Raw genomic sequence first — 55,784 nt, forward strand, 5'->3', positions numbered from 1 at the left:
CCGGGGCCACCTTGTTCTTGATGGCGGCATTTTCCGCGGGCAGGCCAAAGGCGTCCCAGCCCATGGGCTGGAGCACGTTCTTGCCCTGCATGCGCTGGTAGCGGCTGATCACGTCACCGATGCTGTAGTTGCGCACATGGCCCATGTGCAGACGACCGGAGGGGTAGGGGAACATGCTCAGGCAATAGAACTTTTCCTTGCCGGCCTCTTCGGTGACCTTGAAGCTTTGGTTATCCTCCCAGTACTGCTGGGCTTGGGCTTCGATCTGATCGGGGCGATACTGTGCGTCCATCGGGTCTCTTTCTGATCACAAAAACAACTGGAAATGGGGTGCGGAACCTTTGAATGGCCTGGGGGCCAGAATAATTCAAGGGTGACCGGCAAAGGAGACATAGGATACATGAGCTCGGCACGGATTTCTCAATGCGCAGTGGGTAATCGCGGTTTTTGTCGGACCGGCGACCGGGAGGAAGGCTCATGGGGCTGACCTGGCTGGCCCTGATGGTGTTGGTGGGGGGGACCTTGCCCGCCATTGTCCGGGGTTTTTTGCCGCCGCTGCCGCGTCGGGTGTCCGGGGTGACGCCCCAGGCGGTGGTGGTGCTGGGCGCCGGGCGGCGTCAACGCAACGGCGAGTTTTCCCTCACCACCCGCGGGTTACGGCGTCTGCAGCTGGCTGCGCGGCTGGCCCATGAACATGGGCTACCGCTGGTGGTTTCGGGGGGGCAGAGAAAGGCCATGGCAGCGGGAGAGCCCTCTGAAGCTGAGCTGATGGCAGCCCAGGTGCGCCGGCGCTGGCCTTCGTTGCAGCTGTTCCTGGAGAACGAGAGCCGCAACACCTGGGAGAATGCACTGAATACGTCGGAGTTGCTGGCAGATCGACAAATTGATGAAGTGATTCTGGTCAGTGACCGCACCCATCTTCCCCGTGCCATCCTGTGCTTTCAGAGTCAGGGGGTGCTGACGGAAGCGGCCTGGCAGAAACGACTGCCCAAACAGGCCTGGCGCCCTTCCGCTGGCGCGTTGTCCATGGTGCCGGAGATCTGGTACGAGTGGGTAGCGCTGGTGTGGTACCACCTGCGGTATCTTTAGCTACGAGCTACGAGCTACGAGCTACAAGCTACAAGCTACAAGCTACAAGCTACAAGCTACAAGCTACAAGCTACAAGCTACAAGCTACAAGCTACAAGCTACAAGCTACAAGCTACAAGCTACGCTCGATTGGATTAAGAAAGGCCGAAAAGTTCCCGGGTTTTCGGCTTCTCAACGAAGCCGCTGTAGGAGCGGTCGTTCGACCGCGATCCGAGCCCAAGCGAGGCAAGGATTCCAGAAACCGCGTTGGCGCTATAGGAGCCGCGTTTGATATGCCCTCCGGGTGCGTCGATCCGCGCGTGTTTTTGCACCGGCACAGTCGTCCAGACAAAACAGGACGTCCTTCCCTTGTGGGAGCTTGCTTGCAAGCGAATCTACCCTCACCAGGTTTGGCCCCTTCGCGTGCAAGCACGCTCCCACAGCCATAGAGAGGGGCTGGTGCGGCAGATCCCTGAAGAAAGATCCCCCTTCGGTCGCCTCGCTGCGCTCGGTTCGTCCCCTGGAAGGGAACTCCTTCTGGTTAATCCCTGCGTATTAGGGGGCGTCTGCTTGCTGCTCAAAACGGGAAGCACAAAAAACCGCACCCATGGGTGCGGTTTTGTATTTGCTGGCAGTGCGGGGGGGCGTCTGATTTAGGCACGGCCTGCCCCGCCTTGCAGCTTGTCGCTTGCAGCTTGCTTACCCGCGACGTTGGTCCAGTCTGCCAGTGAGACCACTCAGATCATAACCCGCATCGGCGGCGGTCTTGAGGATGGTGTCGTTGTCCAGTTCATCGGCCTGACTCAGGGCCCACAGGGTGGTGCAGCGGGTGCCTGTGCGGCAGAAGGCCAGTACCGGCGTCTCGGCAAGGGAGACGATGGCATCGAAGCCATCGATGTCGGTTTCACTGATGTTGCTTCCTACAACGGGCTGATGGGCGTATTCGAGCCCGGCCGCTTCGGCGGCGGCGGCCATTTCAGCGCTGCTGGGCTGATCGTCCGCTTCGCCGTCCGGACGGTTGTTGATCACCATTTTGAAGCCGGCTTTGGCCAGTTCGGCCATGTCCTGGGGCTGCAGTTGTGCGGCGACAAAAAGGTCGTCGGTCAATTTCTTGGTGGTCGGCATGGGGGGCTCCTTGTCAGTGTGCCATCAGCTTACCGGCGTATTGTTGCCTTGCAAGTCATGGCTGGCCTTTTCCAGACAATCAGGTGCCAGGTCTTCAAGGGCCTTGAAATGGCTCAGGTAGATATTGCCACTGAGCTGTTCGGGCAACCTGGCCCGTTTCAATTGATCCATTACCGGCCCCTTGATCTCGGAAAAGTGCAGGGTAAGTCCGGCGTCATGCAGCCGTTGGTCAAGACTGAGCAATCCTTCCACGGCGCTGGCGTCCAGGTGATTGATGGCGGCGCCATTGAGGATCACGTGTTCGGTCTGGGGGCGCTGCAGGGCGGCATCGTAAATCTGGTCTTCCAGGCGACGGATGTTGGCGAAGTAGAGCGCTTCATCAATACGCAGGCTGAGAACCCGTGGGGACACCCTGACGTCATGGCGCTGCACGTTGCGAAAATGTTCGGTGCCGGGCACCTGACCAATCTCTGCCACATGGGGCTGATTGGTACGGTACAGATAGAGCGCCAGTGAACTGATAACCCCGGCCATGACGCCGGTTTCCACGCCAAACCCCAGCACCCCCAAAACGGTGATGAGCATGGCAGTAAAGTCCAGTCTGGAAAAATGCCAGGTATGTTTCAGGGTGGGGATGTCGACCAGGGACAACACCGCCACCACGATGGTGGCCGCCAGAGTGGCCTTGGGGAGAAACGCGAACAGCCCGGTGAGGAACAGGGCCGTCAAGGCAATGCCGGCGGCCGTGAAGACCCCTGCCATGGGGGTTCGGGCGCCCGCATCGAAGTTCACCACTGAGCGCGAGAAGCCGCCAGTGACCGGGAAGCCGCCGCTGAAAGCGCTGGCCAGATTGGCCGTGCCCAGCCCCATCAATTCCTGGTCCGGGTTGATGCGCTGGCGGCGCTTGGCGGCCAGGGTCTGGGCCACGGAAATGGATTCCACAAAACCGATCAGGCTGATCAGGATGGCGGGGACCAGCAGTTGTTGCCACAGGGTCATGTCCAGCGAGGGCATCACCAGCCCTGGCAGCCCCCCGGGGATGTCACCGACGATGGCCAACCCGTCCTTGTCCAACCTGAGCCACGCCGTGATCACGGTGGTAACAACCACCGCCAGCACCGGACCGGCCTTGCTGGTCAGGTCTGCCCAGAAGGGCGAAAAGCCGATGTTCAATAGCAAGGGTTTGAAGGCCCTGCGGACCCAGAACAGGAACGCGGTGGCGGAGCCGCCCAGAATGAGGGTGGTCCAGTGAATTTGATCCCTGTGAGCAAGGAGGGAGAGACTCAGTTCATAAAGGTTATGACCGCTGAGTGGGACCCCGAGCAGGTGCTTGAGCTGGCTGGCGGCAATCAGGATCCCGGACGCGGTGATAAAACCGCTGACCACGGGATGGGATAGCAGATTGGCAATCCAGCCCAGTCTGAACAGGGCCATCAATACCAGAAAACCGCCGGACAGGGTGGCCAGCAGGATGGCGGCGGTGAGGTACTGGGTGGTGCCTGCGGCAGCAATCTCGCTGGCCGCAGCAGCGGTCATCAGGGAGGCCACCGCCACCGGTCCCACGGCCAGGGTGCGGCTGGAGCCAAACAGGGCGTAGGCCACCAGTGGCAGGATGCTGGCATACAGCCCCACCTCCGGTGGCAGGCCCGCCAGCATGGCATAGGCCAGACTCTGGGGGATCAACATGATGGTAACGATGATCGCCGCCACACCGTCCTGCGCCGCAGTCTGCCGGTTGTAGCCGGGGAGCCACTGGGCGGCGCCCAACCATGAGGGGAGTTTCATCAACGCTTTTCCGGTCTGGCCAGCCATTCATGCCCTTTCAACATCATGCTGAAATAGATACGGGGCATGGCGTAGCGCTTCAGCCACCACATGCTGGTCCGGGCAACGGCCGGGTTGAGCGGGAAGCTGGGTTGCAGTTTGCCGCCGTAGCCAAATTCCGCCAGCACGACTTTGCCTTTCTCCACGGTGAGTGGACAGGCGCCGTAACCGGCATAGCCGGCGCTCAGGGGGCGCTTGTCCAGGTGCGCGAGCAGGTTCTCGGCCACCACCGGGGCTTGCTTGCGCACCGCCGCGGCAGTCTTGGCGTTGCTGGCGCCGCAGGCGTCACCCAGGCTGAAAACGTTGGGGTAGTGGGGGTGTTGCAGGGTGGCTTCGTCCACGGCAACCCAGCCGGCCTGGTTGGCCAGTTCACTGTTGCGCACGAAGGCCGGGGCGCGTTGCGGCGGCACCACATGCAACATGTCGAAGGCTTCGCTGCGTTCCCGGCTTTCGCCGTTTTCGTTGGTGTCGCGGAAGGTGGCGGTCCGTGCGGGGCCGTCCACGGCAATCAGTTCACTGGTGAAGTGGAGCTGGGCGTTGTAGCGCTTCACGTATTCCATCAGCGGCGGCACAAAGTCGGACACGCCGAACAGTACACCGCCGGTGTTATGGAAGTGCACTTCAATTTGTCCCAGGCAACCCTGTTCCTCCCAGTGGTGGCAGGACAGGTACATGGCTTTCTGTGGCGCACCGGCGCACTTGATAGGCATGGCGGGCTGGGTAAAAAGGGCGCGGCCCTGTTTCAGTGCCTGTACGCACTCCCAGGTGTAGGGCGCCAGATCATAACGGTAGTTGCTGGTCACCCCGTTCTTGCCCAGGGTTGCTTCCAAACCGGCGATGGCACCCCAGTTCAGCTCCAGTCCCGGTGCGACCACCAGGCTGCGATAACTCAGGTGTTGTCCATTTTCCAGTTCCACCTGACTTTGTTGTGGCAGCAAACGGGTGACCCGGCTGCGGATCCATTTGGCGTTGGCCGGAATCAGTGAGGCGGTGGAGCGACAGGTATCGGTGGGGTTGAAGCAGCCGCCACCCACCAGCGTCCAGGCCGGTTGGTAATAGTGTCGATCGCTGGGCTCGACAATGGCGAGAGTCAGGCCCGGCTTGCGCTTGAGCAGGCTGGCGGCGGCAGCCAGACCCGCCGCCCCACCGCCTACGATCACCACATCCCAGAGCGCAGAGTCATCCAGTGGCATGGCCGCCTCCTTACAATGCGTTCAGGGGAATTTTCAGGTAGCTGACGCCGTTGTCTTCCTCGGGGGGAAGGTGGCCGGCGCGCATGTTGACCTGGACTGAGGGCAGGATCAGGCGCGGCATATCCAGAGTGGCATCGCGGCTTTCGCGCATATCGACGAACTCATCTTCGCTGATGCCCTCATGGACATGGATGTTGTGCTGACGCTGGTCACCCACAGTCGTTTCCCAGACGAAGTCGCTGCGGTTATCCGGCAGGTAGTCGTGGCACAGGAACATGCGGGTCTCATCGGGCAGGGCCAGCAGCTTCTGGATGGACTGGTACAGGGTGCGTGCATCGCCGCCGGGGAAGTCACAGCGGGCAGTGCCGTAGTCCGGCATGAACAGGGTGTCGCCGACGAACACGGCGTCGCCGATCACATGGCTCATGCAAGCCGGGGTATGGCCGGGGGTATGAATGGCGCGGGCTTCCAGGCTACCCACCTTGTAGGTGTCGCCATCCTTGAACAGGTGGTCGAACTGGCGGCCGTCGCGGGCAAACTCGGTACCGGCATTGAACACCTTGCCGAAGGTTTCCTGCACGGTGCGGATATGCTCACCAATGGCCAGCTTGCCGCCCAGCTGTTCCTGAATCCAGGGGGCCGCGGAAAGGTGGTCGGCATGGACGTGGGTTTCCAGCATCCATTCAACGGTGAGATTCTTCTGCTTGACGTAATCGACAATCTGTTGCGCGCTGCCGTGGCTGGTACGTCCGGAATTGGGCGCGTAATCCAGCACGGAATCGACAATGGCGCAGTGACCGGTTTGCGGATCGGTCACTACGTAACTGACGGTGTTGGTGTCGTGATCAAAGAACGCTTTGACTTCTGGGCGTGACATGATGCTCTCCCGTTTGGATTCGGCAATGTCACTGTTATAGGCCTGTACTGACCTAAAGTCAAATTAGATATAAGTATATATCAAAAAGATATATGTGGTTATTCCCTGATACAGAATCGCGATCCCGCCAGCACCATGGCCAGTGCCAGTAACAGCCAGGGCCAGACACCCGTGGCCATGAACGGAGTGGTGCCCTGTCGGGGCTGATACTGGCTGAGCAGTACATCGCGCTCGAACTGGGGCAGGGCATCCACCACCTTGCCGTGATGGTCGATCACCGCAGTGACGCCATTGTTGGTGCCGCGCAGCAACCAGCGCCCGGTTTCCAGCGCCCGCATCCTGGCCATCTGGAAGTGCTGCAGGGGGCCGGCCGAGGTGCCGAACCAGGCGTCGTTGCTGATGGTGATCAGGGCGTCGGCACCGTGGCTGCGGGTGGCGACCTGCTCGGGGTAGAGAATCTCGTAACAGATAAAGGGGGCGATGGTGTGCCCCAGGGCGGTGAGGTTGCGTTGCGCCGGGTCTCCCGGCGTAAAGCCGGACATGGGCAGATCGAAGAACGGGATCAGCCCGCGGATCAGTGATTGCATCGGTACATACTCACCGAACGGCACCAGTTTCTGCTTGTGATAGACCCGTTCATGGCCCGCGGCCGTTTTGAGCGGAATGGCGGCGATGCTGTTGCGATAGGTGATGCCGTCATTATCCAGGGTGCGCCAGGGAATGCCGGTGATAAAACCGCCGCCCCGGGCCTGCAGGGCCTCTCCCTGCTGCTCAACCACGTCCGTGATGGTTTGGTAGAACTCGGTGAGGGCGGATTCTGGCCAGATCACCAGGTAGCCATCGGGGATGGTCTGGGTCAGATCCTGGTAGATCTCGCGGGTGCGTTCGCGCATGGAAATCTGCCATTTCAGGTCCTGGGGAATGTTGCCCTGAACCAGCGCCACTTTCTGCTCGGCCCCGCTGGGCTGGGTAAAGGTCAGGGTGTGCGCAATGCCGGTAAGTATCAGGACACATGCCGACAGGCCCGCCGCCAGCCAGCGTTGCTTGCCGGGTGTGCACAGCTGTACCAGGGTGCTGGCCAGCAGGGTGGTTACCAGTGTCAGTAGCCAGACTCCGCCAAGGGGGGCCAGGGGCGCAAAGGGGGTATCAATCAGGCTGTAGCCGGCATAGAGCCAGGGAAAGCCGGTGAGCAACCAGCCGCGCACCCAGTCCAGCAGCAGCCAGGCACCGGCAAAGACCAGTGCCGAGCGGCCCAGTCGCCAGCTGAGGGAAAAACTGATGCCGTAGAACAGGGCCAGGAAAGCGGCGAACAGGGCGGTAAAGGGAATGGCCATCCACAGCGGCATGAAGCCGTAATCATGCATGGAGACATGCACCCAGCTGATGCCGAAGCCAAACATGCCCAATCCGTAGAGCCACCCCCGCAGCAGGGCTTCACGGGCGGAGCCAGCGTGCTGATGGCAGTAGAACCCGGCGGCGATACTGACGAACGCCAGCGGCCACAGTTCGTAGGGAGCAAACGCCAGGGGAAAGAGCAGGCCGGCAATCAGGGCCAGCAGACGATCACGCATGAATATCCTCGTTTCGTACCGGCGAGCAGGCCGCCTGGCGGTCAACTATAGAGTCTGTGCAACGGTTTGAATAAAGTAGAGCCATAACGATTAGCCGTCGGGGGAGGCGTTGAAAGTTTAAAGTTCAACTCAACCAGCCCCCCGAGACCGGTAACGCTGCTTTGGGGGCATCATAGTGAATCGCTTTTGCAAGTACCATCCGGGCACTGAGGCGCTTTGGTTCTGCGAGCATGATGGCTTGCATCTGTGTCAGCAATGTGTGGATGGCCAGGGGGATAATTACATTGAGGCGCGCTGTCTGATCTGCAACCAGTCCGTTGCGCCGGCCGGGCGGGAGGACAGGGTTCCGTTATGGCAGCAGCTGGACCACATTGTGCGCTTTCCCCTGCACCTGCCCCTGCTACCTGCAATGCTGATCTGGGCAGTGGTGGCGGCGCTGATTCCGCCGTTGCCGGGGCTGTTTGTGTTCGCCGTACTTGGCGGTCTGCCGGTGGCAGGCTTTGCCCAGGCGGCCATGGCCAGCAAGACCCAGCCCCGCCGTCAGCACCAGCGATCCCGGCTGCCGGGATGGCAGGATCTTTCCAGCGGGGCGGGCTGGAAAGGCGCACTGCTTCAGGCGGCGCCGGTGGCGTTACTGCTGACACCTGCCATGGCCTTGATGGTATGGGTGTCAGTCATGGCCGGGTTGTTGCTGGGGGGAGTCGCCATGCTGCTGATTCCCGCGTTCTGGCTCTCCATTCAGGTCAAGGGGGCACAACCGGGCTCCTACGCGGCCGCGCTCACCTACGTTTTTTCCGCGCCCCGTGATTATCTGGTAGTGGCCCTGATGGGAGCGCTGGCCTGGTTGAGCAGTGTGGCGGTGGTCATGGTGGTCATGGATGTGCTGCCGGGGCCACTCACCCAGGCGGTGGCAGGAGGAATGGCGGCTTACTGGTGGCTGGTCATGGCGGCGGGGTGTGGCGCCATGCTGCAAAACCATGGCCGGCTCTGGGGGCTGAACCCGGGCGCTGCGCGGGTGACCCTGTCGTTAGCGGAACGCCGTCAGCGGGTGCTGCTTTGCGCTGGCCGTTTTGACAAGGTGCTGCTGTCATCGGCCAAGGTGGTCAAAAGCAAAAAGGCCACGCTGGCTGACTGGCAGCGCTATGACCGCTTGCTGGCCATCCAGGGCAAGGACGATGAGCGCCAGCAGCAAGTGGAACCTTATCTGGATGCTGTGGTGGCCGCGGGGGATTGGCCAACGGCCTTGCAGCTGCTTACTGAACAGCGTCAGCGTGATGCTGGCTGGCTGCCCGCAGGGCCGGCAATCCGACTGGCCCTTGCCGAGGGGCTCTATGATCTGGCGCCCCGAATGGTGGTGAATCTGCTCAAGGATCTGCACCAGAGCGCGCCGGATTTTTCCGGTCTGGGCGAAGCCTACCTGTTGCTGGCAAAAACCCTGAAAGAGCAGTTTGATCTGTCCGGCAAGGCAGAGCAGTACCTTCGATTTGTGGAGCACCATTGCCAGAGTGCCAAGCTACGCATGCAGGTAAACGAGCTGCGCCAGGCGTGGGCAGCGTAGCAGGCTACGAGGTACGCTGCGATTGGGCAGGAAAACCCAAAATTGTTTCCCCGGTTTTCCATAAGAACGGAAAAGCCCGCCAGATCGTTGAATTCGGTGCTTTGTGAATGGCGTGGCCTGCTGTAGGAGCCCAGCTTGCCTGGGCGATCCGGGCCCCAGCGAGGTCACGATTCCAGAAACCCTATTTGCCCGGTTCTTTCAGCAAGCTGAATTCCCCACAGTCCAAACCGTGCGGGGATCATCAGGCCTTTCCGGCCCGGCAGGTTGCTGAAAATGGATTTCACACCGGGCTCCCTGCGGCGGTTATCGCCGTTGCATTCAACGCCGGGCCCGTTGTTAGGCGTACAGCACACTCATTGCGGCAAGGCCTCGGCACGGTGGCTCAGCCCTTCCTTGCGCAGTGCCTCCCGCAGGTACCGCAGTGCGTTTTTGCGGCGTTCCTTTTCATCAGAGTACTCGGCATGCTGCATGGCAAGCTGTTCCGCCTGCTGGAAGTGCTTTGCCTGGGTCAGCGTGGTGACCAATTGCCACAGGGTGGCTTCGGGGAGGGGGTCGCACTGTTGCTGGCGGTACTGTTTCCACAGGTGCGCGATCTGGGTGGCTTGCCCGGGCTCCGTGGTGGTGACGTTGAACAGTGTGTCAGCGGTTTGATGCCAGTCCTGGGGTAGCGGTCGTTGCGAGAGTTGCGCGGTGAACAAACCGGTGAGGGCATCGAACTGATGAGGCTCGCTGGCCAGCACTTCCCGGAAATGACGTTCGGCGGTTTCACTTTCCAGTTTTCCCAACGCGTCCCAACCATGGCTCAACCGTTGTTGTACTTCCGGATTGAGCGGGGCGCTGGGGGTTTCGCTCAGGGACTGTTGGGTGCCGTGGGGTTGCAGCAGCAGGGCCAGCAGGGCGCCGCCAAGAGCAGCGGCCAGCCCGGCGGCCAGCTGGGCGATCATGGGAGACTGGGCCAGAGTGATGGCTACCAGCAGCACCAGCGGTAAAACGGCCAGGCTCCAGAATGGTAGCTGCACCGTTTTTGCGTCCCCCTGGCGGGCGGGCAAGGACAGCGTGATGGGCTGGCGGGAGAGGACGGTCGCCGCACCCAGCAGAGCCATCAGGGCGGGAGCTGCCCCGGTGAGAGGCGGTTGTCCGATGCCCACGCCAAGCAGATAGCCTGCACCACTGAGCAGGCTGCCGGCCAGCCAGATCACCAAAATTCGCCCGCCACCGAGCTGACGTTCCAGTCGTGGTGCTATCAGGGCGAGAAACAACAGGGCAAGCAGGGTCAGCCACAGGGGGCCCCCGGTGAAGGGGGCGGTGAAAAAGCGTGATGGCCGTGGTTCGGCCGCGGGCAGCCCCCAGCGGTACTGCGGGCTTTGGGCGAGTTGCTCCGGTACCTGTTCGCGCAGGGTCTTCCACTGGGTTATCTGGTCCTGTGACCAGAAGTCTCTTGCTCGCTTTTCGCTATCCGCGACAAATTGCGGGGAGAACAGGGCAGGGGCGTAGGCATGGGAATTGCCTGAGGCCAGGGTCTGCTCCAGGGTTTTCGCTTGTTCGGCGTTACCGTTGAAGCGCAGCCAGGACAAATAGTTGTTCCATTCCAGCTGGCGCAACCCACTGCTCTCATACCACTTGAGTGCGGCCTGGGGGCCCTGCCCGGAATTGAGGAACTGGCTGGCCAGCAGCAGGCTGCCCAGCAGTATGAGCACCCAGGGCAGTGACTTCAGGTGATTGGCTGAAGCATCAGGTGCTGGCCTGTTCAGTGGTGGGTTCATTATTGTTTTCCCCCGGCGGTGTCACGCGCAACAGTCGTATGGTTCTGCCATCGGCACTGAGTACGGTGAAGCGGTAGCCATCCAGGTCCACGCTTTCATCGCGGCCCGGCAGGCGTCCGAACTTCTGCATCACCAATCCCCCGATGGTGTCGAATTCTTCGTCGCTGAATTCGCAGTCAAAATGTTCGTTGAAGTCGTCGATGGGCGTCAGTGCCTTGACGGTGTATTCGTCGTGATCCAGGTCCTTGATCAGGTAGTCGTCTTCTTCAATGTCGTGTTCGTCCTCGATTTCGCCGACGATCTGTTCCAGCACATCTTCAATGGTGACCAGACCGGCCACGCCACCGTATTCATTGACCACGATGGCCATGTGATTGCGGCTGATACGAAATTCACGCAGCAGGGAATCGAGACGCTTGGATTCCGGTACTACCATAGCGGATCGGATGTGATCCTTGATGGCGAAACGGTCCATACGGGCGGGTTCAAGGATCAGCGGTAGCAGATCCTTGGCCAGCAGGATGCCGATGACTTCATCCGGGTCTTCCCCCAGGACCGGGAATCGGGAGTGGGCACAATCGATAATGGTGGGCAGAAAGTCGCGGGGGTCGGAGCTGGAGCGGATGCTGACCATCTGCGAACGCGGGATCATGATCTCCCGCACCTGCATGTCGGCGACGCAAACCGCCCCTTCAATGATGCCGAGGGTGTCTCCGTCAATAACGTCGCTGTCGCGCATGGAGCGCATCAGGTCCAGCAGTTCTGACCGGTCGCCCGGTGTGGAAGAGAAAAACTGGCCGACACGCTCCAACCAACTTCGGCTGGTACCGTTATCCGAATAATCGTCTGACATCAGGGGGCTTGCTCCGTTGTGTTGTCTGTTGTCCCGGCGTAGGGGTCGGCGAACCCCTGTTCGGCCAGGGCGCGAATTTCCAGGGCTTCCATGACGGTGGCGTCGTCATCGTCAATGTGGTCGTAGCCCAGCAAGTGCAGTACACCATGGGTCACCATATGAGCCCAGTGTGCCTGCAGGGTTTTGTGCTGTTCATTGGCTTCCTGGCGCACCACGCTGTCACAGATGATGATATCGCCAAGTAGAGGTTCCATCGCATCAGCGGGCAGTCCTTCCGGCATCTCGAACGGGAAGGAGAGCACATTGGTGGGCTTGTCCTTGCCTCGGTAGTCACGGTTTAGTTCGCGAATCTCGTCAGCGCTGACAATACGCAGGGTGATTTCGCCCCGGGCATTGCCGGCCAGCCGGGCAGCGTGTTGCGCCCAGCGGGTTAACTGCGGGTCATCGGGGGCATCCGGTGAATCCGTGGCCCACTGGATCTCAACGGTCGTTTTCACTGTCCCGCTCATGACGGTCGTAGGCCTCTACAATGCGTTGAACCAGGGGGTGGCGAACCACATCCTTGCTGTCGAAACGGGTGACGCCAATGCCTTTTACGTCTTCCAGCACTTCCAGTGTATTGACCAGACCGGAACGCTGATGGCGGGGCAGATCCACCTGGGTCACATCACCGGTGATCACAGCGCGGGTGCCGAAACCGATGCGGGTGAGGAACATCTTCATCTGTTCCGGGGTGGTGTTCTGGGCTTCATCCAGAATCACGAAGCTGTTGTTCAGGGTGCGGCCACGCATGTAAGCCAGCGGTGCGACTTCGATCACCATGCGATCCATCAGCTTGGCGACCTTTTCGAAGCCGAGCATTTCGTAGAGGGCGTCATAGAGCGGGCGCAGATAGGGATCGATCTTTTCGGCCAGATCGCCAGGCAGGAAGCCCAGCTTCTCGCCGGCCTCTACCGCCGGGCGAACCAGCAGGATGCGTTGTACCTCTGCCTTTTCCAGTGCGTCCACCGCACAGGCCACCGCCAGCCAGGTCTTGCCGGTACCGGCCGGACCGATACCGAAATTGATATCGTACTTCTGCACGCATTTGACGTAATCGCGCTGGTGAGCCCCGCGGGGTTTGATTTTCACCCGGCGGGTGCGGATCACCACGTCATCGGCGGGGAAAGGCACGGTATTGTCCGCGATATTGCCGGCAGTTTTCTCGGCCACGCTGGATTGTTGCAGGTGCAGATGCACCATTTCCGGGGTCAGCTCTGTGCCGTCGCTGGTCTGGTCATAAAGATCAGAAAGAATGGTGCCGGCGGCTTCCACCAGGTCCGGTTCGCCGGAAAGGTGAAACTGGTTGCCGCGGTTATGGATATCCACATGCAGCCGATGGGCAATCTGCTTGATATGTTCATCCAGATGACCGCACAGGCTGGCCAGGCGACGGGAATCGTTGGGTTCGAGACGGATATGCTGTGAAGCGAGTGGTGTGTCCAAGATGGAAAAGGTGGCCCTGCGGGCTGTTGCAAAGGGTTTCAGAATACTCCGAAGCCAGGCTCCGGGGAAGTGAATTTGCTGTGTCTTAGCGGGGGCACACTACCGGTGGAGATGCCTGCACTGCAAGGCCTGATGATTGGCTGTCGTACAAGGTGATGCCATCAGGGCTGCCCGCTGTTCACCAGAGCACCACGAATCTTTGCGTTTTGCTACATCCGGGGCGGGGTTGGAAGCGTAACTCCTTGTGCAACAAACCCTTTTTTGTGTTGGTTTCATGCAATGCCCAGGAGCGAGACGATGAAACGCGAGATGCAGTGGTTGACGGGATTGACGATGGTAACGGCCTTGACGCTGGCAGGGTGCGGTGGAACGGGCGGTAACAACAGTAACCGGCAGGTGGTGCCAGCCAGTGCCCGTTCGGCACCGTTACTGGTGATGCACAACGGCGCGGGTAATCAGGGGCAGATAGAGCGCCTGGGGCCGAATCTGCAGGTAGAGGCTACTTTCAACGCCGGGGCCAATGAAGGCATCGTGCTGGATCTGCTGGGCAATTTGCACGCCGCCAGCGATATCTCTGCCTCCCCCAGTGCCTTCCAGGTTATCCATCGGGCGTCGCTTCGTCTGGATGGGGCCATGAGCAATCTGGGGCTGGATCGAAATGTGGCTGCGCCCGGATCTGCCAACCTCAAGGGGATCGCCATTGCGCATCGGGCGGGGCTGATCATGGCTGCCAATGTGGGGGGCAACAGCATTGAGATCTTTGGCACTGCGGCAGGGGAAAAGGCCGTGCCGCTGGCATCTACCGCGCTGCCTGGCAATGCTTGGGATCTGGTTTACAACGAGACGCTGGATCGTGCCTTCCTGGCCATGACCAATGGCACGGTGCTGGTCATCGACAATTATGTGGCGGGTGGTTTTTCCGCCATGGGCGCACGCACCATCACCCCTGGGGACGGCATGGCCGTGTCCAACCTCCACGGTATCGATTATCGGGCGGGTACAGATACCCTGGTAGTGAGCGATGTGGGGGATGCCGGCGTGGCCGATGACGGCAAGCTGTACGTGATTTCCAATGCCAGCACGGCATCAGGTGTGGTAACGCCGGACCGAACCATTGCCGGTCCCTCGACGCTTCTGGGTAATCCGGTGGATCTGATTCTGGAGGGTAGCCGGGCCTTTATCGCCGAAAAGTCCAATGACGCGATTCTGGTGTACAACAATATCTTTGCTGGCCCGTCAGGGGATGTGGCGCCGTCCCGGGTAGTGGACACGGTCAAACCGGAATCGTTGGTTCGCGATGCCACGGTGCCCCTGGAGGCCGATGTGTCTGATATCGACGACAGTGATGTCGCCATTGAAGGTGTACTGGTCACCAGTAACCCCCCGTTGATGGGTGATCCGGATGTGGTGGTACTGAATACTGCGCTGACCACCATGACCCGCAGCTTTACGGTGGGTGAATCGTTGGAGAGTGTCAGCGTGAACCAGTTGGGTGATGTGTATCTCTCTGCTGATGATGGCACCAATACCACCGGGATGCTGGCTGTGATCAACCGTCTTGGCGTGTCCAGGGACGGGGAGGCATTTGCTTTAAGTCGTGACCGAGTGATTGGTGGTACCAATACCGGGCTGATCAGTCCCAAGGGATTTGATGTGGCTGACGAGCTGGGGCTGGTGCTGGTCACCGACAATGGTGACCCGGCGGTGAAGGTGTTCGGTGCCCAGGCCGGTGGCAATGTGGCGCCGTTGTATACCACGCCATTGAGTGTGGCTCCCTGGGACCTGGATTACGACCCGGACAGCGACACCCTGTATGTGGCCCAGGTCGACGGCACGGTGGCGGTGTTTGAGGCGTATAGCAGTAATCGTGGCGCCACTGGCCCCGACCGCATCATTGTGCCCACCGTCGGTGGCATGCCGGTCACTGCGCCCACCAACCTGCACGGCATTGTCTATGTGTCAGATCGCAACACGTTGATCGTTTCTGATGTGGGCAGTGGTGCCAATCCCACAGATGGCAAATTGTATGTGATCGAAGGGGCAGACCGTGCCGATGGCAATACGCCGGTGGCGATCAGTATTGATGACGGTGACAACAACGCTGTGGGGAATACGCAACTGGGTAACCCGGTGGATATTGCCTGGGATGGTTCCAGCCTCTACGTGGCGGAGAAGTCGCAAAAGCAGGTGCTGCGCTTTGATAACCTGCTCGACAGTGCGGGCGGGGATGTGAGCCCGGATGCCAGCTTTGCACAGAATAATCCGGAATCGGTGGTGCTGTTGCCGGATTATCTGGCCCCGGCGGGCGATGCCGACGGGCTACTGCAAGGCAACCGGTAACGCACTGTGCCGATTCGGCGCAATCCGGGCGTCAGCCCGGGTTGCGCGGATCGGTGCCCAGCAGGGAGTTGCTGTAAGCCTCGGCAACCGTGATATCCACGAACTTGCCGATCAGGTCAGTCTCGTCACTGCGGAAGTTCACCACCCGGTTGTTTTCGGTGCGCCCCTTGAGCTGGCCGGGATCCTTCTTGGAAAATCCGTCCACCAGAATACGTTGGGTGCTGCCTACCATCTTGCGTGAGATATCCTGGGCATTCTGATTGATGCGTTGTTGCAGGATCGCGAGACGCTGTTTCTTCACGTCCATGGGAACGTCATCCGGCAGGTCCGCCGCCGGGGTGCCGGGACGAGCGCTGTAGATGAAGCTGAAGGACATGTCGAAGCCGATCTCGTGGATCAGGTCCATGGTGTCTTCAAAATCCCGATCCGTTTCCCCGGGGAAGCCGATGATGAAATCGGAACTGAAGGAAATATCCGGGCGAATACGCTTGAGCTTGCGCAGCTTGCTCTTGTACTCCAGCACCATGTGGTTGCGTTTCATCATGGCCAGAATGCGGTCGGAACCGGACTGCACCGGCAGATGCAGGTGGCTGACCAGTTCCGGTACCTCTTCATACACCTGAATCAGGGCATCGGAAAACTCCACCGGGTGGCTGGTGGTATAGCGAATCCGGTCGATGCCATCGATATCACGAATCAGCAGGATCAAGTCGGCCAGATCCAGGGTTTCGCCGCTGGCGCCCTTGCCCTGGTAGGCATTCACATTCTGCCCCAGCAGGTTCACCTCACGTACACCCATTTCCGCCAGATGCTCGATCTCGTCCAGCACCGGCTGTACCGGACGGCTGACTTCCTCACCACGGGTATAGGGCACCACACAGAAGGTGCAGTACTTGGAACAGCCTTCCATGATGGAGACAAAGGCGGTGGGGCCATCCACGCTGGGTTCCGGGAGATTGTCGAACTTTTCGATCTCGGGGAAGGTCACATCAATGGCCAGCTCTTTGGTGCTGGCGGCCTGGGTGATCAGACCGGGCAGGCGGTGCAGGGTCTGGGGGCCGAATACCACGTCCACATAGGGCGCCCGTTCGCGGATGGCATCTCCTTCCTGGCTGGCCACGCAGCCGCCCACCCCGATAATCATGTCGGGGTTGGCGTCCTTGAGCTTTTTCCAGCGTCCCAGCTGGTGAAAGACCTTTTCCTGGGCTTTTTCCCGAATGGAGCAGGTGTTGAGCAGCAGCACATCCGCTTCATCGGGGTTGTCGGTTTGCTCAAGGCCGTGGCTGGATTCGAGCAGGTCCACCATGCGGGTGGAATCGTACTCGTTCATCTGGCAGCCATGGGTCTGGATAAACAGCTTGCGTGCCAAGGGGCACCTCCATCAAAAGGCGGCAGGGCCTGATTGGCCTTGCCTAACCGCTGAATCGCGTCAAAATGGGCGCGGATTATACCAACCGGAGCGATCATGCGAAAACTGCCGTACATCCTGCCGTTGCTGTTGCTGATGGTATTGGCCGGATGCGACAAGCCGGAGAGTGACCTGCCGATCAATACCCGTCTGGGCGGCGCGTTCACTCTGACCGATCACAATGGAGAGCCGTTTACCCAACAGGATCTTAAGGGCCAGGTGTCCATTCTGTTCTTTGGCTACACCCATTGTCCGGATATCTGCCCCGCTGTGCTGGCCCGGGTGGCCCAGGTGTATCGTTCTCTGGAGGAGGCCGGGCAGGCGGAACAGGTGCAGCTGGTATTCGTTACCTTCGATCCGGAGCGGGACACGGTGGAGCATCTCAAGCAATACCTGCCCTGGTTCAAGGCCGACATAATCGGTCTCACTGGCACCTTGCCCCAGATCCGGCAGGTGGCTGAGCAGTACGGTGTGGTCTTCATCAAGGGGAAGGAGGCGGAGAATTACCTCTTTACCCACAGTGACTACATCTACCTGCTGGATGAACAGGCTCGGGTGCGCAAACTGTACCCGGCGGATTTCAGTATTGAAGAGGTGGCAAATGATGCAAAAAGTCTTCTCTAAAGCGGTCATGATGGGCGTCGCCATGGTGCTGGCGTCGCCGCTGCAGGCGGACCTGTTGCTGAGTCACGCCTGGTTGCGGGCGGTGCCGCCGGTGTCGCCGTCCATGGCTGGTTATGTGACGGTGACGAATGAGGGTGACGCGCGCGCAGTGATTACCGGGGCGCATACCGGGATTGCCGGTCATACCATGCTCCATGATATGACCCTGCAAGAGGACGGCACACGGCGTATGCGTCACCTGGGCCAGGTGGAGGTGCCTGCGGGTGAAAGTGTGTCGTTTGCGCCGGGCGCCCTGCATCTGATGTTGATGCATCTGTCCCGTGTGCCAACGGAGGGAGAAACCGTGGAGGTGTGTCTGGAGCTGGCCGATGAAGAGCCGGTATGCGGTGACTTCCCGGTCAGCCGAACGTCCCCTTATGACTCTTGATGGTGGCGTGTGAACAGGGATAATGTCGCCCGTTTGTCGTATTTCAGAATAATGAAAACGACGTATCAAGAATGGGGCGATCATGAAAGGAATGTACTCTGCAGCGTTGCTGGCTGCGCTGGTGGCCAGTCCGGCCTGGGCTGAACCCGCTGATGCAGACCTTGAGCAAAAGCTGGAAGCGTATGAGCTGCGGCTGCAGCGTATTGAGCAACAGCAGCTGGACGGAACGATCAACAAGGAAGAGCGGGTAACCATCAACGGGTTTCTCTCTGCCGGGATGAGTCGAGCCTGGGCCGATACTGAATCGGGGGAAGCCACTTTTGTCGATGGCTCCGGTGACGAATGGAGCCATGATTCCCTGACCCGTGCGGGCCTGCAGTTCAACGCCAGAATCAATGATCGTGCGCAGGCGGTGCTTCAGTTGTTTGCGTCCGGTGAAGACGATTTTGATGCGGAGATCCAGTGGGGATATCTGGATTATGCGCTCACCGACAGCGTGAGTGTGAAAGCGGGCAGGATCGTTGCTCCCTTTTACATGCACTCCCAGTACGTGGATGTGGGCTATGCCTACCCCTGGGTGACCCCCCCGGCCGAGGTCTATCTGCTGGCGCCCATCAAGACCATGGAAGGCATGGAACTTGCGTGGTCCTTCGCGACCGGGCCGGTGTTTCATCGCCTGACCGGGTTTTGGGGATCAAGCACCGTGGATGCCGGGGCACGTGCTGGCGGCGTTGCTTTCCAGGCGGATGACCTGAGTGGCATCAACCTGACCAGTCGCTGGCATGACTGGACACTGCGTGCGGCCTATTCCGGCGCCACGGTGTCAGTGGCGCAAGACGATCTGGACGGCCTCAGTGGCGGTCTTACGTCCATGTTGGGGCTGAGCTTCGATGAGGTGTACACCTACTTTGGTGGGGTGGGGCTACAGTACGACGATGGCAGCTGGTTCATGGCCAGTGAAGCCGCGCTGTTGAACTTCGGAAACTGGTATCCCAGTGCACGTAGTGGCTATGTCTCCGTGGGCAAGTATCTGGGGAAATGGATGCCTTTGCTCACCTGGACAGCCGTCGAGGCTCATGATCTGGACGAGACGTACATGCCTCAACTGGAAGGCACCGGGATCAGTCCGCGGGTGTTGCAGGATCAGTTGGCGGAACAACAAAAAGGCTGGACCGCAGGGGTGCGTTACTCGCTCACCGATGCCATCGCCCTGAAAGGCGAATACAGCTATTACTACGATTTTTCGGACGACGAGCTTTCGTCCAATGGGTTTTTTACCACCGATGACAGAAGCAGGCTCGATGACGGAGCCTCAGTGGTGCGTCTGTCAGTCGATTTGGTTTTTTAAAGGGGAAGAAGGGTGAAAAAGGAATTGTTAGCCAGTTTCCTGATGGGAATCGGCCTTGTGTTTGGTAGCGTTGCCATGGCGGGACCCGTGGTGGTGGTCGGGGCGGATAGCCCGATTAGTGCGCTGACGCAGAGCCAGGTACGTCAGGTGTTCAATGGCCAGTTGCGCCAGATTCAGGGAGCGGCCGTCAAGCCACTGGACCTGCCCGGCGGTGACGTTACCCGTAATCTTTTCTACCGGAATGTTACCGGCAAAACAGCGGAACAGATGAAGAGCTACTGGGCGCGGATGATCTTTACCGGGCGGGGCATGCCGCCAAGGGAAGTGTCCAGCGAGCAAGAAATGGGGCTGCTTGTGGGCAGTGATTCCGCCTTTGTGGGCTACCTGGAAGAAACCCGGGTGCCGCAAGGACTGAAGGTGGTTTATCGGCCTTAAAAAGAGACGTATGACGCAGCACGCATCACGCTTCAGGCAACACGCATAAGCGGGGGCGTTTTCTCTTGTGGGAGCTCTCTGTGCTCGTCAGGGTATGCTTGCAAGCGAATACCCCTTGCCGCACCAACATTCGCCTGCAAGCAGGCTCCCACGCGACAGGCATCTGCGAGCGTCAAAATGCGGCGGATAAACCCTGTTCCCCTAAACAGAGAAACCCGCCGGCTTGCCAGCCTGGCGGGTTTCGGACTTCGCTAAGTCAAACTGTGGGACAGCAGTGGGTGGGTATTGTGCTTCGAGATGCGTTTCTGGAATCCCTACCTCGCTTGGGCTCGGATCGCTCAGACAAGCTGGGCTCCTACATAAAATGCGCGCCTCTGCAGCACTGCTGTCCCACAGTTTGTATCTGCTTGACTGAGTTCTGCGGGGGCTTGCTTGTAGGCGAGGACCTGTTCGCAAGGGCGGAATTCGCTTGCAAGCAAGCTCCCACAAAGGAAGGGGCTCCTGTCCCAAAGGGGGGCTGAAAATGTGGGACAGCAGTGAACTCGCTGCCAGCTTCTTCCTACACACAAATCCGTTATTCCCTCTATTCCCTTTCCTGCGCCAGTCGTAGAATTTTTCCATGCGACTGACTTACGGTTTTATCATTCTTCTCTTTGTTGGTGCCTGTTCATCGGTATCGGCGGAGTGCCGCAATCTGGCCGAGCCTCGGCCGGTCATGGCGCCGGCAGACGACCACTGGACCTTGGCCACCCTGAATCTGTGGCGCCTCCGGGATGCTCGCAAGGACTCGGCTCTGGATGAGCCGCTATCGCCTTCACTGCTGGCGCGGCGTCTGGATGCCATTGCCGATACCGTGGTCAACGACCTGCAGGCGCCACATCTGCTGGCGGTGCAGGAGGTGGAGAACCTCGCCTTGCTGGAGAGGCTGGCAAACAGGCTGGGGCAATCCGGTTTTCGTTATCGCGCGGTGTTGCTGGAAGGCAATGATCCGTCAGGCATGGATGTGGGGCTGTTGTATCGTGCGCCCATAGTGCTGACACATTCCCGTGCCCTGTTTGCCACAGAAGCCTTCCAGGGCCATTCCCTTTTTTCGCGTCCGCCGTTGGCGGTTTCCCTGCAATCACCCGTGCAAGCCGATCTTGTGGTTGTGCACCTGCGCAGCGCGCGGGATCTCAAATCAGCCCGGGTCTTTGAGAAGCGACACCGTCAGGCTTCCCGTCTTGCTGGCTGGGTGGCCGAGCAGTCGGGTCCGGTAATCGTCGCAGGGGATTTCAACAGCACCTGGGATGCCGGCCGGTTTTCGGACAGCTACAACCGGTTTGCGTCTGCATCGTTATTCAATGTCTGGTCTCTTCTGCCGAAGCAGGAACGCTACAGTTACCGCTATCGTTGTCGCCCCCAGGCCCTGGATCATATCTGGCTGTCCCCCGTGTTAAAGGAGAGAGTGAAAGCGGTGGATGTCAGTCGAGGTAGTGCCGGGCGATACAGCAAACTGTACGGCTCGGATGGAATATCACCAATATCGGATCACGATGGGTTGGTAGTGTATTTTGATCGATAGATGCCAGAAGCCAGAAGCCAGAAGTAAAACCAGAGGGCTATATAGAGTGTAGGGGGGAGGTTGAGGTTGTGCTGTTCGGCCTTTCTGCGTCAGGCATCAGGCGTTCGGCATCAGGCTTGAAATTAAAAAGACGCCGCGGGGTTGCTTGCGTGTTTGCGAGGACCAGGGAGAGCCCCGCGGCGTTGAAACGTGGGGCGGTCGAAACCGCCCTGTTGTGCCTTTAGATATCGAAGGAGTAGCCAACCACGAACAGCGGATCCTGATCGTCGGTTACCGGTGCAAACTCATCACTGTCTACAACCTTGGAGACGGTGAAGGTCAGGTTTTCAACCGGAGAGTAGCTCAGGTCAACGTGGGTGTAGTTGGAGTCGTCTGCATCCAGCTCCCAGGTACCTACAGTCACGCCGAAGGCGTCGTAGGAGTAGCCCAGAGTGAAGTACAGGTCGTCACCGAAGTTTTCTTCATCGGAGTCGCTCAGATCGTTGGCGCTCACATAACCGGTGAAAGTAAAGCCGGCCATGCCAACGCTGGCAATCAGTTCTGCCAGTTCACCAGCGCCCACATCATCTTCCGGGTAGACATAAGTCCAGTAGGAGATGTCGTAGCTCAGGCCACCGGCTTCACCACCGAAACCAGCGTAGAAGTCGGTTTCAGTAGAAGTGGTGCCTGCGGCATTTACGGAAGTACCTGCAGAGGACACCCAGGAACCGGCGTAAAAGCCCATTTCAGTAGTGAAGTCCAGGCTGCCGGAAACGTTGGCAGTACCAGCAGAGACGTCCTGACCACGCCACAGGTACATGCTGGCAATGCCCAGGCTACCGCTTACTTCAGCAGCGGCGATGGCGGGGGCCATCACGCTGGCTGCTGCAACAGCAGAGGCAATAACCGTTTTCTTCAGACCAAATACGTTTTTCATGTGCAACCCTCTTAACAAGTCTAATTTGTTCAATGTGCGCTGGTGGCGCACCGCCTATCAGGCTCGCAATGTATAATGCAGAGAGTGTGCCAGTTTTTTGATTTGTATAATTATCAACAGGTTATCGTGGGGGAGGGATGGGAAGAGGGAGGTCATGGTTTCGCAATATTGGATTCGGTGCGCCGCCATGGTGCGGCGCACCGAATTGGTGCCTTTATTGTGGGCATTCCCAGTCGATTTGCACTGCATCGGCGCTTTGGCCGTTGCTGTCGGTCAGTGAGAGGCCACACTGCCCGTTACTGTAATCAAATCGAGCCTGGTAGTGCTCGCCCTCCACCGCCTCGAATTGCAAGGCGATCTTGCAGCGATCCCGGGACATACCGGCACCTTTCTGTTGATTGTAACTCACGCCAATACGGGCCTGACTGGAGGCCTGAAGGGTGGTCGTGACTTCCACACTCTTTTTCATGGTTTCCATCAGGTCGTTCAGGGCGTCGCCACCAATGGGTTTCTGGGCGATGGAATATTCCGTGGTCTGGAAGCCTTCGCCGGGAACACAGATCGCCGGCTGGGCAGGGATATTGTTGCTGGTGAAAGTGATGTCGGCGATGTCATCACCGTAAGGCGGCTGATAGTTGAAGTGCTGGCAGCCTGACAGCGCGATGGCGCAGGTGATGAAAGCAAGGCGTTTCATAGATGGGTCCCGTGTTCAAAGGTGTATCAGGGGGGTCTCAGTTCCCCCCTAGTGTAAGGCAGCGGCGGGAGAGCCCCAACCGTGATCCGCCAAAGCTTACAGCAATGCAAGAGCGGCGCCAGATCCACTGCTGTCCCAGAGTATCCTGAAGGTCCTGAGGAAGCGGAGGCGCTTTCTCTTGTGGGAGCTCTCTGTGCTCGTCAGGGTATGCTTGCAAGCGAATAGCCCTTGCCGCACCAACATTCGCCTGCAAGCAGGCTCCCACGAGACAGGCATCTGTGAGCGTCAAAATGCGGCGGTTAAACCCTGTTTCCCTAAACAGAGTCTCCGCCGGCTTGCCTGCCCGGCGGATTTCGGACTTCGCTAAGTCAAACTGTGGGACAGCAATGACGCCAGATCAGTCTTGTGGCGGAAACCAGTACTGGATGGCCTCGCGGGTGAGTCCCTTGCGCTCGTTGGCAGTGGGTAGCCAGTTTCCGGCGTTGGCGGTCATGCCGGTGAGAAACTCGAATAATGGAAGGTGCTGGCGCAGAACCCGATGGTGGCGGTGGGAAATCACCGGGTTGAAGTAGCCGAAGAAGTCCAGCATCTGGCGGGGGTTCTTGCGTACCCACAGCCAGGAGCCCATCTCGAGGGTGAAAGGCAGAAAGGTATGTTCGGGCACACGGTCCTGGGCGTCGTCGTACAAGTAATCCCACAAGTCGCCGTGGGTGGTGTAATTAAGGGACTGGGGCTCTATCAGGTAGGGATGATGATGAGGGTAGGTGGTTTCGAATATCTGTTTGAGCCGGTACACCTCGCCAATGTGGGGGATGGGCCGGTGGCTTCGGGCATAGCAGCACCATATCCGGTCACGACGGCCGAAACCGCTGTGACAGTCGATGCTCATGGAGAACGGGGCGGGGAACAGTTTTTCCTGCACCACCCGGATCATTGCCTGTGCCTCTGGCTCCATGGGGGCGCCGCTCTTACCCCGGTACCAGGGCAGGTGCCGGCTGAGGCGGTGGCCGCCCACCAGAAACGGCACTTTGCCCATGGCGTCGATGGGCGCATTTCGCATCAGGTCCACCCCATTGGGGTTGCTGCGAGTGCGTTTCCAGATGCCGCCCGGATTGATCATGGGCATGAATACCAGCCTTACCTGCTCAAGTCGTCGGTGCAGCTGGTCGTCCCATTGTAGTCGATGGATCAGACTGTGCAGCCAGGACATCAACACCTGGCTGCCGATACGCTCAACTCCATGCACGCCACCAAAAAAACCGATCACCGGCACTCGCGGTGAGGTGGAGCCCATCTCGATGACCTTTACCGGCAACGATAGCTCACCCATTGGCACTTCATGCACGGTGCTTACCCGCAGGTGCCGCTCCCCCTCACGCATCAATGCTTCCAGATCCAGCAATTCTGGCAGGTGACGTTGCAGCAGGTAGAGGCGGTCTTCCATAGGCGGGGCAGGCTGGGGCGAAACGTGTCAGGCAGGTTACCGTCGGGAGGTAACAGAAATATGACGGTGGAGTGGGGTTGTATCTACGGAGCCGCTGTAGGAGCGAGCAGGCTCGCTCCTACAGCGGCTCAGTCGGACTCGTGTTGTTCACCAAACCGTGACGTTGTTGTCAGCGATTTGTCACTCGGCAGGCATAGCGTGCTCTCAACGGGAATGATCAGAAACCTGGGAACGTCTGAGATGACACTCACTCTGGATTCTGCTTTTACCCTGCGAACCGGCGATATCCTGCTGTTTTCGGGGCGCGGTGTAACCAGTGAGGTAATACGGGTCTTTACCCGCAGCCCCTGGAGTCACATCGGCATGGTGGTGTTTATGCCCGAAAGTCGGGAGCCACTGGTGCTGGAATCGACTACCCTGGGTGAGTCGGCTGATGTCCGGCTGGGGAAGCCGGTGGCCGGCGTGTCGCTGGTGTCTCTGGCCAGCAAGCTTGCCGACTATGAAGGTTCTGTGGTGGTGCGCCGTCGCCATGGCCCGGACCTGACCGGTAATCAGGAACGATTGCTGCAACGCCTGGTGCGACGCCTGATGCACCGCCCCTACAAGAACTATGTCCTCTGCAATGCCATCGATGTCCTGACCTGTTTCCAGCGCAAGCCCGACCAACGGGGCTGGTTCTGTTCCGAGCTGGTGGCCGAGCTTTACCGCCGGCTGGGCTGGCTACCCCGGGATACCCGAGCCAGCACTCTGGTGCCCGGGCACTTCGGCTCCCGACACATGCGCTTGCAGAATGGCAAGCTGGGTCAGGTGGAGTGGCTCAAGCAAGGCCCTGGAAGTGACCGTATCCGGGTCAGAGCCAGCGTCGGGTCCGCTGACAATACGCCTGCCACTGCGCTCCAAACTGTTGTGCATGAAATGCCTCTTCCGCTGCGATCACATGGGAATGGATGACCCACACCACGGGAATCAGCATCAACAGCATGCCTGCACTCTGCTGGCTCAACGCCATGGCGGCCGCCAGGCAAGTGAAGCCCAGGTAGATGGGGTTGCGGCTCAGGGCAAAGACACCGTTGGTCAACAAGGTTCTGGCAGCGCGGTGTGGCATCACGGTGGTCTTTGCCCGTCGAAGCTGTATCACCGCCGCCAGTACCAACAGCATGCCGGCCACGGCGAGCCCCAGCATCAACCAGAGGTTTCCGGCAAAGGTGAGGGCGGGAAAATCAGTGGCCTGATCAATGCCGTATCCCATCAGCAAGCCGCCCAGATACAGGGCTGGCGGGGGCATCATCACCTGGGGATGTTCATGGGGCATGGTCTAATCCGGGTTGGCTGTGACAGGCATCGTAGTGTAGCGAAGAGCGCAGGCCGACAGAACGATTCAATGGAACGAAACGAAAAACTTTTCAGGAGTAACTATTGATCGATTCAAAAAAACTGGGTTATGGTGATTCCAACCCCCGCCATTGCGGGAGTGATCGCGATCAAAAGCTGTAACAGCTGAATGCAACTTTACCGCCAAAAGGCTTAAAACCAGGGCGGCAATGGGCAGGCGTCACTCTCGCACTCAGAATTGACACCCGCTCTCCAGCCGCCAAACCAACGCAACCGTACCGTTTAACGGCACAGGGGATACGCATGGAAGAGCGCGCGGCCAGACTCCACACCCTTTCCATTAACCACCACGCGAGCGCCAGTCAGAACGACAGCACCATCGAGCAAGAACAGAAAAAAACCTACGTCATCGACACCAACGTCCTGATCCACGATCCCAATTCCCTGCTGAACTTTGAAGAACACCGTGTGGTAATACCCATGACGGTGCTGGAAGAACTGGACAAGCTGAAAAGCGGAAAGTCGCACACTGCAGCTGATTGCCGGGCGGCCATTCGGCAGATCGACAAGGTGCTTGGCCATGCCACGCCCGAACAGGTTGAAGAGGGAATTCCGATTCCGCGCGGACCGGATAACTCAACCCAGGGTACCCTCACCGTACTGATGTCTCCCCAGGAAGAGGTGAAATCCCCACTGCCGGATCACCTCAATGACAATCGCATCATCAACGATGTGCTGGCCATGAAGGCCATGGCCCCGGATGAACGTTTCATCCTGGTGACCAAGGACATCAACATGCGCCTGAAGGCGCGAGCCTGCGGCATTGAATCAGAGGATTATCATAATGATCAGCTGGTGACGGACATCAAGCAGCTGACCCGGGGCTATTTTGAGGTGCCCGGTTCCTTCTGGGACCAGGTTACCCAGGTGGAAACCGAGCAGGAGGGTGCGGATACCCTGCATCACCTTTCCCATGGTCTGCTGGTCAGCGAAATCCTGGGAGAGGAGGTTTATCCCAACCAGTACATCATTGATGAGCAAGGGTTCGTGGGACGTGTGATGGGGGTGGATAACGGTGTGGTGACCCTCAAGCATTACAAGGCGGACAGCATGCTGGAGCAGGAGGCATGGGGGCTCAAGCCCATGAATATCCAGCAGGCAATCGCACTGCAGTTGCTACTGGACCCGGATGTGCATCTGGTCAACCTGACGGGTGCAGCCGGTTCCGGCAAAACCATTCTGGCGCTGGCTGCGGCCATCGAAATGACGGTGGAGCAGAAGCGCTTCAACAAGATCATTGCCACCCGCTCCACGCCGCCACTGGCGGAGGATCACGGCTTCCTGCCTGGTACCGAAGAGGAAAAAATGGACCCTTGGCTGGGTGCCATTAACGACAACATCGAGGCGCTGCATCTCAATGACGAGAATCCTTCCGGCAGCATCCAGTATGTGAAGGAGCGGGCCAACATTCAGTTCAAGGCAATGAACTACATCCGTGGCCGCAGTTTCCAGAAATCCCTGATCCTGATCGATGAAAGCCAGAACCTGACCCCCCATCAGATGAAGGCCATCATTACGCGGGCAGGGGAGGGATCCAAGGTGGTATGCCTGGGCAACCTGGCACAGATCGATACACCGTATCTGTCACCCACCAGCTCCGGCCTGACTTACATGACCGAACGCTTCAAGCGTTTTGTTCATGGCGGTTCGGTGCAGCTCAATGGTGTGCCGCGGTCGTTGTTGGCGGAGTATGCGGAGTCGTTCCTCTAGTTAACAGTTAATAGTGAACAGTTAACAGCGACGCGAATCCGCATTGTTGCTTTCTGAAAGCAAAGAGGCCGCGCCCATAACCTGGGCGCGGCCTCTTGCGTTGGAGAAAAGAAAAAATCTGACGCGTGTTTCGCTGTTAACTGTTCACTATTAACTGTTAACTGACTCCACCGCCTTCTTGCACGCCTCCGATCCGTAAAAGTCATCCAGCGACCATTCAATAAACGGCTCCAGCACCCCTTGTTCCACCAATACAGTGGCCCCTTTGGCGAGGGCCGGGGTGGTGATTTCCTTGATCTTGTCCTCGCTGATCTGCATGCCGGCAAGAATGTCTGCCAAGGTGGTTTTGCCAAGGGCATCCACGGCGGCTTTGATGCCAACGCTGATCAGATTGCGGGTGTATTCCAGCCGGGCGCTTTCGTCGCCGATCTGACAGCCTTGCTCCACCAGATCCTTCACGGTTCCCGGGGGGATCTGGGCAAGGTATTCGGCGGGCTTGAGGGGTGAAATCCGTTGATAGCCATCGCGGGCCAGTTGTTCGATGCGTTCATTGGTGAGTTGCTTGTTGAGCCACTGCTCACCGGTCTTGAGGGTTTCGCGAATATTCTTTTGCAGATAGCCGCGAATGGATTCTTCCATGCCACCCATGGCCTTGCCGACCACACTCTTGCGCCCCATTTTCATCACGCTGCTGACGCCGGGGAGTTTGGCCAGGGCATTTTCTTCCAACAGGAAATTCTTGATGCCGGTATAGAGCATCTCACTCACCATCTCGCTCACCAGCGGATGATTCATGCCGGCATGGATGGCTTTCTCGCGTAAGGTTTTCAGCTGCAGGGATTTTTCCAATACGGCTTCAAAGTGAGCCTCACTAAGCAGCTGGCCCACGGTGGCATCGTCCTGCTCGGCCGCTTTCAGTACCGCTTCGGTGGTCTGCACAATCACGTCCTGCAGCCCCTGGGCACTGTTCGCTTCCAATACCCATTGCTCAACGACCAGGCTGAGGCTGTCGCTGTCCACCAGCTTGCCAAGCGGTGTTTTGCCGAGGCTGGTACTGGCCTGGGTCAGGAGGGCTTGCCAGTGATCGGGATTCTGCAGTTGCTGGGTCAGGTGGGTTTTGTGGGCGTCGCGCAGGGCGCTGATCAGTTCGGAAGACGACATGGTGACAAGCCTCGTTTTTATTGATTCAGAGCAATGCTCGTTGTTGCGTCAAGTTGTTCAATGGTTGCGTAGTTTGAACGTTGACCATCTTGCCCGCCAACCGGGCCGGGGTCATTGACTGTATATTGCGTTATCCAAGGGGATCTGTATGCAACTGCGAGGACAAGTGAAAGGGGCGCTACTGCTAACCGGTATGCTGCTGGGGAGTCCACTGATGGCCCATGAGGCGGGTGATTTCATTGTGCGTGCTGGTGCGATCAAGGTGGACCCGGATGCCAGCAGTGACGCGTTTAACCCGGCGTTGCCTGCGGTGGGTGGTCTGGAAGTGGATGTGGACGACGATACCCAGTTGGGGCTCACCTTCGCATATATGGTGAATGACAGCTTTGGCGTGGAGCTGGTGGGTGCAACCCCGTTTACCCATGACATCCTGCTCGATACTGGTGGCGGCGTGGTGATCGGCGAAACCAGTCACCTGCCGCCAACCCTGCTGGCCCAGTACTACGCGCCACAAATGGGGCCGGTGCGACCGTATCTGGGCGCGGGTCTGAATTACACCATCTTCTTTGATGACAGTATTGATGATGACGTGGTCAGCCCCCTGCTGGGAGGAGCCGATGCGGATGTGAAACTCAGCAACTCACTGGGCTTTGCCTGGGAGGTGGGGGCTGATGTGGTGCTCACGGATAACTGGCTGTTCAACGTGAGTGTCTGGAACATCGATATTGATACCGAAGCCAGGCTGTATGTGAATGATGCGCGGGTGGACAAGATCGATGTGGAGATCGACCCCTGGGTGTACATGGTAGGGCTGGGGTACCGGTTTTAGGTACGCCTGACGCTTGATGCCTTATGCCAGACGCAAGGACGAGTGCCTGGCTGCGCCTCCCTCGCGGCCATTCTACGAAGCCGCTGTAGGAGCTTGCCTGCAAGCGATCCGAGCTCAGGCGAGGTAATGAGTTTCAAGTTGCGAGAGGCGAGTTTTGAAAGGCCAAGATTAAAACCCCGCACCTGACCACCGGTTTTAGATTTTCGAAACTCGGTACTCGAAACTCGCTTCTGGAATCCGTGCCTCGCTTAGGCTCGGATCGCTCAGGCAAGCTGAGCTCCTACGCGGGGTATAGCGAGGGTTTTACCGATGCAAAAAGGCCCGCCCGGTTTACCGGGCGGGCCTTTTTGCATCAGGCATCAGGCATTTCCAGCGCCTCTGGAAACTGCACCTTGAATACCTCATAGCCTCCGTCCAGGCTCACTGCCTGAAACCCCTGCTCGGTGAGAAAGTCTGCGGCGCCCTGGCTGCTGTTGCCGTGGTAGCAGTAGACCACCAGGGGGCGGGCTTTGTCGCTGTCGGCGAGAAACTGATCCACGTTGGCGTTGCTCAGGTGTACCGCTCCGCGCAGGTGACCGGCGGCAAAACTGTGAGGATCGCGGATGTCCACGAACAGGGCCTGACCGTCATCAAAGCGAGCTTTGCCTTGCTCAGGGCTGATACGTTCAGGCATTGCTGGTGTCCTTGTCCTGGAGCAGGTCGGCAGGCGGATACTCGCAGTCCAGCTTCATGCTGATGGCGCTTTCCAGTTCTGGCAACAGGAAGGCATCATCTTCACAGGCAAAGCTGATGGACATGCCACTGGCGCCTGCCCGTCCGGTACGGCCGATACGGTGAACGTAATCCTCCGGGTCTTCCGGCAGGTTGTAGTTCACTACGTGGGAAACGCCATCAATGTGAATGCCGCGACCGGCCACATCGGTGGCGATCAGCACCTGCAGGTCGCCGGAACGGAACCGCTCAAGCGTCTTGGAGCGCTGGTTCTGGGGAACGTCGCCGGAAATCATCGACACCTTGAGGCCCTTCTTCACCAGGCGGTCGTTGATGCGCCGGGTAATATCCCGACGGTTGGCGAAGACGATGACCTTGTCCATGTCCATGCCGGTAATCAGGTTGTACAGCAATTTGAACTTGTCATCGGTGTTGGTGATATAGACCTTCTGCTCCACGGTTTCCGTGGTGACCTGGGCAGGTTCGATCTCCACTACTTCAGCGTCCTGGGTCCAGCGGCGGGCCAGATTCATCACGTCATCGTTGAAGGTGGCGGAAAACAGCTGCGTCTGACGGTACTTGCTTTTCGGGGTCATGCCGACAATGCGCTTCACATCCGGAATGAAGCCCATGTCCAGCATCCTGTCCGCTTCATCCAGCACCAGAAACTCAACCCGGTCCAGCCACAGGTCGCGGCGTTTGGCGAAGTCCAGCAGGCGTCCGGGAGTGGCCACGAGGATGTCGATCTCCCGTTTCTGCAACCGTTCCTGCTGACGGTTGAAGTTCATGCCGCCGACCACGCTCATGACTTGCAGATCGGTGTACTTGGCCAGGCCCTTGGCATCCTTCTCGATCTGCATGGCCAGCTCACGGGTGGGCGCCACGATCAGGGCCCGGGGCTCGCCAGCGTAACGCTTTACCTCCAGCGGGTGCTGCAGCAGGTCGTTGATGACGGTCACCAGAAAGGCTGCGGTCTTGCCGGTGCCAGTCTGGGCGCGGCCGATGGCATCGGCGCCGGCCAGGGTATGCTCGAGGACTTCTGCCTGAATGGGGGTGCAGTACTGGAAGCCAAGATCGGCGATCCCACGCATCAGGCGCAGGTCCAGATTGAAGTCGTGAAAGCGGCGTTCGCCGTCTTTTTCAGGAACCTGAAATTGGTCCAGGCTCCAGGCATTTGCCTTGTCTTTTTGCATGTATTCGCTCAGTCTGAATGCAAGTGGTTGTTGCCTTGCCACCGGGTGGCCGGGCGGGCGTATCGGGTCTTGCGGGTGATGTTTGTGATTATCAGGGCACCCGGCCCACGCCTCGATCACGCATTGTAGAAAAAATAGCCAGCGCTGTCAGAGGATCTTTAGCGATGAACATCCTGCGTGGAGGCATTGTAGTGTTTTGGCTGGGGGTACTGTTAGCCATTTTCATGGAATTACCGGCCCCTTTTGATCGCTTGCTGCTGATCGCCGGTGCTGTCATCGCGATTTTGCACTTTCTGGAACTTGTCGGCTTTGCCGTCTGGATCCGCCGTCACGGCGTGTTCCACTGGCGTGATGCGCTGATGGTGATGCTGTTCGGGGTGCTTTTCCTCAAGCCCAGAATGCACGCAGTGCGCAACGCAGCTCGACGGTAGGGCCGTTTTTTGGTGTCAGGCTTCTGGCGTCCTGCGTCAGGCGTGCCTCACCCAAACACCAGCATCATGTTATTGGCTGGCAGGTCGTATACCGCCTGCAGTTTGCGCCCGTGGCGGGCAAATTCTTCCTCGATCCACTCCTTGTCGCGAATCGCTCGCAGGGGGTCGATATCCTTTAACCACAGCTCGAAAGTGGCATTGGATTCGCTGGTGAAGCGGCCGTTGATCTTGAAAGGGCCATAGATCAGGAACTGGCCGTTCGGAGCCAGATGGCGGCAGCCTTCTTCGATGCAGCGGGCCACCAGTTGCCGGGACATGATGTGAAAGGTGTTGGCGGTGAACAGGTAGTCGAACTGTTGCGCCGGCCAGGTACCACTCACATCCAGCACGATAGGCGCCAGGGCCTGGCTGTCAGGGTCCTGTAACCACTGGCGTACTGCGGGCAGGTTTTCTGCCACATCGGAGGGTTGCCAGGTCAGGTGAGGGAGTTGGCCGGACAACCAGGCAGCGTGCTGCCCGGTGCCGGCGCCGATTTCCAGCAGCGTCCCGGGGGCCTGACAGTGCTGGCGCAGCACCGTCAGGATAGGGGCCTTGTTGTTCTCACAGGCCTGGGAAAAGGGGCGCTCGGAGATCATTTACTTGCTCATGTACTTCTGGCCCATGGCGATCAGTTTTTGATAACTGGTGGGCAGAAGGCGTTGCATGGTGTCCACCGCGACCGCATCAGAACCGATCAGTACACGGCGCTTGTTGCCGCGCACGCCCTTGAGAATGGTGCTGGCGGCTTCTTGCGGGGTGGTGCGGAACAGTTTCTCGAAGTCCTGAATGGACTTGTCCTTGTCGGCACCGGTAATGCGCTCCACGCCATCGGTCATGCGTGCGGCTTTGGCAATGTTGGTCTTGATGCCGCCAGGATGAACGGATGTGCAGGAAACCGGGCTGCCTTCCATTTCCAGCTCGATGCGCAGGGATTCAGTGAAGCCACGCACCGCGAACTTGGCGGCGTTGTAGGCCGACTGGGTGGGGATGCCTACCAGACCGAAGATGGAAGAGATGTTAATGATATGCCCGTCACCGGATTGTTTCAGGTAGGGCAGGAAGGCCTTGGTGCCGTAGACCACACCCCAGAAGTTGATGTTCATCAGCCACTCGAAGTCTTCGTACTTCATGTCTTCCACGGTGGCACCCAGCGCAACCCCGGCGTTATTGAAAATCATGTTGGCGTAGCCGAAGTGGTTCACCACATCGTCGGCGAAATCATAGAAAGCCTGACGATCAGCCACGTCCAGTACCCGGGTCATCAGACGGTCTTCTGCCAGCCCCAGGTCGGCGACGGTCTTCTTGAGGCCGGCTTCGTTGATGTCGGACAGGGCCAGCTTGGCGCCAGCGGCGGCCAGTTCCTCGGCCAGAGCGCGACCGATACCTGAGCCGGCACCGGTAATCACGGCAACTTTGTCTTTGAAATTCTTCATGATGACTCCTTGATCTTCTCCCGAAAGGAGACGTGATAACGGTTCGAGTTGCAAGCTGAACCTGCACGATGGAACGTGGCTGACGGTTCGCTCAGCGGGAATATGGCAAGGAGTGTAGACACTTTGTCACTGCAGAATGGGCCAATACCGTATGGCAGTGGGTTGCGCAGCTGGCAATAACGCCGGCGAAGGCCGGCGCTGGAGTGATTCAGAGGCTGCCCAGCGCCTCGGGGCTGGTCTGCTCAAGGGGGGCGGCGATGGCATCACGGCTGCACGCCATCAGTCGTTGCAGCTCGGCGTCGTCGTGACTGTTTACCGGTAGCGGGGCATGAAGGGTGAGGGTGGCCTGATGGCCGGGCTGAAGGCGGAGCGTGCCCGGGGGCAAAATATGCCAGGTGCCGGTAAGGGTGACGGGCAGCACCGGCAATTGCAGTTCCTGTGCCATCTTGAAAGCGCCTTTTTTGAAGGGCTTGAGGTGGCCGTCGCGGCTACGGGTGCCTTCCGGGAAGAAAAGCACGCTGGCGCCGTTGCTGAGTCTTGCCTTGGCGTCATCGAGACTGGCGATGGCAGCCTGCTGGTCGGATCGGTTGATGAAAATATGCCCGAGTTTCTCGCAGCAGATGCCGATCACCGGCACCTTGCGCAGTTCGTGTTTCATTACCCAGCGAAAATCCATGCCCAGGTACCCATACAGCACGAAGATGTCGAACTGGCTCAGGTGGTTGGCCACGATCACATAGCTTTGTCCGGGTTGCAGGTGATGACGGCCGTACAGGTCGACTCGCACACCGCTGTACAGCAGACACAGTTTTGCCCAGGGCACGGCGCTGTAGCGTGCCACCCGATCGGCAGGGAGGAAGGGAACCAGCACCAGACAGATCAGACCGCAGATCAGCGTGGTCGCTGCCATCAGGGGAACGAACACCAGCCAGCTATAAAGAAAGAAAAGCAACCGGGACATGACCGCCCTCTCCGTTTACCAGTGACGGGCTATAGTAACGGAGAGCTGACCGAATATGACAGGGAGATAATCACTTTGTTACGTTTTCGGGACTGGCCTGGGCCGCCATGCCAGCCGCATTGTCCGGGCGTCCTGGCCCCTTCAACTCGTCCAGATAATCATAGTACTGGTTCTGGTACTCGGGCTTGCGGATCACCCGACGCAGTCGTTCCAGGGTGAAGTAGGGGGCATCGCGCAGCAGGATATTAACGATCCAGGCGGGAATATAGCCGCCGGGGTCCAGAATGATCTCGTAGACCATCTCCACCTGGTCGTTTCCCTCACGGGTAAAACCCAACCGCCCCCACAGCTCAGGAAAACGGATGTAGCGGTTGTTGGGCGGCAGGGCGTCAGGTTCATTGATCAGTTCGATCATGACGGACTCTTCTGCTTCCGTCAGCGTTACCTGTACATCGGCGTTGAGCACGGCTTCCCGGTCAGCCAGCGGCCATGGCAGTTTGGTGGTAAAGCGCAGATCCCGGTTGAGCGGCCCGTCGCGATCAAACTCTTCCGCGCCATCGATCAGGTGCAACCATTTGGGGTAGGAATCATAGTCATTGAGGATGGCCGCCAGAGCGAATTCATCCTTGAGCTCGAAGTGGGTTACACCGCGGAAGGTCTTTAGCCGGGAGTCATCCCGGTGCTTCATATATACCTGGATGCCATTACGATCACTGACCAGTTTCCAGTCAGGGTCATTTTCATCGGCGTGGAGAGGAGAGAGCAGCAGCACCAGCATCAGTGCCAACCCGATTTGTACAGCACGTTCCATGGTCGGGAGGGATATCCTTAGTGTAATTTTTCGCATATCGACTGCAATCATTATGACACCAATCATGAAGTGATGAACACATTGTGATCACATTTGCCGGTAAGGTTTTGCGGGTTCTGATGGCCGGTTCGGGTTTCATGCGTTAGCGGCAGGCAATTTTATGAATGCTGTACTGCGTTATCTTCCTGTCAGAGCGGTTAGAGCACTACGCCGGGAATGATGACGGGTTGTCATCACAGAGTTGCGCCACCGGACTGGTTTGACGCGCTGTTTCATGGACAATAGGCGGCCCGATAAACACCTTGTTGTGTAGAGATAATGAAACGTTTTTTCCATTTGTTGGTGGGGGCGGCTCTGGTGGTGGGGTACTTTGCCTCAGCGCCTGAGCATATCTGGGAGCCGGTTCCGGCACTGAAAGTGCCGGCAGGGGGGGATGTGCCTGGCCATGATCAATGGCAGTACCGGTTCGCCTCGGATGCGGATACCCCACTGGTACATGCTCCAGCCATGGTGGAGCTGCCGGACGGACGTCTGCGGGCGTTCTGGTTTGCCGGCAGCCGTGAAGGGGCGCCGGATGTGAATATTCACAGTGCGCTGTTTGACCCGGCCACGGCAACCTGGACAGACGAGACCGTGGTCGTCACCCGGGAGCAGATCAGTGAGGGCTGGGGTCGCCATGTGCGCAAACTCGGCAACGCGGTTCCCGTGCTGGATGACGAGGGCCGCATGCGTCTGTTCGTGGTGGCGGTCAGCTTTGGCGGCTGGGCCGCCAGCCGTCTGGTGGTGTTGGAATCCGCAGATCTGGGCGCCAGTTGGTCGTTCGACAAGCCGTTGGTGACATCCCCGTTGCTCAACATCAGCACCCTGGTGAAAACCCCGCCGGTGCGTTACCAGGATGGCTCCATCGGCCTGCCGGTGTATCACGAAATGATTGGCAAGTTCGGTGAAATCCTGCGCCTGGACCAGAACAGCGAGGTGCTGGGCAAGGCCCGGATTGGCCATGGACGCAAGGCGATCCAGCCGCTGGTGCTGGTGGATTCCCCGCAACATGCGGTGGCGTTTCTGCGCAATGAAAATGAACCCAACAACGGCTACCTCTATCAGTCCAGCAGCGCGGATGGTGGCTGGCAGTGGCAGGCGCTGGAGTATTCCCCCCTTGAAAATCCCAGTGCGGCTCTGGGTGGCCTGGCTATGGGGCCCGGCCACTGGCTGGTGGTCGCAAACTGCAACCGGGAAGAACGCGATGATCTGTGTGTGCGCGAAACACGGGATGGGGGGCAGTCCTGGGACACTCGCTGGACATTTCACGACCGGGCGCAATGGCGAGACACCCGGCTTGACGAGGAGGCCTTTGCCGGCCTGATTCGGGACGAAATTGTCAGTGCGGGCTTTACCGGTCCGACAGAGCCGTTACTCGAACGGGTTTTTCATAACAAATGCGACGCTCGCCGAGGTTGCCGCTTCCAGTATGACTACCCGTACATGCTGCGGAGTGAAAACGGTGACCTGCATATTCTTTATACCTGGAACAAAAGTGCGATCCGGCATGCCTGGCTGAAAGCCGGCGACGTTGCCGCCGCCCAGGGAGGCACTGAAAATGAGCATTGATCTGTTGATTGCCGCCCTGGTGCTGGTTGCCGTGCAGCTGCGAATTTGCGCGGCGTTGCTTCCCATGCCGGCGCGGGTGATTCTGGCGCTGGTGGTTTTCGTCTGGGCCCTGCTGCCCTACCCATGGGGGCCGGCCGCCTGGGTGCTCAGCTATCTGGCCAGTTTCAGCGTGGCGTCCGGCCTGCTGGCGATACTGGCGATCAAGCATCGCATCACCGGCTTTTACTGGCTGCCGGTCAGTCAGCTGCGTGGTGCCTGTGTGCTGCTGGTGGGGCTGGCATTGTGGTTTTACCCCACCAGCATGGGGTCAACCTACCTGGATCCCTATGCCCTCGGCTACGGTAATTTTACCCTGAGCACGATTCTGTTGCTGGTAGGGCTGTTGGCCTGGGTGCTGCGTGCCTACGCGTCCTGCCTGATCCTGGTGGCCGCGCAGGTGGCGTTCCAGCTGGATCTGCTGGACAGTGACAATCTCTGGGATTATTTGCTGGATCCGTGGCTGGTGTTCTGGGCGGCGGGCTGGCTGATCCGGGATCGCGTGCTGCGTTCCCGGAACGGCCCGGACAATCAGCCTGCGCGAACAGCCTGAGAGGAAGCCGGCCACAACGACGCGGCCAGGTAGCCGACGATGAACATCAGCAGGTTACCGATCAGGCCGGTGTAGTAGAGGTCAAAGGGGGCGCTGAGTGCCTCTGGCAGCAGCCCCTTGTTGGTCAGTACCGTCCAGCCTGTGAACACCAACGTGCAAGCGATGCCGCACCAGGCGGCGCGGGCATCGCCGCGGCGACTGAAAAAGCCCAGCAGGTACAGGCCCAGCATGCCCCCGCCAAGCAGCGAGACCAGAATGGTGGAGGTGTCCTGCAGGGTCTTGGTTTGTGCATTGTTAAGCCACAGCGCGCCGCCAATCATGAATACGGTGACCGCCACAGCGATTGCCCAGGCAATCCGCAGGTAGTGCTGGTCATCGCGCCCAGGACGCAGGTGACGCCGATAGAGATCCACCACACTCACCGTGGTCACCGAGTTGATGCTGGAGTCCAGTGAGCTCATGGCCGCCGCCAGGGCCGCTGCGATTACCAATCCGGCCACCCCTGCCGGCAAATACCCGGTGATGAAATGGGGCATCAGGGTTTCTGCTCGGGCTTCTCCGTTGAGGATGGCGCTGGCCTGCGCATCCGGAAAAACCTGGAAGAATACCCACAGGGCTGTGCCCAGGAACATGTAGAACGCCCAAATAGGCAGCGCGGTAAACAGGTAGACCCACAAGCCGCGTCGTGCTTCCCGGGTGGATTGCGAGGCGCAATAGCGTTGCACAGTGTTCTGGTTGCTGGAGTATTCAGTGAGCCAGTTGGTGAGGCCGATCAGCAACATCATGGTGGCGGTTTTTTCGCTCAGGGAAAACGACCAGGAGGTTTCCCCCGGCGCGCCGTTCTCCCAGGGCGCAAGGGCAAACTTGCCGGCGTCGCCGGCCAGCTCAGCAATTTGCCCAAGGCCGCCAGGCAGGGCATCAAGAATCACCCACAGGCACATGAGTCCGCCCAGCAACAGGATCACGGTCTGCAGCACATCGGTCCAGATCACCGCATCGATACCTCCGATGACGGTATACAGCCCCACGAACAGCCCTCCTGCAATGATGGCCGTTGTCGGGCTGACCCCGGTGACTTCCTGAATCAACAGGGACAGCAGCCACAGAATCATGGCCAGCCGCACCAGTTGGGCCACCAGAAACGCAATGGCGCCGTAGACCCGGATAGAGGGGCCGTAGCGCATTTCCAGAAACTCGTAGGCACTGGTCATGTTGCCGCGCCTGAAGAAGGGGAGAAACACAAAGGCTGCCACCAGCATGGCGGGCAGCAGTGCCAGGTTGGGAAGATATCGCAGCCAGTCAGTCTTGAATGCGTCTGCCGGGTAGGCGAGGAAGGTGATGGAACTGATGGAGGTGCCCACCAGTGACAGCCCGATTACCCAGCCACGAAAGCGGCGCCCGCCGACAAAATATTCTTCCGTACTGGTGTTCTTGCGGGAGAAGTAAATGCCGATTCCCAGCACTACGCACAGATAGCCAGCCAGAACGACCCAGTCTGCGATTGCCAGTTTCATTATTGTTATTCCGCTTCAGGGCAACACGCAGCACGCCCGCGTGGGGCGTGTTGCGTGCAGCGTGATGCATTATTGCTCGATATAAACGTTGTCGGCCTGTTCGCCACGGTCAGACATGCGGGTGTCGAAGCGGACCCGGGTGCCAGTGCGAAGGCTGCGCCGGCCACCATTCTGAACGGCCTTGAAGTGCACAAACAGCTCTTCGCCCTTGTCGGTGAGGATAAAGCCAAAGCCCTTGTTGGGATTGAACCACTTGACCTCGCCGCGCTGCTGACCATTGCCGCCAGGCAGGGGCAGACGGGCAGGAACCAGTTTGCCGAACGGAATCAGCGGCAGCAGGTAAACTGCGACCGGGAGCCACATCCACCACTGGTTCGCAAAGACACTGGGTCCATGGCTGGCAACCAGCCCGGCCAGATAGAAGAACACTGCCACATGCAGGGGCAGACGGGCTGCACCATCACGCAGGCACACCAGGTTAACGGCCGCTGCCAGCAACAGGCCCAGCCCGGTTTGCTGGCTGTGCACATTGGAAATCTGAACAAAGGCCAGGTTTTCATGGATGGTGACGATGGCCATTTCCGGTGCAAAAAGCAGCCAGGCCCCGGGGATGGCAAGCAAAAGTGCCGCAATAGCATAAAATGCGGTCAAAGGTTTGGAGACATTCATGGATTTGACGTTACCTTGTAAATATTGAGTGTTGAATAAACGTGATACTGAAATCCGCCGGAAATGAGGCGGAATTGCCCGGGTGGCGCGGCGAAAATTGCCGATATTGCGCCCTGTACGACCGTGCAATGCGCGCATTGTACCCAAGCCGGTAAGGAATCTCATGTGGGGGCCCATTGACTGACTATCCGTTTCTCGAGGACGCCTGGCTAAAGGCATTGCAAAACAGTGGTGCGGTGACCGCTGAGCGTGGCTGGCAGCCCTGTCATGTGACGTTTGAACAGGGCTGGATGCCTCTCTACCTGCGAAGCCATTCCCGGGGCGAGTATGTGTTTGATTACAGCTGGGCGGATGCCTACCAGCGGCACGGACTGGCGTATTACCCGAAACTGGTGACGTCCATTCCCTTCACGCCGGTGACGGGGCCCCGCTGGCGTGGCCAACCCGAGCCGCAGACGTTGTGGGACGCGGTGCGGAACCGGATGGATGAGACCGGCGCTAGTGGGTGGCACCTGCTATTCCCTGATGACCCTTGCCGAGAGGCGCTGGAGGGTTTGCCACTGATGGCTCGTCAGGCCTGTCATTTCCGCTGGTTCAACCATGGCTATGACGACTTTGATGATTATCTCGGTCGCTTTCAGTCTCGCAAGCGCAAGAACCTGCGCAAGGAGCGTCGGCGGGTGGCAGAGCAGGGAATTGCCGTGCAGCGTATCGCCGGTCCGGCGGTGACCCCGGAACAGTGGCGTCTGTTCTATCAGTGTTATGCCAGTACCTACCTGAAACGGGGGCAGTTCCCCTATCTTGATGAGGACTTCTTTCTGCAACTGGCACAGACCATGGCGCCTCAAATCATGTTGGTACTGGCCTACCGGGGGGAGCAGCCGCTGGCGGCGGCACTGTACTTCCAGGATTCGCAACAACTGTATGGGCGCTACTGGGGCTGTCTTGAGGAGCTGGACGGGCTGCACTTCGAGCTTTGCTATTACCAGGGCATCGAGCACGCTATTGAGACGGGATTGCAGGTGTTCGATCCGGGGGTTCAGGGGGAGCACAAGATCCTGCGCGGCTTTGAGCCGGTGATTACCTGGTCGTTGCACTATCTGAGAGAGCCTGCCTTCCAGCGCGCCATCGCCGATTTCTGCCGGGAAGAGGCGGAGCACGTGCAGCGTTACCGGGAGGACGCCATGACGCTGCTGCCGTTCAGGAAGGATGGGGGATGATCTGATCAGCTACGAGCTACGAGCTACGAGCTACGAGCTACGAGCTACGCTCGATTTGATGGGAAAACCCGGAAAAGCTCCCGGGGGGGGGCGAAGAACAGAAAACACGTTCAGATCTTTGAGTTCGGCCCACGAAGATAACCTGCGCACTTTGTAGGAGCGGTCGTTCGACCGCGATCCGAGCCCAAGCGAGGTAAGGATTCCAGAAGCGAGTGACGAGTTACGAGTTTCGAAAGGCACAACCCGAAGCATGGAAAGCCGTTTGGGTTGTTATCTTCGAGAGGTGTTTCTGGAATCCCTGCCTCGCCGAGGCTCGGATCGCTCAGGCGAGCTGAGCTCCTACAGCGGGGTATAGCGAGTGTTTTACCGACGCAAAAAGGCCCGCCCGGGAAACCGGGCGGGCCTTTTTGCGTCAGGCCTCCTACGCGGCTACCTGCTCCTCGCGGTGATAGAGAATCGACATGGTGACCAGGTCACAGGGGTCGGCTTTGGGATGTTCCGGAGATTTGGGCCCAAGCGCGCCGGTCACATCATCCATTTCGCTGCCCTGTGGGTCGTTCAGGTCGGCAAGGAATTCCCAGACATGACCGTCCCGGTCCACCAGGGTGCCGGTGTAGATGCCGGCATCAAACAGGCAGGCGCTGGAGAAGACGGTGATATCCAGATCAAACCCCTGTCCCTCGATCCACTGACTCAGGGCAGGGTCCAGATCGCCGCTGCGCACCTGGCGGGTGAGGTGATCCACCGCCGCCCAGGCATTTCGGGTGCTGGCTTTGTTCAGTTCCATATCCGCTTACTTTGTACTTGTGGCTGGTACCAGCATGCCCTCTGGCTTGTCAGAGACCGTGGCCGGGCAACTCTTCTCCCTTTCAGTACTGGGATATTGTGCTTGTACGCGGGTGCCATCCTATAGGCAGATGCTGAAATCAGTGTAAGTGATGTCTTACTTTTGAAGCGGGTTCATGGCGCTATTTGCGACTAACGGCGGTCAAAAAGCGGTGGAAGGGGGCATTCCAGCAAGCTGGAGAGGGCGCGCAGCAATTCCTTCTCGGCGGTTTTCAGCGTGCCGTCCGCCATGGCCAGGTCCACCGCACAGTCGATCACGGGGCCCTTCAATAGCGGCGAGAGATCCGCAAGGCGATCCACGGCGCTGAACAGCTTGTCGCTGCTGCAGTGGCTGAGCGGCAGCAGGCTGCGGGCGGCTGGCAGCAGGCTTCCGGCGTGCTGGCGAAACAGGGTTTCGGCCCGGTCGTCGCTGGCGCCGCCCGCCCATACCAACACAGAGAACAGTTGCTGGAGTTCCTGGGCCACGGCGCCCAGACGATGGAAGCGGGTGTGGCGGTTGCGCCCGGCACGGGTGTCCAGTTGTTGACGGGCCAGGGCCAGCAGGGTCCATTCGAACAGGCTGAAGTGCTGGTCGGCATGACACAGGGTGTCCAGTTCCTTGAGCAGTTGGACGCGTTCGTCATCGGGCTGGCTTTTCAGGCTGGGCAGCGCCATGTCGATGAGGGGCAGCCGCGTCTCTGGCCCAAGGCGGGCCACCTGGTCAGTGAGTGACTGCAAGGCTGGTGTGTTTGGCAGCTTGCAGCGGGCCAGCAGGGCGTCTCGGTCCCCACGGCTGCGGGCCAATACCAGTGCAAACAACACCTGCCGCGCTCCTTCCGGGGTGTGGGCCTGGGTGCGGAGTTCGTCAGGGAGTGATGCCAGCAGTTGCCGTGCGTAGTCCATGTCTCCCTGTTGTACGGTGCCCACCTGTTGGGAAGGGGGCCGGGCCTGTGACGTGGTTGCCTGATCTAGGCCCTGGCCGGCAAACCCTGCGGTGCCCTCTGGCGTCCTGGAGGTGGGTGCCTGTGCCTGGGCGGAGGAGGCGGATTGCCTGGCTCTTGCTCTGGCCCGGGCCACCCATTCCGGCCCCAGTGCCTCAAGGCGTTCATCAAGGGAGGGGTGGGTGGCCAGCCACTGCTTGAGTTTCATGGGAATGGAAGGGGCAAAGCACATGTGGCTCATGTCTTCCGCGTGGCGGGAGGCCAGATAGGAGCCGCCGTCATTACGGATATGGATCAGCGCGCCGGCCAGTCCGGCGGGATTGCGGGTGAATTGCACGGCGGAGGCATCAGCCAGCAATTCCCTTTGACGGCTGACGGCAGCCTTGATCAGGCGGCCAAAGAACAGGCCCACATAGCCAATCACGACCAACGCGAGCCCCAGTGCCGGCAGGCCATTGTTCTTGCTGCTGCGTGACGAGTAGGAACGGTGGGAGCGGCGCTGGCTGTACAGCAGGTATTCGCCAATCTTGCCCACCGCCAAGATGCCGGAAAGTACAGCGACCATACGGAGATTGATACGGATGTCTGCGTTGAGAATGTGGCTGAACTCGTGCCCGATCACAGCTTGTAATTCATCCCGGGAAAAGCGCTCAAGGCTACCGCGGGTGACAGCAATGACCGCCTCGGAGGGGCGAAAACCGGCAGCAAATGCGTTGATGGTGGTTTCCTGATCCATGACATACACCTGGGGCACGGCAATGCCCGAGGCGATGCTCATTTCTTCCACCACGTTGATCAACTGGCGCTCGGCACGGTCTGTGGTTGAGGTGTTGATCAGCCGTCCGCCCAGCATTTCGGCCAGTGCGCTGCCGCCCTTGCGTAATTGCCAGCTTTTCAGCATGCACTCGAACAGGATAACGCCGAGCGTGATCAGGGCGGTCCAGTAAACCACCGGGTTGAGCAAGATAGAGCCCTGCTGAGGGTGGAGCTGGATGTTGGCGAAGCCGAGCAGGAGCACCACGGCCACGGTGACACTGGCCACCACGGCCATGATGGCCAGGCAGAAATACAGTACCAGCAAGCCAGTACGGCGTTTGGCCTTCTGTTGATGCTGAAAGAAATCCATGGGTCAGCGATTAAAAGCTGACTTTGCTGGCCTGCCGGGCGGCTTCGTTTTCTATTTGCAGCAACTGGGCTTCCTTGAAGCTGCCGAACAGTCCGCCAATGAAATTCTGCGGGAACTGTTCGCGATAGGTGTTGTAGTTCATCACCGCATCGTTGAAAGCCTGACGGGCAAAACCGATCCGGTTTTCGGTGCTGGTCAGCTCTTCCATCAGCTGGGCCATAGTCTCGTTGGCCTTGAGATCCGGGTAGTTTTCACTCAACGCGAAGAAGTTGGCCAGGGAGCCGGAGAGCAGGGATTCTGCCTTGCCGAGACGGGCCACGGCAGCACCGTCATCAGGTGCTGCCGCCGCGGCTTTCTGGGCGCTGACGGCCTGGTTGCGGGCCTCGATCACCTGGGTCAGGGTTTCTTTCTCGTGGCTCATGTAGCCCTTGGCGGTTTCCACCAGGTTGGGGATCAGGTCGTGGCGGCGCTGTAACTGTACATCGATCTGGGCAAAACCGTTCTTGAAGCGGTTTTTGAGTGCGATCAGGCGGTTATAGACGGCAATGATATAGACAATGATGGCGACGATAACGCCCAAAAAAATCAGCATGCCCATGCGGGTAATCCTTCCCCAAGCGAAATGGTTGTTGGCCTCTAAACTACTGCAAAAGTGTGAATGGGGAAAGGCGGCATGTTGAAGTTAATGTAGGAGATTCTATGTTGTCCACCCCTTTTATGCGGCGGACGACGGTGCGTAGCTGGTGCGGTTCTTCATCAACGCGAAGGCGATACGGACCAGCTTACGTGTGAGGATGACCAAGGCCTGTGTTTTTGCCAGACCACGGTCGAGATACCCTTGGTAGACACCCGCCCAGCGGGCGCTTTTGCGAGCGGCCATGGCTGCACAGTAAAGCAGCCTGCGGGTTTCTGAGTCGCCTTTCTTTGTCAGCTTGCGCTTGCCTGTTCTCGTGCCCGAGTCTTTGACATGGACATCCATCCCCAGGAAGGCCACGAAGGCGTCGCTGTTGCGGAAGTCTCCTCGTAGGAAGGCCATAACCAGCGCATAGGCTGTCAGATCGCCCACACCTTCCAGAGCCTTGCACCGTTGCACCTGATCACTGAGTCCAGCTTCTCTTACGGTGTCGCGAAGATGCTTCTGGATCAGCGTATCCAGGCTGTTGATCTGTGAGATCAGCTTTTTCAGGCTTGCCTTGAGGATCTTTTCGCCACCCAGACTCTGCTGGATCATGGTGCGTGCCTTGATGAGCGCGGCGCGGCGGCGCAGCAGTGTCTGCAGTGTTCGATACGCCTTGGGTGGCGGGCTCCAACGGCGTAGATCCTCTTTTTCTCTCTGCAAATGGCGGGCGAGCAGCTGGGCGTCAGAGGCGTCTGTTTTGGCCCGACCGCCTGTTCCCTTGCGGTAGCTGCTGAGCCGTGAAGCATCAATGACGTAAATGTGGTGCCCTTTGGCATGGGCCAACTCGATGACCGCCATGTGGTAAGTCCCTGTGGCCTCAATGGCGATCTCGCAGGGGCATGGCAGGCTCTTGAGCCAGCGCTTAATGGCTTTGGGGGTATTCTCGATGGTGAACGTCTGGCCCTGGAAATGAATGACCAACTCGGCCTTGGCGACGTCGATACCGACGTTGGATCTTGCTACTTGCATTGCCACTGAACTGCCCCTTGAGCTAGGTTACACATGCTTGTCGGGGCGCACCTGAACGCTGGCTTGCTGGTATCGTCGGTCTGAGGTGCGAACTCAGCCGATGGATTCTTTATCGGCGTATGAATAGGTGCGGGGTGGGGCCAAATCTCCTACCGTCTGTACCCTTTGGTCAGATGCACCTTTGGTCCCTCCACCCCGGCAAGTCCTGCATCATTGCAGGAGGGGCATTCAAACATACAAGCACCGCTTGAGGTGCGAACCTGAGCCTGGGCGAAGGAATGGCAATAATGCCTCTCCATTTCGTTATCAAATATCGCTGGCGGCGCAGGCCAGGAATACATCCTCGCTGTCGCTCGCTTCGCACCTCAAGCGGTGCTCCTACAGGAGGCGGCAGGGTTGCTCTCAGTATTTGATTCCCCACTTGCGGTACAGAAAGCCCATGATCCAGGCGGGGCCGATCATCAGGTACTGGATGTCCTCGAAGAAAGAGGGCTTCTTGCCCTCCACCTTGTGGCCCCAGAACTGACCGATCCAGGCCAGCACAAACACCACCAGCGAGAACCAGAAGACACTGATGCCCATACCTTCCAGCAAGGACAGGCCGGACAGACACAGCAGGCTGAACACCAGCATGCCAAGGGCAATGGGGGGAGACAGGCGCAGGTAATACAGGGTGACGAATACCAGTGCCAGTGAGGCCCAGTTCAGACCAGGTAGCAGGGCCGGGAACGGGATTGCCCACAGGAAACCGACGATGGTGAAGAAGATCACCGGCACGCAGACAAAGTGCACTTTTTTGTTGGTGGGGTTCTGGTGGCTCTCGCCGTAGGCATCGAGCCAGTCATCCATGCTGCGGGTTGCCATGATTACACCCTTTCAAACACTGTTTCAGGGAGTATCGCACCGCAGTTAGCATTCGTGAAGCTTGTGCTGCCGGGAGTGAATGGTTTGTGGAGAGTAGCGCGTTACGAGTAACGAGTTTCTAAAAAGCGAATGCCTGCATGCCCTTTGAGTTTCGCAACTCGAAACGGATTGCTTGTGCACCGGCGTTGTAGGTCGGAAATGCCCGAAGGGCATCTCCGACACAGCGCCAGGCATCGAGCGTCAGGCGTCCAGCGTATTCACGCCCCCAGCCAGAGCGCCACATCGGTGGGTTTGATTGGCAGGTAGTGATCCACCAGCAACGCGGTAAACAGGGCAAACAGGTAGGTGATCGAATACCCGAAGGTTTTCATGGGCAGCTTCGGATCATCGGAAAAACGCAGGCGCACGGCATGGTAGAGGAACACCAGGCCGAGGATCAGTGCGGCCAGCAGGTAGATCAGGTCACTCATGCCGGTCAGGTAGGGCAGCAGAGTGCTGATGAACAGCAGGATGGTGTAATACAGCACGGATTCCCGCGTGAACGGGATGCCGTGGGTGACCGGCAGCATGGGAATGTCGGCCTTGGCGTACTCGTCCTTGCGGTGGATGGCCAGGGCCCAGAAGTGCGGCGGGGTCCATACAAAGATGATCAGCACCAGCAGCCAGGCGTAAGGGTGAACATCGCCGGTGACCGCGGCCCAGCCCAGCAGTGGCGGAATCGCGCCAGCAATACCACCAATCACGATGTTCTGGGGAGTGGCCCGTTTCAGATACAGGGTATAGATGAAGGCATAGCCCACAAAACCGAACAGGGTGAGCCAGGCGGTGAGAGGGTTGACCATGAAATAGAGCATGATCATGGAGGCGCCCGCCAGTAGCACGGCAAAGGTGATAGCCGCTTTGGGGCTGAGCTTGCCTGCCACCAGTGGTCGCTTCTCGGTGCGCGTCATGATCGCATCGATTTTCTGGTCCATGATCTGATTGATGGCCGCGGACGACATCATTGCCAGTGTCAGGCCAATAAACGACGGGATGAAGATGTCCAGAGGCACCATGCCCGGTGGATCGGTGGCCAGAAACATGCCTGCCACGGCAGTGACCATCAGCAGCATGACAACGCCGGGCTTGGTCAGGGCCAGATAATCGCGCCAGGTGGCGGTTTGACTCATGGTTTGTCTCCTTCCTGTCGCGGGCTGCTAATGCCGCATTTGACGTTGATCGCGCGGATGAAGAGCACCAGGGCTGCCAGCAGAATGACCGCCACGAAGTTATGTGCCACTGCCACATCCAGTGGCACCGCAAACACCACATTGCTGATGCCCAGTGCCAGTTGCACGATCAGCAGACCGAGAATGACGAAGGCGAAGTTGCGGAAAAACAGGCTGCGGGCACGGACCAGGATCTTGGCCACCAGGGCAAGTACCAGAAGGGTGACCACTAGCGCGCCGAAGCGATGCATCACGTGAATGGTGGTGCGAGCCTCATTGTGCAGGACGCCAAATTCATAGTCAGGCTTGTCGTGTTCGTGGCCCCAGAAAATGAACGCATCACCAAAGTTCAGGCGGTCCTGCCAGCCTTCTTCGCAGATCGGCAGCTCGGTACAGGCCACCGCGGCATAGTTGCTGGCGGTCCAGCCGCCCAGGGCGATCTGCACAATGACTGCGGCCAGGGCGATGGAGGCGATGGGCTTGAGCATTCGTACATCGCAATCGTTCAGAAAGCTGGGCCAGCGGTATACCCGTGCTGTGAGCAATACCAACAGGGTAAAGGTGGTAAACCCGCCCAGCAGGTGCAGCATCACGATAGTGGGTTGCAGCCCCATGGTCACGGTCCACATGCCCAGGATGCCCTGGAAGATCACCAGGGCGACCAGGAACAGGGGCAGCTTGAGGGGCTGTTTTTCCCGCTTGCGGTTAACGAAGGACAGCACGGCAATGATGATGATGGTCAGGCCCAGGGTGGAGGCAAAGTAGCGGTGCACCATCTCCGGGACGGTCTTGTGTGCTTCGCGCAGGCTGCCAGGTTCCACTTCATTGGTGGTGTTCACGTGCTCGATGGCCTTGCGCACATCCAGGTGCCCATAACAGCCGGGCCAATCCGGGCAACCCAGGCCAGCATCAGAAAGCCGGGTCCAGGCCCCCAGAGTGATGACACCGGCGGCCAGGATGACCGCAAAAATACAGAAACCGCGCAGCCAGCGCTGCGATACAGTAGGAGTAGACATAAGCCGATTAACCGATCAGTGAACCTTTGAGGGTTCGTTTAAGGTCTACGCGGATGTTTTCCGCTTCTTCCAGTGTGGCTTCCATGTTTTCGTGCGTGGGATAACGCATGAAGATCTGGCCGTCCGGGCTGACCAGAAAAATATCGCCAACGGGTGCGCTGGGCGCGGGAGAATACACGGGCTCCAGTGCCTCTTCCACAGCCTGGCGGGTGGCATGAATGGAAATCATGCCTTCCACCTTGTCGGTCAGGAAGGTTGTCAGGCTTTCTTCGGCGGGGGCGGTGTGCAGTACCACGCGGCGGACCCGCTCAATGTCTTCGCCCAGGGCCAGACGGACCTGGCGGATCTGGTAATAAAGGCCGTTTTTGCAGCGGGTGTCACAGTCGCTGCCGGCAATGTAGAGGATAGACCACATGCCTTTGGTGTCGTCGGCGCCGAAGGGGTGTCCCTGGCCGTCGTTGGCGTCCAGGCGGGTAACATCAATATGGGGAATCAGCAGCTGCCCCTTGTTCTGACGTGGCATCTCCCAGGGATCAATCAGGAAGCGGCCGGCCAGGGCAAACAGCACAAAGGGGCTGATGATGGCGACCAGGGTCAGGATATTCTTGGTCTTCGGTGACATATCAGTGTCTGTTCTCCGTGATGGTGCCAGTCGACAAGGCAGCCACCTTACTGTGTCTTGCCAGTGAGACGACGCTTCTGGGCTCGGGTTGCCGCGAACAGGAATATCACCATCGCAGCAATGGCGAGCCCCAGCCACTGCAACGCGTAGGCCTTGTGCTGCTGTGGGCCCATGACGGTAATGTCCTGCCAGTGGCGGGGTAGTGGCTCCAGCCCGCCCAGCGACAGTTCCGGGTTGACCCGGATTTCAAAGGGCGCCAATTCTACCCCAAGTTTTTCGCCGATGGCGTGAAAATCCACTTTTTGTACCCGCAGTGGCCATTGATTGTCCGGCAATTGCTCGTCTTTCAGGACAAAGGCCTCCCCCGGTGACTGGTAAACGATGCCCTCCACCTGGACGCGGCCTTCGATGGCGGGGATCGGCGGCAAGACATCCCGGCGCGCGCCTCGGGACAGCCAGCCCCGGTTAACCAGAACCCACTGGCCGCTGTCGGTCAGCATGGGGCTCAGCAAGTGATACCCGGCCACCCGGTTCAGGGTGCGGTTGTCGAGAAGTACGGGGTGGGCGTTATCGATCCGGCCAGTCAGTTTGGCGCGTCGGTGGCGAGGGTCGTCGCTGGCCAGCAAGGTGGCCAGGCCCGCGGCGGGCAGTTCGGCTTTCTGTTGCTGGCTTTCCAGCCAGGCACGCTTCTCTTCGGCCCGTTCCAGCTGCCACCAGCTCAGTCGCAGGCAGGTGCCGACAACTACAAACAGGGCAATGAGCGCCAGATAAGCACTGACGCGGGTGCGCGTTGCCATAGAATACTCTGCCGCTCTGGATCGGTGTTGCCACCCTTATTTGTGTGCAGGGCGGCGGCGGATGATTACAATGGCGGCACATTCTACATAGGACAGACCCGTGCGGCCATGCACGATGGTCCGCTAATGTCACAGGAGTCAGCTATATATGTGGTGGGTAAAACTGATTGTCATCGTGCTGCTGCTGGCGGCCCTGTTTTCTCTGGGGCGGGCGTTGATGGCGCTGGTCAAGGGGGAAAAGGGGGAGGCGAAATCCCGCACCATGCGGGCTCTGGCCTGGCGGGTAGGGTTTTCGGTGGCAGTGTTCCTGTTCATCCTGCTGAGCATGATGATGGGCTGGATTACTCCGCATGATGTGAATCCCAATCTGCTGCACGGCCAGCCGATTCACCAGCAGGCTGCCCCGGCGGAGTAGACGCCGACAAAGCGTAAAAGCCCGGTAAAAAACCAAAGTGCCCCTGAACCCGGGGGGGGAGCCCCTCTCTAAAGGCCCAGACTGGATGATCAAGGAGGCGGTACGGATGGTAAACAGCATCATGAAGCGGCTGGTTTTGCTGGTGTTTGTGCGTCTGGTGGCGCATGCAGAGCGGCACGGAGCGCATGCGGTAAGGGACCTTTATGATCCTGTGCGCTAGAAAAACCAATTATTTTGCCTGTGCGGGGAACTTTCCTGGCGCAGGGGGGACAAAACTAGTGCAAATAACGTTTTCTCCTCAAGAAATATAGGCAACCCTCGGGGCGTTCGATGTAATCGACGCCCTGTTTTTTTGCCGCTCTGCGGCTGCATCCGAGTGACTATCTGTCCCGTGGCGGGGCCGGGGGGAAGGCCAGGGTGGCCACATTGGGGCCTTTGGCATCGGCAATCTTTGCTGGTCCTTCTTTCTTGACTTCATCGATGCGAATGATGGCCTGCAGGGGGATGTAGGAGCGAATCACATCCGTGAATTCACTCTTCAATTTCTCCTCCGCCGGGTCTACCACCACCCCCGAGCGTTCACCGAAGCGAAATTCCTCCACTTCAATAAAGCCATACAGCTCACTTTGATATATCTGTCCGGCATAAAGCTCGTAGGTTTTTCCATTGTTCAGGAATATTACGCGGTAAATCTGACGCTCTGCGGGCATGGGGGTATCCGTCGGATGGGGTAAGGGCGGCTGGAGCCATGGGGAATCAGGAGTGAAAGACAGACCACCATCGGATCATGCTGATTCCGCAAGGAATTATAGCGACAGTCCCTGACAAAAAGTAACGCCGCATCTGCCTGAAAAGCTTGATAAACCCTACCGTTTGGCTGGACTTTGCCCATGCGAATGACTAGAGTTGGCGCCCATAAATGCAATAGGGCATTTTGCCGCACCTTGATCAACCCGGTGTATCGCCAGCTGTCGGGAACTAGCTGTTTGATTTCATTGGAATTGCGCCTGTGCGACGGTAGTAAATGACCACCCCCTTGGTCGCTGCGGTCCACAGTACGGTGTAGCAGATCCCCATCGCATCAATCCTGAAACTTCGCTTTCCAGGTGCCGGTTACGGCAAAGAACAAGCGCGCCCGTTACGAGGTGTGCTGGGGAAAACAGGGAGCAAACGCATGCAGTCAACTCTGTTCCACCGCGCGGCAGCGGGTCTGACGTCACTGATGATCAGTGGCATGACCTTCGCCAGCGACTGGACCGAACGTTCCAATCTTGACCTGCGACCCGGTGTTACCGAGGTCAGCCAGGAGATTCAAGATCTTCACACTACCGTTCTCTGGATTGTGACCGTTATCGGTCTGCTGGTGTTCGGCCTGATCGTGGTTTCCATGATCCGCCATCGCCGTTCCAAGAACCCGAACCCGGCCACTTTCCACGAAAACGTGTTCCTGGAAGTGCTGTGGACCGTGATTCCTTTCGTGATTCTGATCGCCATGGCCGTGCCGGCCACCCGCGTGCTGGTCAAGCTGGATGACAGTGCAGAATCCGAGCTCACGGTGAAGGTGACCGGCTACCGCTGGAAGTGGAGCTACGAATACCTCACCTACGAAGATGACAACGATATTGGTGTCTCCTTCTTCTCCAACCTGGCGACCCCGCCGGAACAGTACAACAACCCGGTCCTGGCCGGTGGTCTGTTCCCCTACGGCACTGCGAAGGACCGGGTCGGCAAGGAAGCTCCCGAGAAGGACCACAACTATCAGCTGGAAGTGGACAAGAAACTGGTCATCCCGTCAGGCCAGAAAGTCCGTTTCCTGGTCACTTCCGACGACGTGATCCACTCTTTCTGGGTGCCGGACTTCGGCGGCAAGAAAGACGCCATCCCCGGCTTCGTGAACGAAACCTGGGCGCTGGTACCGGAAGGCAAGGAAGGCACCTACTACGGTCAGTGTGCTGAACTGTGTGGCAAGAACCACGCCTTCATGCCCATTGCGGTAGAAGTGGTTACCCAGGATGAATTCAAGACCTGGATTGCCGAAGAGAAAGAGAAGGCCGCTTCCGGCCCGGATCTGACCCCGTTCTCTGGTCTGGACCAGGCGATGGAAGAAGGTGAGCAGGTTTATGCCTCTGCCTGTGCCCTGTGCCACGGTGCCAACGGTGAAGGCGGCATTGGTCTGCCGTTCGCCGGTACCGACTTCGCCACCCAGGACGAGTACCTGAACGAACATATCGACGTGCTGGTGAATGGCCGTGCTGCCATGCCCGCATTCAAGGCTCAGCTGACTCCGCGCCAGATTGCGGCGGTAGTGACCTACGAGCGTAACGCTTTCGGCAACGACACCGGCGACCTGATTCAGCCCGCCGATGTTAATGACCACGAATAAGGGAGGGGATAGCAATGTCTACTGCAGCTGCAACCCATGATGATCACCACGATCATCACCACGCCCCGACCGGCCTGAAACGCTGGCTGTTCAGCACCAACCACAAAGATATCGGTACCTTGTACCTGTGGTTCAGCTTTGCCATGTTCCTGGTTGGCGGCTTTATGGCCATGGTAATTCGTGCCGAGCTCCTCGAGCCCGGCATGCAGTTCGTGGATCCGGAGTTCTTCAACCAGATGACCACCGTACACGGGCTGGTCATGGTATTTGGTGCGGTTATGCCCGCCACGGTTGGTCTGGCCAACTGGATGATTCCGTTGATGATCGGTGCGCCGGATATGGCGCTGCCGCGGATGAACAACTGGTCCTTCTGGATCCTGCCGTTCGCCTTCGGCATCCTGATCTTCGCCGTGCTGATGAGCGCCTTCGGTGCCGGTAACCCCAGTGCGCCGAACTTCGGCTGGACCTTCTACGCGCCGTTGTCTACCAAGTACGGCCCGGCGTCCACCGACCTGTTCATCCTGTCCGTACACATGATGGGTATCTCTTCCATCATGGGCGCGATCAACGTTGTGGTAACCGTCTTCAACATGCGTGCCCCGGGCATGACCCTGATGAAGATGCCGTTGTTCGTGTGGACCTGGCTGATCACCGCCTTCCTGCTGATTGCGGTAATCCCGGTTCTGGCCGGTGCGGTGACCATGATGCTGACTGACCGTCATTTCGGCACCAGCTTCTTCGATGCCGCCGGTGGTGGTGACCCGGTCCTGTTCCAGCACATTTTCTGGTTCTTCGGGCACCCTGAGGTGTACATCATGATCCTGCCGAGCTTCGGTATCGTGTCTGCGATCATTCCGGCCTTTGCCCGCAAGCCGCTGTTCGGTTACGCCTCCATGGTGTACGCGACCGCGTCCATCGCGCTGCTGTCCTTCGTGGTCTGGGCCCACCACATGTTCACTGTGGGCATGCCGTTGGCCGGTACCCTGTTCTTCATGTACATGACCATGCTGATCTCCGTACCCACCGGTGTGAAGGTGTTCAACTGGGTGGCCACCATGTGGCGCGGTTCCATGACCTTCGAACTGCCGATGAAGTGGGCGATCGCGTTCGTGATCCTGTTCACCTGTGGCGGTCTGTCCGGTCTGATGCTGGCCATGACCCCCATCGACTTCCAGTACCACGACACCTACTTCGTAGTGGCTCACTTCCACTATGTACTGGTGACCGGTGCCATCTTCTCCATCTTTGCAGCGGCCTACTACTGGTTGCCCAAGTGGTCCGGCGTGATGCCGAGCAAGCTGCTGGGCGAGCTGCACTTCTGGAACTCCCTGATTTCCGCCAACCTGCTGTTCTTCCCCATGCACTTCGTGGGGCTGGCCGGCATGCCGCGTCGTTACGCTGACTACGCGTTGCAGTTTGCGGATTACAACTTCTGGATTTCCATTGGTGGCTTCTGGTTCGGTCTGTCCCAGGTGATCTTCCTGGTGGTAGCCGTGCGCTGCGCCATGAAGAAAGGCGAGCCGGCTCCGGCCAAGCCCTGGGAAGGTGCAGAAGGTCTGGAATGGGAAGTGCCGTCTCCGGCGCCGTTCCACACCTTTGACACTCCGCCGGTGGTCAAGTAACGGACACGTGACGAGGGCACTATGAGCGAGAATCAGCCACTCAGCGTAGAGCAGCGCAACAAGCGTACGCTGAAAAAGCTGGTGATCTGGGCGATTGGCATGTTTGCCTTCGCCTTCCTCATGGTGCCTTTTTACAACGTGATCTGTGACATCACTGGACTGAATGGCAAGACATCCAGTACGGCTGCTACCGATGCTCCGGCACAGGTGGTGGAAGACCGTACCGTGACAGTGGAATTCATTACCCAGAAAGGGGATGGCATCAGCGGTGAGTTCACCTCTGAGACCAAGCGGGTAAAGGTGCATCCGGGTGAGATTACCCTGGTCCATTTTTATGCCAGCAATCCCACGGATTCGGACATGGTGACCCAGAGCATCCCGTCGGTGACTCCGGGCGTCGCGGCGCGTTACCTGCACAAGACCCAGTGCTTTTGCTTCGATCAGCAGACACTGGCGGCAGGCGAACGCAAGGACATGCCGATGATCTTCTATCTGGATCCGGAAATTCCCAGTCACATCAATCAATTCACTCTGTCGTACACTATTTTTGATGTGACAGAGCGGGTCGCCGGTAAAAACAACAGCGTGGCTGTGAACTGATAACAGCCGGTTGTAGAGGAGAATTTTAATGGCTACTGACAAGTATTACGTACCGGAAAGCAGCCCCTGGCCGCTGACCGCGTCTATCGGTCTGTGCATGACCGCGGTGGGCGGTGCCCACTTTATCCAGCAGAGCACCATGGCGGACATGGAACCCAGCTTCTCGGGCAAGCCCCTGTTCTTCCTGGGCCTGGCCTGGCTGCTGGTGGTGGTTGCCCTGTGGTGGCGTGACACCATCAAGGAATCCGTGACCGGTCTGCACAGCAACCAGCTGGGTGGTTCCTACCGCCAGGGTATGCTGTGGTTCATCTTTTCCGAGGTGATGTTCTTTGCTGCCTTCTTTGGTGCCATGTTCTATACCCGCTGGCTGATCATTCCGTGGCTGGGCGGTGAAGGCACTGGTGCCATGACCCACGAAGTACTGTGGCCGGAATTCCAGGCCATGTGGCCGCTGACCGTGACCCCGGACGGCACCACCACTACCCCGATGGGAGCCTGGGGCCTGCCGGCCATCAACACCGCCATCCTGCTGGTGTCATCCATCACCCTGACCATTGCCCACCATGCACTGCTGGAAGGCAAGCGCGGCACCTTGATCCTGTTCCAGGCCGCCACCGTGGTGCTGGGTGTGATCTTCCTGGGCCTGCAGGCGCTGGAATATGTTCACGCCTACGACATGGGTCTGACCCTGGATGCGGGCATCTACGGTAGCCTGTTCTTCCTGCTGACCGGTTTCCACGGCGCCCACGTGACCATCGGTACCATCTTCCTGCTTGTCACCCTGATCCGTGTGATCAAGGGGCACTTCAGCGAAGATAACTGCTTTGCCTGGGAAGCGGGTGCCTGGTACTGGCACTTTGTGGACGTGGTATGGCTGTTCCTGTTCGTGACCGTGTACTGGTTGTAAGAGACGCTGCACGCGTCACGCAACA

General features: G+C 58.9%; 54 protein-coding genes (1 of these 54 cut by a window edge). 20 read left to right on the forward strand and 34 right to left on the reverse strand.

The features are described from left to right. A protein-coding gene (gene leuS / locus HF945_RS03555; protein ID WP_290524382.1) for a leucine--tRNA ligase crosses the window boundary here: on the reverse strand, positions 1–292 show its 5' portion. Its footprint begins 2,159 nt before the window's first position; 292 of the gene's 2,451 nt are visible here — the first part of the coding sequence; the start codon lies at positions 290–292; its stop codon lies off the left edge, out of view. Between the two features lie 185 nt (positions 293–477). Between leuS and HF945_RS03560 the strand changes: the two genes are divergently transcribed. Beyond that, complete coding sequence (locus tag HF945_RS03560) at positions 478–1,089, forward strand: YdcF family protein (protein WP_290524383.1); 612 nt, start codon at positions 478–480, stop codon at positions 1,087–1,089. A gap of 678 nt (positions 1,090–1,767) precedes the next feature. Here HF945_RS03560 and HF945_RS03565 read toward each other — a convergent pair. From HF945_RS03565 to lnt, 5 genes are all read right to left on the reverse strand, one after another. After that, positions 1,768–2,193 (reverse strand): TIGR01244 family sulfur transferase, encoded by a 426-nt coding sequence (locus tag HF945_RS03565; RefSeq protein WP_290524384.1) that lies wholly within the window; start codon positions 2,191–2,193, stop codon positions 1,768–1,770. Positions 2,194–2,217: 24 nt separating this feature from the next. Next, positions 2,218–3,978 (reverse strand): sulfate permease, encoded by a 1,761-nt coding sequence (sulP, locus tag HF945_RS03570; protein ID WP_290524385.1) that lies wholly within the window; start codon positions 3,976–3,978, stop codon positions 2,218–2,220. After that, the gene (locus HF945_RS03575) at positions 3,978–5,210 is read right to left on the reverse strand and encodes an FAD/NAD(P)-binding oxidoreductase (RefSeq protein ID WP_290524386.1); all 1,233 of its coding nucleotides are present in this window, start codon (positions 5,208–5,210) and stop codon (positions 3,978–3,980) included. The genes sulP and HF945_RS03575 overlap by 1 nt, the downstream gene beginning before the upstream one ends. A gap of 10 nt (positions 5,211–5,220) precedes the next feature. Continuing rightward, positions 5,221–6,087, reverse strand: coding sequence for an MBL fold metallo-hydrolase (locus tag HF945_RS03580; protein WP_290524387.1), 867 nt, complete (start codon positions 6,085–6,087; stop codon positions 5,221–5,223). 98 nt (positions 6,088–6,185) lie between these two features. After that, positions 6,186–7,658, reverse strand: coding sequence for an apolipoprotein N-acyltransferase (gene lnt / locus HF945_RS03585; RefSeq protein WP_290524388.1), 1,473 nt, complete (start codon positions 7,656–7,658; stop codon positions 6,186–6,188). 175 nt (positions 7,659–7,833) lie between these two features. Here lnt and HF945_RS03590 point away from each other — a divergent pair, with 175 nt between their 5' ends. Next, on the forward strand, positions 7,834–9,216 hold the full coding sequence (locus HF945_RS03590; RefSeq protein WP_290524389.1) for a B-box zinc finger protein: 1,383 nt from the start codon (positions 7,834–7,836) through the stop codon (positions 9,214–9,216). Positions 9,217–9,569: 353 nt separating this feature from the next. Here the strand turns inward: HF945_RS03590 and HF945_RS03595 are convergent, their stop codons facing one another. Genes HF945_RS03595 through HF945_RS03610 form a run of 4 tightly spaced genes read right to left on the reverse strand, consistent with a single transcriptional unit; the run spans position 9,570 to position 13,317 of the window. Then, positions 9,570–10,979, reverse strand: coding sequence for a rhomboid family intramembrane serine protease (locus tag HF945_RS03595; protein ID WP_290524390.1), 1,410 nt, complete (start codon positions 10,977–10,979; stop codon positions 9,570–9,572). Continuing rightward, positions 10,948–11,832: a transporter associated domain-containing protein gene (locus tag HF945_RS03600; RefSeq protein ID WP_290524391.1), complete on the reverse strand. Its 885-nt coding sequence runs from the start codon at positions 11,830–11,832 to the stop codon at positions 10,948–10,950. The genes HF945_RS03595 and HF945_RS03600 overlap by 32 nt, the downstream gene beginning before the upstream one ends. After that, positions 11,832–12,341, reverse strand: coding sequence for an rRNA maturation RNase YbeY (gene ybeY, locus HF945_RS03605; RefSeq protein ID WP_290524392.1), 510 nt, complete (start codon positions 12,339–12,341; stop codon positions 11,832–11,834). The genes HF945_RS03600 and ybeY overlap by 1 nt, the downstream gene beginning before the upstream one ends. Continuing rightward, the gene (locus HF945_RS03610; RefSeq protein WP_290524393.1) at positions 12,313–13,317 is read right to left on the reverse strand and encodes a PhoH family protein; all 1,005 of its coding nucleotides are present in this window, start codon (positions 13,315–13,317) and stop codon (positions 12,313–12,315) included. The genes ybeY and HF945_RS03610 overlap by 29 nt, the downstream gene beginning before the upstream one ends. A gap of 297 nt (positions 13,318–13,614) precedes the next feature. Here HF945_RS03610 and HF945_RS03615 point away from each other — a divergent pair, with 297 nt between their 5' ends. Then, positions 13,615–15,657: a hypothetical protein gene (locus HF945_RS03615; RefSeq protein WP_290524394.1), complete on the forward strand. Its 2,043-nt coding sequence runs from the start codon at positions 13,615–13,617 to the stop codon at positions 15,655–15,657. A gap of 31 nt (positions 15,658–15,688) precedes the next feature. On the opposite strand, the gene miaB is transcribed toward HF945_RS03615, so the two are convergent. Continuing rightward, complete coding sequence (miaB, locus tag HF945_RS03620) at positions 15,689–17,026, reverse strand: tRNA (N6-isopentenyl adenosine(37)-C2)-methylthiotransferase MiaB (RefSeq protein WP_290524395.1); 1,338 nt, start codon at positions 17,024–17,026, stop codon at positions 15,689–15,691. Between the two features lie 96 nt (positions 17,027–17,122). On the opposite strand from miaB, the gene HF945_RS03625 reads away from it, so the two are divergent. The 5 genes from HF945_RS03625 to HF945_RS03645 all read left to right on the forward strand — a co-directional run bounded on the left by HF945_RS03625 (position 17,123) and on the right by HF945_RS03645 (position 21,460). Then, the gene (locus HF945_RS03625) at positions 17,123–17,689 is read left to right on the forward strand and encodes an SCO family protein (protein WP_290524396.1); all 567 of its coding nucleotides are present in this window, start codon (positions 17,123–17,125) and stop codon (positions 17,687–17,689) included. Further along, positions 17,667–18,116 carry a copper chaperone PCu(A)C gene (locus tag HF945_RS03630; protein WP_290524397.1) on the forward strand — a complete coding sequence of 150 codons (450 nt, stop codon included), beginning with the start codon at positions 17,667–17,669 and terminating at the stop codon, positions 18,114–18,116. The genes HF945_RS03625 and HF945_RS03630 overlap by 23 nt, the downstream gene beginning before the upstream one ends. Before the next feature lie 82 nt (positions 18,117–18,198). Next, positions 18,199–19,464 (forward strand): hypothetical protein, encoded by a 1,266-nt coding sequence (locus tag HF945_RS03635; RefSeq protein ID WP_290524398.1) that lies wholly within the window; start codon positions 18,199–18,201, stop codon positions 19,462–19,464. Positions 19,465–19,476: 12 nt separating this feature from the next. Continuing rightward, on the forward strand, positions 19,477–19,899 hold the full coding sequence (locus HF945_RS03640) for a hypothetical protein (protein ID WP_290524399.1): 423 nt from the start codon (positions 19,477–19,479) through the stop codon (positions 19,897–19,899). A gap of 619 nt (positions 19,900–20,518) precedes the next feature. Beyond that, a complete protein-coding gene (locus HF945_RS03645) occupies positions 20,519–21,460 on the forward strand; it encodes an endonuclease/exonuclease/phosphatase family protein (RefSeq protein WP_290524400.1) in 942 nt (313 codons plus the stop codon). A gap of 220 nt (positions 21,461–21,680) precedes the next feature. On the opposite strand, the gene HF945_RS03650 is transcribed toward HF945_RS03645, so the two are convergent. The 3 genes from HF945_RS03650 to HF945_RS03660 form a co-directional block, all read right to left on the reverse strand. After that, entirely contained in the window at positions 21,681–22,376 is a 696-nt protein-coding gene (locus tag HF945_RS03650; RefSeq protein WP_290524401.1) for a TorF family putative porin, read from the reverse strand. Positions 22,377–22,590: 214 nt separating this feature from the next. Next, positions 22,591–23,070: a hypothetical protein gene (locus HF945_RS03655; protein ID WP_290524402.1), complete on the reverse strand. Its 480-nt coding sequence runs from the start codon at positions 23,068–23,070 to the stop codon at positions 22,591–22,593. 397 nt (positions 23,071–23,467) lie between these two features. Beyond that, on the reverse strand, positions 23,468–24,514 hold the full coding sequence (locus HF945_RS03660) for a M14 family zinc carboxypeptidase (protein WP_290524403.1): 1,047 nt from the start codon (positions 24,512–24,514) through the stop codon (positions 23,468–23,470). A 240-nt stretch (positions 24,515–24,754) separates the two neighbouring features. On the opposite strand from HF945_RS03660, the gene HF945_RS03665 reads away from it, so the two are divergent. Beyond that, positions 24,755–25,465 (forward strand): YiiX/YebB-like N1pC/P60 family cysteine hydrolase, encoded by a 711-nt coding sequence (locus tag HF945_RS03665; RefSeq protein ID WP_290524404.1) that lies wholly within the window; start codon positions 24,755–24,757, stop codon positions 25,463–25,465. Here the strand turns inward: HF945_RS03665 and HF945_RS03670 are convergent. After that, positions 25,365–25,826 carry an isoprenylcysteine carboxylmethyltransferase family protein gene (locus HF945_RS03670; protein ID WP_290524405.1) on the reverse strand — a complete coding sequence of 154 codons (462 nt, stop codon included), beginning with the start codon at positions 25,824–25,826 and terminating at the stop codon, positions 25,365–25,367. The genes HF945_RS03665 and HF945_RS03670 overlap by 101 nt on opposite strands. 323 nt (positions 25,827–26,149) lie before the next feature. Between HF945_RS03670 and HF945_RS03675 the strand changes: the two genes are divergently transcribed. Next, on the forward strand, positions 26,150–27,616 hold the full coding sequence (locus HF945_RS03675) for a PhoH family protein (protein WP_290524406.1): 1,467 nt from the start codon (positions 26,150–26,152) through the stop codon (positions 27,614–27,616). Positions 27,617–27,766: 150 nt separating this feature from the next. Here the strand turns inward: HF945_RS03675 and HF945_RS03680 are convergent, their stop codons facing one another. Then, a complete protein-coding gene (locus HF945_RS03680; protein WP_290524407.1) occupies positions 27,767–28,777 on the reverse strand; it encodes a hypothetical protein in 1,011 nt (336 codons plus the stop codon). Between the two features lie 148 nt (positions 28,778–28,925). Here HF945_RS03680 and HF945_RS03685 point away from each other — a divergent pair, with 148 nt between their 5' ends. Next, entirely contained in the window at positions 28,926–29,606 is a 681-nt protein-coding gene (locus HF945_RS03685) for an OmpW family outer membrane protein (RefSeq protein ID WP_290524408.1), read from the forward strand. 352 nt (positions 29,607–29,958) lie between these two features. Here HF945_RS03685 and glpE read toward each other — a convergent pair whose 3' ends face one another. Beyond that, positions 29,959–30,279, reverse strand: coding sequence for a thiosulfate sulfurtransferase GlpE (gene glpE / locus HF945_RS03690; protein ID WP_290524409.1), 321 nt, complete (start codon positions 30,277–30,279; stop codon positions 29,959–29,961). Next, the gene (gene rhlB / locus HF945_RS03695; protein ID WP_290524410.1) at positions 30,272–31,510 is read right to left on the reverse strand and encodes an ATP-dependent RNA helicase RhlB; all 1,239 of its coding nucleotides are present in this window, start codon (positions 31,508–31,510) and stop codon (positions 30,272–30,274) included. Before rhlB ends, glpE begins: the two co-directional genes overlap by 8 nt. A gap of 164 nt (positions 31,511–31,674) precedes the next feature. On the opposite strand from rhlB, the gene HF945_RS03700 reads away from it, so the two are divergent. Further along, positions 31,675–31,941 carry a DUF1145 domain-containing protein gene (locus HF945_RS03700; RefSeq protein WP_290524411.1) on the forward strand — a complete coding sequence of 89 codons (267 nt, stop codon included), beginning with the start codon at positions 31,675–31,677 and terminating at the stop codon, positions 31,939–31,941. Positions 31,942–31,988: 47 nt separating this feature from the next. Here the strand turns inward: HF945_RS03700 and HF945_RS03705 are convergent, their stop codons facing one another. The 4 genes from HF945_RS03705 to HF945_RS03720 all read right to left on the reverse strand — a co-directional run bounded on the left by HF945_RS03705 (position 31,989) and on the right by HF945_RS03720 (position 35,185). Continuing rightward, positions 31,989–32,576 carry a DUF938 domain-containing protein gene (locus HF945_RS03705; RefSeq protein WP_290524412.1) on the reverse strand — a complete coding sequence of 196 codons (588 nt, stop codon included), beginning with the start codon at positions 32,574–32,576 and terminating at the stop codon, positions 31,989–31,991. Next, positions 32,577–33,413, reverse strand: a complete 837-nt coding sequence (locus HF945_RS03710; protein ID WP_290524413.1) for an SDR family NAD(P)-dependent oxidoreductase — start codon at positions 33,411–33,413, stop codon at positions 32,577–32,579. Between the two features lie 208 nt (positions 33,414–33,621). Then, positions 33,622–34,374: a lysophospholipid acyltransferase family protein gene (locus tag HF945_RS03715; RefSeq protein ID WP_290524414.1), complete on the reverse strand. Its 753-nt coding sequence runs from the start codon at positions 34,372–34,374 to the stop codon at positions 33,622–33,624. A 70-nt stretch (positions 34,375–34,444) separates the two neighbouring features. Next, entirely contained in the window at positions 34,445–35,185 is a 741-nt protein-coding gene (locus tag HF945_RS03720; RefSeq protein ID WP_290524415.1) for an START domain-containing protein, read from the reverse strand. Positions 35,186–35,503: 318 nt separating this feature from the next. On the opposite strand from HF945_RS03720, the gene HF945_RS03725 reads away from it, so the two are divergent. Both HF945_RS03725 and HF945_RS03730 read left to right on the forward strand, forming a co-directional pair. Continuing rightward, the gene (locus HF945_RS03725; RefSeq protein ID WP_290524416.1) at positions 35,504–36,793 is read left to right on the forward strand and encodes a sialidase family protein; all 1,290 of its coding nucleotides are present in this window, start codon (positions 35,504–35,506) and stop codon (positions 36,791–36,793) included. Continuing rightward, positions 36,783–37,382, forward strand: coding sequence for a hypothetical protein (locus HF945_RS03730; RefSeq protein WP_290524417.1), 600 nt, complete (start codon positions 36,783–36,785; stop codon positions 37,380–37,382). The genes HF945_RS03725 and HF945_RS03730 overlap by 11 nt, the downstream gene beginning before the upstream one ends. Here the strand turns inward: HF945_RS03730 and HF945_RS03735 are convergent. Then, the gene (locus HF945_RS03735) at positions 37,361–38,896 is read right to left on the reverse strand and encodes a sodium:solute symporter (RefSeq protein WP_290524418.1); all 1,536 of its coding nucleotides are present in this window, start codon (positions 38,894–38,896) and stop codon (positions 37,361–37,363) included. The genes HF945_RS03730 and HF945_RS03735 overlap by 22 nt on opposite strands. Positions 38,897–38,965: 69 nt before the next feature. Beyond that, positions 38,966–39,565, reverse strand: a complete 600-nt coding sequence (locus tag HF945_RS03740) for a cold shock domain-containing protein (RefSeq protein WP_290524419.1) — start codon at positions 39,563–39,565, stop codon at positions 38,966–38,968. A 176-nt stretch (positions 39,566–39,741) separates the two neighbouring features. On the opposite strand from HF945_RS03740, the gene HF945_RS03745 reads away from it, so the two are divergent. Further along, positions 39,742–40,785, forward strand: coding sequence for a GNAT family N-acetyltransferase (locus HF945_RS03745; protein ID WP_290524420.1), 1,044 nt, complete (start codon positions 39,742–39,744; stop codon positions 40,783–40,785). 421 nt (positions 40,786–41,206) lie between these two features. Here HF945_RS03745 and HF945_RS03750 read toward each other — a convergent pair whose 3' ends face one another. The 9 genes from HF945_RS03750 to HF945_RS03790 form a co-directional block, all read right to left on the reverse strand. Then, the gene (locus HF945_RS03750) at positions 41,207–41,572 is read right to left on the reverse strand and encodes a hypothetical protein (protein WP_290524421.1); all 366 of its coding nucleotides are present in this window, start codon (positions 41,570–41,572) and stop codon (positions 41,207–41,209) included. 191 nt (positions 41,573–41,763) lie between these two features. Continuing rightward, entirely contained in the window at positions 41,764–43,677 is a 1,914-nt protein-coding gene (locus tag HF945_RS03755; protein ID WP_290524422.1) for a M48 family metallopeptidase, read from the reverse strand. A 10-nt stretch (positions 43,678–43,687) separates the two neighbouring features. Beyond that, a complete protein-coding gene (locus HF945_RS03760; RefSeq protein WP_290524423.1) occupies positions 43,688–44,275 on the reverse strand; it encodes a LemA family protein in 588 nt (195 codons plus the stop codon). Positions 44,276–44,392: 117 nt separating this feature from the next. Beyond that, the gene (locus HF945_RS03765; RefSeq protein WP_290525387.1) at positions 44,393–45,325 is read right to left on the reverse strand and encodes a transposase; all 933 of its coding nucleotides are present in this window, start codon (positions 45,323–45,325) and stop codon (positions 44,393–44,395) included. 402 nt (positions 45,326–45,727) lie between these two features. Beyond that, entirely contained in the window at positions 45,728–46,189 is a 462-nt protein-coding gene (locus HF945_RS03770) for an Mpo1-like protein (protein WP_290524424.1), read from the reverse strand. 257 nt (positions 46,190–46,446) lie between these two features. Then, positions 46,447–47,358, reverse strand: a complete 912-nt coding sequence (gene cyoE, locus HF945_RS03775) for a heme o synthase (protein ID WP_290524425.1) — start codon at positions 47,356–47,358, stop codon at positions 46,447–46,449. Continuing rightward, a complete protein-coding gene (locus tag HF945_RS03780) occupies positions 47,355–48,413 on the reverse strand; it encodes a COX15/CtaA family protein (RefSeq protein ID WP_290524426.1) in 1,059 nt (352 codons plus the stop codon). The genes cyoE and HF945_RS03780 overlap by 4 nt, the downstream gene beginning before the upstream one ends. A 7-nt stretch (positions 48,414–48,420) precedes the next feature. After that, the gene (locus tag HF945_RS03785) at positions 48,421–49,035 is read right to left on the reverse strand and encodes a hypothetical protein (protein ID WP_290524427.1); all 615 of its coding nucleotides are present in this window, start codon (positions 49,033–49,035) and stop codon (positions 48,421–48,423) included. A gap of 47 nt (positions 49,036–49,082) precedes the next feature. Next, entirely contained in the window at positions 49,083–49,832 is a 750-nt protein-coding gene (locus HF945_RS03790; RefSeq protein ID WP_290524428.1) for an SURF1 family protein, read from the reverse strand. 148 nt (positions 49,833–49,980) lie between these two features. Here HF945_RS03790 and HF945_RS03795 point away from each other — a divergent pair, with 148 nt between their 5' ends. Further along, positions 49,981–50,247, forward strand: coding sequence for a twin transmembrane helix small protein (locus HF945_RS03795; protein WP_290524429.1), 267 nt, complete (start codon positions 49,981–49,983; stop codon positions 50,245–50,247). Positions 50,248–50,627: 380 nt separating this feature from the next. Here HF945_RS03795 and HF945_RS03800 read toward each other — a convergent pair whose 3' ends face one another. Beyond that, positions 50,628–50,957: a DUF1820 family protein gene (locus tag HF945_RS03800; protein WP_290524430.1), complete on the reverse strand. Its 330-nt coding sequence runs from the start codon at positions 50,955–50,957 to the stop codon at positions 50,628–50,630. Positions 50,958–51,421: 464 nt separating this feature from the next. Here HF945_RS03800 and coxB point away from each other — a divergent pair, with 464 nt between their 5' ends. From coxB to HF945_RS03820, 4 genes are read left to right on the forward strand one after another with little or no spacing between them, the layout of a single operon-like run. Continuing rightward, complete coding sequence (gene coxB / locus HF945_RS03805) at positions 51,422–52,630, forward strand: cytochrome c oxidase subunit II (RefSeq protein ID WP_290524431.1); 1,209 nt, start codon at positions 51,422–51,424, stop codon at positions 52,628–52,630. 14 nt (positions 52,631–52,644) lie between these two features. Continuing rightward, positions 52,645–54,252, forward strand: a complete 1,608-nt coding sequence (ctaD, locus tag HF945_RS03810; protein ID WP_290524432.1) for a cytochrome c oxidase subunit I — start codon at positions 52,645–52,647, stop codon at positions 54,250–54,252. Positions 54,253–54,273: 21 nt separating this feature from the next. After that, on the forward strand, positions 54,274–54,852 hold the full coding sequence (locus HF945_RS03815) for a cytochrome c oxidase assembly protein (protein WP_290524433.1): 579 nt from the start codon (positions 54,274–54,276) through the stop codon (positions 54,850–54,852). A 28-nt stretch (positions 54,853–54,880) separates the two neighbouring features. Further along, a complete protein-coding gene (locus HF945_RS03820) occupies positions 54,881–55,759 on the forward strand; it encodes a cytochrome c oxidase subunit 3 (protein ID WP_290524434.1) in 879 nt (292 codons plus the stop codon). Positions 55,760–55,784 lie beyond the last annotated feature (25 nt).

Origin of the sequence: Alcanivorax sp. (genome assembly GCF_017794965.1) — a bacterium.
In the GTDB taxonomy this organism is placed as follows: Bacteria; Pseudomonadota; Gammaproteobacteria; order Pseudomonadales; family Alcanivoracaceae; genus Alcanivorax.

What these genes read in the sequence shown, in the direction of transcription:
- HF945_RS03560 (WP_290524383.1), top strand. Translation starts at nt 478, where the DNA reads ATGGGGCTGACCTGGCTGGCCCTGATGGTGTTGGTGGGGGGGACCTTG.
- HF945_RS03565 (WP_290524384.1), bottom strand. Translation starts at nt 2,193, where the DNA reads ATGCCGACCACCAAGAAATTGACCGACGACCTTTTTGTCGCCGCACAA.
- sulP (WP_290524385.1), bottom strand. Translation starts at nt 3,978, where the DNA reads ATGAAACTCCCCTCATGGTTGGGCGCCGCCCAGTGGCTCCCCGGCTAC.
- HF945_RS03575 (WP_290524386.1), bottom strand. Translation starts at nt 5,210, where the DNA reads ATGCCACTGGATGACTCTGCGCTCTGGGATGTGGTGATCGTAGGCGGT.
- HF945_RS03580 (WP_290524387.1), bottom strand. Translation starts at nt 6,087, where the DNA reads ATGTCACGCCCAGAAGTCAAAGCGTTCTTTGATCACGACACCAACACC.
- lnt (WP_290524388.1), bottom strand. Translation starts at nt 7,658, where the DNA reads ATGCGTGATCGTCTGCTGGCCCTGATTGCCGGCCTGCTCTTTCCCCTG.
- HF945_RS03595 (WP_290524390.1), bottom strand. Translation starts at nt 10,979, where the DNA reads ATGAACCCACCACTGAACAGGCCAGCACCTGATGCTTCAGCCAATCAC.
- HF945_RS03600 (WP_290524391.1), bottom strand. Translation starts at nt 11,832, where the DNA reads ATGTCAGACGATTATTCGGATAACGGTACCAGCCGAAGTTGGTTGGAG.
- ybeY (WP_290524392.1), bottom strand. Translation starts at nt 12,341, where the DNA reads ATGAGCGGGACAGTGAAAACGACCGTTGAGATCCAGTGGGCCACGGAT.
- HF945_RS03615 (WP_290524394.1), top strand. Translation starts at nt 13,615, where the DNA reads ATGAAACGCGAGATGCAGTGGTTGACGGGATTGACGATGGTAACGGCC.
- HF945_RS03625 (WP_290524396.1), top strand. Translation starts at nt 17,123, where the DNA reads ATGCGAAAACTGCCGTACATCCTGCCGTTGCTGTTGCTGATGGTATTG.
- HF945_RS03630 (WP_290524397.1), top strand. Translation starts at nt 17,667, where the DNA reads ATGATGCAAAAAGTCTTCTCTAAAGCGGTCATGATGGGCGTCGCCATG.
- HF945_RS03635 (WP_290524398.1), top strand. Translation starts at nt 18,199, where the DNA reads ATGAAAGGAATGTACTCTGCAGCGTTGCTGGCTGCGCTGGTGGCCAGT.
- HF945_RS03645 (WP_290524400.1), top strand. Translation starts at nt 20,519, where the DNA reads ATGCGACTGACTTACGGTTTTATCATTCTTCTCTTTGTTGGTGCCTGT.
- HF945_RS03650 (WP_290524401.1), bottom strand. Translation starts at nt 22,376, where the DNA reads ATGAAAAACGTATTTGGTCTGAAGAAAACGGTTATTGCCTCTGCTGTT.
- HF945_RS03655 (WP_290524402.1), bottom strand. Translation starts at nt 23,070, where the DNA reads ATGAAACGCCTTGCTTTCATCACCTGCGCCATCGCGCTGTCAGGCTGC.
- HF945_RS03660 (WP_290524403.1), bottom strand. Translation starts at nt 24,514, where the DNA reads ATGGAAGACCGCCTCTACCTGCTGCAACGTCACCTGCCAGAATTGCTG.
- HF945_RS03665 (WP_290524404.1), top strand. Translation starts at nt 24,755, where the DNA reads ATGACACTCACTCTGGATTCTGCTTTTACCCTGCGAACCGGCGATATC.
- HF945_RS03670 (WP_290524405.1), bottom strand. Translation starts at nt 25,826, where the DNA reads ATGCCCCATGAACATCCCCAGGTGATGATGCCCCCGCCAGCCCTGTAT.
- HF945_RS03675 (WP_290524406.1), top strand. Translation starts at nt 26,150, where the DNA reads ATGGAAGAGCGCGCGGCCAGACTCCACACCCTTTCCATTAACCACCAC.
- HF945_RS03680 (WP_290524407.1), bottom strand. Translation starts at nt 28,777, where the DNA reads ATGTCGTCTTCCGAACTGATCAGCGCCCTGCGCGACGCCCACAAAACC.
- HF945_RS03685 (WP_290524408.1), top strand. Translation starts at nt 28,926, where the DNA reads ATGCAACTGCGAGGACAAGTGAAAGGGGCGCTACTGCTAACCGGTATG.
- glpE (WP_290524409.1), bottom strand. Translation starts at nt 30,279, where the DNA reads ATGCCTGAACGTATCAGCCCTGAGCAAGGCAAAGCTCGCTTTGATGAC.
- rhlB (WP_290524410.1), bottom strand. Translation starts at nt 31,510, where the DNA reads ATGCAAAAAGACAAGGCAAATGCCTGGAGCCTGGACCAATTTCAGGTT.
- HF945_RS03700 (WP_290524411.1), top strand. Translation starts at nt 31,675, where the DNA reads ATGAACATCCTGCGTGGAGGCATTGTAGTGTTTTGGCTGGGGGTACTG.
- HF945_RS03705 (WP_290524412.1), bottom strand. Translation starts at nt 32,576, where the DNA reads ATGATCTCCGAGCGCCCCTTTTCCCAGGCCTGTGAGAACAACAAGGCC.
- HF945_RS03710 (WP_290524413.1), bottom strand. Translation starts at nt 33,413, where the DNA reads ATGAAGAATTTCAAAGACAAAGTTGCCGTGATTACCGGTGCCGGCTCA.
- HF945_RS03715 (WP_290524414.1), bottom strand. Translation starts at nt 34,374, where the DNA reads ATGTCCCGGTTGCTTTTCTTTCTTTATAGCTGGCTGGTGTTCGTTCCC.
- HF945_RS03720 (WP_290524415.1), bottom strand. Translation starts at nt 35,185, where the DNA reads ATGGAACGTGCTGTACAAATCGGGTTGGCACTGATGCTGGTGCTGCTG.
- HF945_RS03725 (WP_290524416.1), top strand. Translation starts at nt 35,504, where the DNA reads ATGAAACGTTTTTTCCATTTGTTGGTGGGGGCGGCTCTGGTGGTGGGG.
- HF945_RS03730 (WP_290524417.1), top strand. Translation starts at nt 36,783, where the DNA reads ATGAGCATTGATCTGTTGATTGCCGCCCTGGTGCTGGTTGCCGTGCAG.
- HF945_RS03735 (WP_290524418.1), bottom strand. Translation starts at nt 38,896, where the DNA reads ATGAAACTGGCAATCGCAGACTGGGTCGTTCTGGCTGGCTATCTGTGC.
- HF945_RS03740 (WP_290524419.1), bottom strand. Translation starts at nt 39,565, where the DNA reads ATGAATGTCTCCAAACCTTTGACCGCATTTTATGCTATTGCGGCACTT.
- HF945_RS03750 (WP_290524421.1), bottom strand. Translation starts at nt 41,572, where the DNA reads ATGGAACTGAACAAAGCCAGCACCCGAAATGCCTGGGCGGCGGTGGAT.
- HF945_RS03755 (WP_290524422.1), bottom strand. Translation starts at nt 43,677, where the DNA reads ATGGATTTCTTTCAGCATCAACAGAAGGCCAAACGCCGTACTGGCTTG.
- HF945_RS03760 (WP_290524423.1), bottom strand. Translation starts at nt 44,275, where the DNA reads ATGGGCATGCTGATTTTTTTGGGCGTTATCGTCGCCATCATTGTCTAT.
- HF945_RS03765 (WP_290525387.1), bottom strand. Translation starts at nt 45,325, where the DNA reads ATGCAAGTAGCAAGATCCAACGTCGGTATCGACGTCGCCAAGGCCGAG.
- HF945_RS03770 (WP_290524424.1), bottom strand. Translation starts at nt 46,189, where the DNA reads ATGGCAACCCGCAGCATGGATGACTGGCTCGATGCCTACGGCGAGAGC.
- cyoE (WP_290524425.1), bottom strand. Translation starts at nt 47,358, where the DNA reads ATGAGTCAAACCGCCACCTGGCGCGATTATCTGGCCCTGACCAAGCCC.
- HF945_RS03780 (WP_290524426.1), bottom strand. Translation starts at nt 48,413, where the DNA reads ATGTCTACTCCTACTGTATCGCAGCGCTGGCTGCGCGGTTTCTGTATT.
- HF945_RS03785 (WP_290524427.1), bottom strand. Translation starts at nt 49,035, where the DNA reads ATGTCACCGAAGACCAAGAATATCCTGACCCTGGTCGCCATCATCAGC.
- HF945_RS03790 (WP_290524428.1), bottom strand. Translation starts at nt 49,832, where the DNA reads ATGGCAACGCGCACCCGCGTCAGTGCTTATCTGGCGCTCATTGCCCTG.
- HF945_RS03795 (WP_290524429.1), top strand. Translation starts at nt 49,981, where the DNA reads ATGTGGTGGGTAAAACTGATTGTCATCGTGCTGCTGCTGGCGGCCCTG.
- HF945_RS03800 (WP_290524430.1), bottom strand. Translation starts at nt 50,957, where the DNA reads ATGCCCGCAGAGCGTCAGATTTACCGCGTAATATTCCTGAACAATGGA.
- coxB (WP_290524431.1), top strand. Translation starts at nt 51,422, where the DNA reads ATGCAGTCAACTCTGTTCCACCGCGCGGCAGCGGGTCTGACGTCACTG.
- ctaD (WP_290524432.1), top strand. Translation starts at nt 52,645, where the DNA reads ATGTCTACTGCAGCTGCAACCCATGATGATCACCACGATCATCACCAC.
- HF945_RS03815 (WP_290524433.1), top strand. Translation starts at nt 54,274, where the DNA reads ATGAGCGAGAATCAGCCACTCAGCGTAGAGCAGCGCAACAAGCGTACG.
- HF945_RS03820 (WP_290524434.1), top strand. Translation starts at nt 54,881, where the DNA reads ATGGCTACTGACAAGTATTACGTACCGGAAAGCAGCCCCTGGCCGCTG.